The sequence below is a fragment of the Aeromonas sp. 82P genome, from assembly GCF_051919365.1.
Taxonomy (GTDB): domain Bacteria; phylum Pseudomonadota; class Gammaproteobacteria; order Enterobacterales; family Aeromonadaceae; genus Aeromonas; species Aeromonas veronii.
Window position 1 is genome coordinate 784,675 of record NZ_JBQBEV010000001.1, and the last position, 45,326, is coordinate 830,000.

At 58.8% G+C, this 45,326-nt stretch carries 41 protein-coding genes and 2 pseudogenes (2 of these 43 only partly in view); 15 read left to right on the forward strand and 28 right to left on the reverse strand.

What is annotated here, in order from left to right; genetic code table 11:
- On the forward strand, positions 1–629 hold the final stretch of the coding sequence (locus tag ACTG2S_RS03645; protein WP_005340121.1) for an amino acid permease. Its footprint begins 646 nt before the window's first position; 629 of the gene's 1,275 nt are visible here — the last part of the coding sequence; its start codon lies off the left edge, out of view; it ends in the stop codon at positions 627–629.
- 66 nt (positions 630–695) lie between these two features.
- Here ACTG2S_RS03645 and ACTG2S_RS03650 read toward each other — a convergent pair whose 3' ends face one another.
- Positions 696–1,334, reverse strand: coding sequence for an exopolysaccharide biosynthesis protein (locus ACTG2S_RS03650; RefSeq protein WP_058056332.1), 639 nt, complete (start codon positions 1,332–1,334; stop codon positions 696–698).
- Positions 1,335–1,585: 251 nt separating this feature from the next.
- Here ACTG2S_RS03650 and ACTG2S_RS03655 point away from each other — a divergent pair, with 251 nt between their 5' ends.
- Complete coding sequence (locus tag ACTG2S_RS03655) at positions 1,586–2,209, forward strand: outer membrane beta-barrel protein (RefSeq protein WP_031227913.1); 624 nt, start codon at positions 1,586–1,588, stop codon at positions 2,207–2,209.
- Between the two features lie 90 nt (positions 2,210–2,299).
- Here the strand turns inward: ACTG2S_RS03655 and ACTG2S_RS03660 are convergent, their stop codons facing one another.
- A complete protein-coding gene (locus ACTG2S_RS03660) occupies positions 2,300–3,223 on the reverse strand; it encodes a GGDEF domain-containing protein (protein WP_439982000.1) in 924 nt (307 codons plus the stop codon).
- A 505-nt stretch (positions 3,224–3,728) separates the two neighbouring features.
- Here ACTG2S_RS03660 and amt point away from each other — a divergent pair.
- Positions 3,729–5,156 (forward strand): ammonium transporter, encoded by a 1,428-nt coding sequence (amt, locus tag ACTG2S_RS03665; protein WP_005355035.1) that lies wholly within the window; start codon positions 3,729–3,731, stop codon positions 5,154–5,156.
- Positions 5,157–5,238: 82 nt separating this feature from the next.
- Here amt and ACTG2S_RS03670 read toward each other — a convergent pair whose 3' ends face one another.
- The 9 genes from ACTG2S_RS03670 to ACTG2S_RS03710 form a co-directional block, all read right to left on the reverse strand.
- Positions 5,239–5,706, reverse strand: coding sequence for a glycine zipper 2TM domain-containing protein (locus ACTG2S_RS03670; protein WP_005340126.1), 468 nt, complete (start codon positions 5,704–5,706; stop codon positions 5,239–5,241).
- Positions 5,707–5,803: 97 nt separating this feature from the next.
- Entirely contained in the window at positions 5,804–6,301 is a 498-nt protein-coding gene (locus ACTG2S_RS03675) for a GNAT family N-acetyltransferase (RefSeq protein WP_005340127.1), read from the reverse strand.
- 112 nt (positions 6,302–6,413) lie between these two features.
- Positions 6,414–6,818 carry a nitrous oxide-stimulated promoter family protein gene (locus tag ACTG2S_RS03680; protein WP_005356534.1) on the reverse strand — a complete coding sequence of 135 codons (405 nt, stop codon included), beginning with the start codon at positions 6,816–6,818 and terminating at the stop codon, positions 6,414–6,416.
- Positions 6,819–6,905: 87 nt separating this feature from the next.
- The gene (locus ACTG2S_RS03685) at positions 6,906–8,708 is read right to left on the reverse strand and encodes an aminopeptidase P family protein (protein WP_047437868.1); all 1,803 of its coding nucleotides are present in this window, start codon (positions 8,706–8,708) and stop codon (positions 6,906–6,908) included.
- A gap of 33 nt (positions 8,709–8,741) precedes the next feature.
- Positions 8,742–9,407 (reverse strand): GntR family transcriptional regulator, encoded by a 666-nt coding sequence (locus ACTG2S_RS03690; protein WP_005340138.1) that lies wholly within the window; start codon positions 9,405–9,407, stop codon positions 8,742–8,744.
- Positions 9,408–9,600: 193 nt separating this feature from the next.
- Entirely contained in the window at positions 9,601–11,226 is a 1,626-nt protein-coding gene (pckA, locus tag ACTG2S_RS03695) for a phosphoenolpyruvate carboxykinase (ATP) (protein WP_005340139.1), read from the reverse strand.
- A 149-nt stretch (positions 11,227–11,375) separates the two neighbouring features.
- Entirely contained in the window at positions 11,376–12,260 is an 885-nt protein-coding gene (hslO, locus tag ACTG2S_RS03700) for an Hsp33 family molecular chaperone HslO (protein WP_019445177.1), read from the reverse strand.
- A gap of 77 nt (positions 12,261–12,337) precedes the next feature.
- Positions 12,338–12,736 carry a ribosome-associated heat shock protein Hsp15 gene (gene hslR, locus ACTG2S_RS03705; protein WP_005340141.1) on the reverse strand — a complete coding sequence of 133 codons (399 nt, stop codon included), beginning with the start codon at positions 12,734–12,736 and terminating at the stop codon, positions 12,338–12,340.
- 254 nt (positions 12,737–12,990) lie between these two features.
- Positions 12,991–13,371 carry a hypothetical protein gene (locus ACTG2S_RS03710; RefSeq protein WP_005340143.1) on the reverse strand — a complete coding sequence of 127 codons (381 nt, stop codon included), beginning with the start codon at positions 13,369–13,371 and terminating at the stop codon, positions 12,991–12,993.
- Between the two features lie 185 nt (positions 13,372–13,556).
- On the opposite strand from ACTG2S_RS03710, the gene ACTG2S_RS03715 reads away from it, so the two are divergent.
- Both ACTG2S_RS03715 and ydiK read left to right on the forward strand, forming a co-directional pair.
- Complete coding sequence (locus ACTG2S_RS03715) at positions 13,557–14,945, forward strand: bifunctional NUDIX hydrolase/phosphatase PAP2 family protein (RefSeq protein ID WP_274161749.1); 1,389 nt, start codon at positions 13,557–13,559, stop codon at positions 14,943–14,945.
- A complete protein-coding gene (gene ydiK, locus ACTG2S_RS03720) occupies positions 14,942–16,027 on the forward strand; it encodes an AI-2E family transporter YdiK (protein ID WP_005356525.1) in 1,086 nt (361 codons plus the stop codon). Before ACTG2S_RS03715 ends, ydiK begins: the two co-directional genes overlap by 4 nt.
- A 474-nt stretch (positions 16,028–16,501) precedes the next feature.
- On the opposite strand, the gene ACTG2S_RS03725 is transcribed toward ydiK, so the two are convergent.
- Entirely contained in the window at positions 16,502–16,915 is a 414-nt protein-coding gene (locus tag ACTG2S_RS03725) for a hypothetical protein (protein WP_129503190.1), read from the reverse strand.
- A 70-nt stretch (positions 16,916–16,985) separates the two neighbouring features.
- Positions 16,986–17,489 (reverse strand): hypothetical protein, encoded by a 504-nt coding sequence (locus ACTG2S_RS03730; RefSeq protein ID WP_274161748.1) that lies wholly within the window; start codon positions 17,487–17,489, stop codon positions 16,986–16,988.
- A 230-nt stretch (positions 17,490–17,719) separates the two neighbouring features.
- On the opposite strand from ACTG2S_RS03730, the gene ACTG2S_RS03735 reads away from it, so the two are divergent.
- Entirely contained in the window at positions 17,720–17,881 is a 162-nt protein-coding gene (locus tag ACTG2S_RS03735) for a hypothetical protein (protein WP_274161747.1), read from the forward strand.
- Between the two features lie 73 nt (positions 17,882–17,954).
- Positions 17,955–19,856: a dihydroxyacetone kinase operon transcriptional regulator DhaR gene (gene dhaR / locus ACTG2S_RS03740; protein WP_274161746.1), complete on the forward strand. Its 1,902-nt coding sequence runs from the start codon at positions 17,955–17,957 to the stop codon at positions 19,854–19,856.
- A gap of 94 nt (positions 19,857–19,950) precedes the next feature.
- On the opposite strand, the gene ACTG2S_RS03745 is transcribed toward dhaR, so the two are convergent.
- The 8 genes and pseudogenes from ACTG2S_RS03745 to ACTG2S_RS03780 form a co-directional block, all read right to left on the reverse strand.
- Positions 19,951–21,033 (reverse strand): glycerol dehydrogenase, encoded by a 1,083-nt coding sequence (locus ACTG2S_RS03745; protein ID WP_167557495.1) that lies wholly within the window; start codon positions 21,031–21,033, stop codon positions 19,951–19,953.
- Between the two features lie 132 nt (positions 21,034–21,165).
- Positions 21,166–21,882, reverse strand: coding sequence for a dihydroxyacetone kinase phosphoryl donor subunit DhaM (gene dhaM, locus ACTG2S_RS03750; RefSeq protein WP_274161745.1), 717 nt, complete (start codon positions 21,880–21,882; stop codon positions 21,166–21,168).
- Position 21,883: 1 nt separating this feature from the next.
- Complete coding sequence (gene dhaL, locus ACTG2S_RS03755; protein WP_021231630.1) at positions 21,884–22,513, reverse strand: dihydroxyacetone kinase subunit DhaL; 630 nt, start codon at positions 22,511–22,513, stop codon at positions 21,884–21,886.
- Positions 22,514–22,522: 9 nt separating this feature from the next.
- The gene (gene dhaK / locus ACTG2S_RS03760; protein ID WP_274161744.1) at positions 22,523–23,593 is read right to left on the reverse strand and encodes a dihydroxyacetone kinase subunit DhaK; all 1,071 of its coding nucleotides are present in this window, start codon (positions 23,591–23,593) and stop codon (positions 22,523–22,525) included.
- Positions 23,594–23,831: 238 nt separating this feature from the next.
- A complete protein-coding gene (locus ACTG2S_RS03765) occupies positions 23,832–25,190 on the reverse strand; it encodes an NCS2 family permease (protein WP_005355011.1) in 1,359 nt (452 codons plus the stop codon).
- A 304-nt stretch (positions 25,191–25,494) separates the two neighbouring features.
- A complete protein-coding gene (cspE, locus tag ACTG2S_RS03770; protein WP_005316548.1) occupies positions 25,495–25,707 on the reverse strand; it encodes a transcription antiterminator/RNA stability regulator CspE in 213 nt (70 codons plus the stop codon).
- 595 nt (positions 25,708–26,302) lie between these two features.
- A complete protein-coding gene (yjbD, locus tag ACTG2S_RS03775) occupies positions 26,303–26,587 on the reverse strand; it encodes a DUF3811 domain-containing protein (protein WP_005340165.1) in 285 nt (94 codons plus the stop codon).
- A gap of 146 nt (positions 26,588–26,733) precedes the next feature.
- Positions 26,734–27,635: pseudogene (locus tag ACTG2S_RS03780) on the reverse strand (cation diffusion facilitator family transporter).
- A 461-nt stretch (positions 27,636–28,096) separates the two neighbouring features.
- On the opposite strand from ACTG2S_RS03780, the gene ACTG2S_RS03785 reads away from it, so the two are divergent.
- Positions 28,097–28,222, forward strand: a complete 126-nt coding sequence (locus tag ACTG2S_RS03785) for a hypothetical protein (protein ID WP_019445191.1) — start codon at positions 28,097–28,099, stop codon at positions 28,220–28,222.
- 72 nt (positions 28,223–28,294) lie between these two features.
- Here ACTG2S_RS03785 and ACTG2S_RS03790 read toward each other — a convergent pair whose 3' ends face one another.
- A complete protein-coding gene (locus ACTG2S_RS03790) occupies positions 28,295–29,038 on the reverse strand; it encodes a substrate-binding periplasmic protein (RefSeq protein ID WP_274161757.1) in 744 nt (247 codons plus the stop codon).
- Positions 29,039–29,187: 149 nt separating this feature from the next.
- Positions 29,188–29,775 (reverse strand): single-stranded DNA-binding protein, encoded by a 588-nt coding sequence (locus ACTG2S_RS03795; RefSeq protein WP_005340181.1) that lies wholly within the window; start codon positions 29,773–29,775, stop codon positions 29,188–29,190.
- 370 nt (positions 29,776–30,145) lie between these two features.
- Between ACTG2S_RS03795 and uvrA the strand changes: the two genes are divergently transcribed.
- Positions 30,146–32,974 carry an excinuclease ABC subunit UvrA gene (uvrA, locus tag ACTG2S_RS03800; protein WP_274161794.1) on the forward strand — a complete coding sequence of 943 codons (2,829 nt, stop codon included), beginning with the start codon at positions 30,146–30,148 and terminating at the stop codon, positions 32,972–32,974.
- A gap of 121 nt (positions 32,975–33,095) precedes the next feature.
- Positions 33,096–34,769 carry a sensor domain-containing diguanylate cyclase gene (locus ACTG2S_RS03805; RefSeq protein ID WP_439982004.1) on the forward strand — a complete coding sequence of 558 codons (1,674 nt, stop codon included), beginning with the start codon at positions 33,096–33,098 and terminating at the stop codon, positions 34,767–34,769.
- Here the strand turns inward: ACTG2S_RS03805 and ACTG2S_RS03810 are convergent.
- Complete coding sequence (locus ACTG2S_RS03810; RefSeq protein WP_019445201.1) at positions 34,766–34,897, reverse strand: hypothetical protein; 132 nt, start codon at positions 34,895–34,897, stop codon at positions 34,766–34,768. The genes ACTG2S_RS03805 and ACTG2S_RS03810 overlap by 4 nt on opposite strands.
- Positions 34,898–35,227: 330 nt before the next feature.
- On the opposite strand from ACTG2S_RS03810, the gene ACTG2S_RS03815 reads away from it, so the two are divergent.
- The 3 genes from ACTG2S_RS03815 (at position 35,228) to ACTG2S_RS03825 (ending at position 39,501) form a co-directional block, all read left to right on the forward strand.
- Entirely contained in the window at positions 35,228–35,821 is a 594-nt protein-coding gene (locus tag ACTG2S_RS03815; RefSeq protein WP_019445202.1) for an OmpW family outer membrane protein, read from the forward strand.
- 222 nt (positions 35,822–36,043) lie between these two features.
- Positions 36,044–38,023, forward strand: a complete 1,980-nt coding sequence (locus ACTG2S_RS03820; RefSeq protein WP_274161792.1) for a HAMP domain-containing methyl-accepting chemotaxis protein — start codon at positions 36,044–36,046, stop codon at positions 38,021–38,023.
- 8 nt (positions 38,024–38,031) lie between these two features.
- Positions 38,032–39,501, forward strand: coding sequence for an ABC transporter substrate-binding protein (locus ACTG2S_RS03825; protein ID WP_201948395.1), 1,470 nt, complete (start codon positions 38,032–38,034; stop codon positions 39,499–39,501).
- A 73-nt stretch (positions 39,502–39,574) separates the two neighbouring features.
- Here the strand turns inward: ACTG2S_RS03825 and ACTG2S_RS03830 are convergent, their stop codons facing one another.
- Positions 39,575–40,375, reverse strand: coding sequence for a GNAT family N-acetyltransferase (locus ACTG2S_RS03830; protein WP_376891510.1), 801 nt, complete (start codon positions 40,373–40,375; stop codon positions 39,575–39,577).
- Positions 40,376–40,704: 329 nt separating this feature from the next.
- Here ACTG2S_RS03830 and metF point away from each other — a divergent pair, with 329 nt between their 5' ends.
- Positions 40,705–41,595: a methylenetetrahydrofolate reductase gene (gene metF, locus ACTG2S_RS03835; RefSeq protein WP_005340191.1), complete on the forward strand. Its 891-nt coding sequence runs from the start codon at positions 40,705–40,707 to the stop codon at positions 41,593–41,595.
- 69 nt (positions 41,596–41,664) lie between these two features.
- On the opposite strand, the gene ACTG2S_RS03840 is transcribed toward metF, so the two are convergent.
- On the reverse strand, positions 41,665–42,729 hold the full coding sequence (locus ACTG2S_RS03840) for a DUF3103 family protein (protein WP_100646963.1): 1,065 nt from the start codon (positions 42,727–42,729) through the stop codon (positions 41,665–41,667).
- A gap of 122 nt (positions 42,730–42,851) precedes the next feature.
- Positions 42,852–44,026: pseudogene (locus ACTG2S_RS03845) on the reverse strand (benzoate/H(+) symporter BenE family transporter).
- A gap of 119 nt (positions 44,027–44,145) precedes the next feature.
- Here ACTG2S_RS03845 and ACTG2S_RS03850 point away from each other — a divergent pair.
- Positions 44,146–44,715: a helix-turn-helix domain-containing protein gene (locus tag ACTG2S_RS03850; protein WP_120416016.1), complete on the forward strand. Its 570-nt coding sequence runs from the start codon at positions 44,146–44,148 to the stop codon at positions 44,713–44,715.
- A gap of 16 nt (positions 44,716–44,731) precedes the next feature.
- Here ACTG2S_RS03850 and ACTG2S_RS03855 read toward each other — a convergent pair whose 3' ends face one another.
- Positions 44,732–45,326: the final stretch of an NnrS family protein gene (locus ACTG2S_RS03855; RefSeq protein WP_201948400.1), read on the reverse strand. 602 nt of this gene lie beyond the right edge of the window; only the last 595 of its 1,197 coding nucleotides appear in the window; its start codon lies off the right edge, out of view; the stop codon is at positions 44,732–44,734.

The following is a 45,326-nucleotide window of genomic DNA, read 5'->3' on the forward strand; positions in this document are numbered from 1 at the left end:
TGTTCTCTTTCAGCCATGCGCCTATTATTTCTTCCTTCAGCGCGGCGCAGAAAAAGCGTTGTCAGGAGAGTGCCGACCTGCGCGCCAAGCGGATCATCAAGTGCAGCAGCATGCTGATTTGCGGCAGTGTGCTCTTTTTCGTGGTGAGCTGCGTGATGAGCCTGAGTCAGGCGGAGATGGCGCTGGCCCGCACCGACAATATCTCGGTGCTGTCGGCGCTGGCGAACAAGTTCTCCAATCCGCTGATCGCCTATGTGGGGCCACTCATCGCCATTCTGGCCATGTCCAAATCCTTCCTCGGTACCTCCATGGGGGTGAGCGAGGGGACGGTGAGCATGGTGAGCGGTGCCTGTCAGGGGCTGGGGCTCTCTCTCAAGGAGTCAACCATCGCACGGGTGTCATCGGTGATCCTGTTTATGGTGACCGCCGTCATCACCTATCTGAACCCCAACGTGCTCGACATTATCGAGCGCGTCAGTGGCCCGCTGATCGCGGTGATCCTGTTTCTGCTGCCGGCCTGCTCCATCTATCGCTTGCCCGCACTCAAGCGTTATCGCGGGCCGAGTACCCTTTTTGTGTTGGTGATGGGGCTGCTTGCCATCTCGGCCCTTATCTACGATCTGCTTTGACCGGGCGGTATCCCGCACAAATCAAAAAGGGCGACCATCTGGTCGCCCTTTTTCTGTGCATCGGGGTTAGCCGAGCAGGCCGCTGGCGCTCTGGCCCGCCATCAGCAAGCCGATGGCCAGCACGCTGAACCAGACCAGGGTTGCGCTTACCAACAGATAGCCGCTGGCGACGAACAGACCGTCCCGCTGCAACATGCCGGTGGCAAGCAGCAGGATGGCCCAGGCAGGCATGGCGTTGGTGAAGGGGATGGCGCCCAGGGGTAGCATCAGCAGCAGGGCGGCCAGCATGATCAGCAGGCCGTTGCAGCGGTTGACCGTGTTGCTGCCGGTCAGCACTAGCAGGCGCGGGCGGATAACGCGATCGACCCGGGCCAGCAGATCCGCCCCCTTGTGCAGGGTCGGCTTGAGCTGGTCGGCAGCGAAGCGGCGCTCCATCAGCATGGCGGGCAGCCAGGGCACCCGATTGAGGGTGATGCCGATCCCGATAAAGAGGATCAGCAGGCCAAACGGGGTGCTGACCCCGGGAATGGAGACCGGCAGCAGGAAGGGGACGGTGAGCAGCACGCAAAACAGCAGCATGCCCTGCTCGCCCACCAGCGCGAGCATCTGGCGCAGGCTGATGTGGCTCTCGTCGATGGCGTGCGCGGTGGCCCGCAGGGTATCCGCGAGGGTAGTTTTGGGGTCGTTGAGTTGCGCGGCAACCATTCCCTGATGTCCTTTTGAGTAGTGATAACGGGCCCCGATGACCCGATTTGGCGCCAGCATACGTGGCAGAGGTTAACCGTCGATGAATGGTGGCAGGGGCGCATAGCGGCGCCAGTGGGGCGGCTCGGCAGAGGTTCCGGCGAGAGGGACATCGCACCATGAAAGTGATCCGGTACAGCCGCCGTTTAGGATGGGCCTAGGATGCCTCTGGTATGCTTTCTGCACAATCACACAGGGAGCAGGGGATGATGATGAAGAGAGCCGGGATAGTGATGATGGGGCTGTTGCTGCCACTGGGGCAGGCCTGGAGTAGCGAGGCCGCGACCACATCCGGTTGGCAGGTGACGCCATTTTTCGGCTACAGCTCAGCCATCGACTTCGAGAAGAGTGACGATGTGGTGCAGCCGGTGCCGCTTTCTGCATCGTTTGATTCTCTGCAGGGACAGGGCTCCGGCAGCTGGGGCCTCTTTATCAGCAAGGAGGTGGATGATCCCGGCATGATTGAGCTGCTCTACAGCCATCAGTCCACCACCCTCTCTCCCGACCAGCCGGATCGCCTGACGGTGGATACTTTGCACTTTGCCGGTGCGCTGACCCTCTCTGACAACCTGATGGCGCCCTACATCGGCGCCGGGATCGGGGTGACCCGCTTTGCCGCCTACGACAGCGAGGTGACCCCTTCCATGTCGCTGGCGCTTGGGGTGCAACCGCGCCTCGCCGAGCATCTGGCCCTGCGGGCTGAGGTGCGCGGTTATGGTTCGCTGGTCAACGACAACAACCAGTTTCTCTGCAACCCGGAGCAGTGCGTGTTCAAGGTGCGCGGGGAGCTGGTAACCCAGTGGCAGGCCAATATCGGTCTTACCTTCCGCTTTTAGGCGAGGGGATTTTCCCTATGAAACAGGGGCCATTGGGCCCCTGTTTCAGCAGCAATGTTTCGCCGTGATCGGCAATCAACCTGCAGATCTTCATGCCTCCTTGTTAGTCGGCATCGCCCATACCGCGCAGTTTCTGCCCGCCTCCTTGGCGCCATAAAGCGCCTGATCCACCCGCTTGAACAGCGAGACTGCTGGTTCCTTGGGCTCGCGGATCCCCACTCCCAGACTGACTGTCATGGTATGGGTCGGGTCGGGGGCTATGGTGCGGGTCGCAGTGAGCAGGGTGTTGGCCAGTTGCTGCAGCTCGGCTTCGTGGGCGATGGGCAGCAGCAGGGCAAACTCTTCACCCCCGACACGGGCCGCCAGCGCACCGGGCGGGCAGTGCTGTTGCAACAGCTCGCCAAACTGCTGCAACACCCGATCCCCGATATCGTGGCCGTAGTTGTCATTGATCACCTTGAAGTGATCCAGATCCAGCAGGATGAGAGCGTGGCAAATCCCTTGTTCCAGAAACAGCTGCTGATGAAAGTAGCGCCGGTTTGGCAGCCGGGTCAGATCATCGAACAGTGCCTGTTGTCTGAGCTGGGTATTGATGTGAAAGAGATGGTGCATGGTGCTCAGGATGCCGATGCTGCTGAGCAGGATGCCGCTGGAGCGCAGCAGATCCTCGGCATAGATGGCGAGCCAGAGTGGCTGCGCCACCAGCTCATCCATGATGTCGGCGGTGGCCCCCATGATCCACAACATCAGACCGCAGGAGAGCATGCGGTAGGTATGGGTGGGCAGGTGGGCGCACTGCACCACCCAGAATAGGAACAGCATGGTGAGCCAGTTGATCACCTCGAAGCCAAAGCTGACGGCGTAAAAGCGCTCGTAAGGGAAGTGGGGCAGCAGCAACAGATGAAGGGCCATGATGGTCAGCATCACTATCCCCAGCAGCGCAATGTGGGCGCGATGCTCCCGGTCGAGGTGACGGTAGTGGGAGAGGCTGATGTCGAGACGATCGAACTGCATGGTGTTCCTCGGATTGGGACTGCCATCAGGTTGCAAACAAGAGGCTGCGTAATGGCATGCCGTGGTCGGATAACAGGAAACGGCTGGTCTGTCAGTGTAAACGAGCGGGCCCGCAGCGCGCGATATCGATGACGTCAGCTTGTGGGCTGGCTCAGGGTTTGCGCACTTCTGGTGCGTGAAGTATCGCCTGCCCTGTGACAGGGCGACCCTGGGCAGGTTAGCGCAGCTCATGCGCCAAATTGGTGCATTGATGACGCGCTACCTTGCTAATGCAATGATTTAAAAGGATTTAAATTTATGGCCCGCTTTATGCTTTTTACATGTCAGACGGTCTCTTGTGGTCATCGGCGGCAGACGCAGTGATGAGGAAGTGGCAAGAGGCATCCCCGTGCAGGGCGCGGGTGTGATTCTGGCGGGTTGCAGCAACACCTTGCGATTCGCCACAGATTCAATCAGGGAAACGGAGCCGGTCTTGTACCGGTACGACAGGGAAGGAGAGTGCTCTATGGTCAAAAAATGGATGATGGCGGGTCTGACGATGTTGCCTGCCTTGCTGGTTACCCCAAGTTGGGCCGAAGAGGTCGCTCAGGTACAGGCGGCGGTGGCGCCGGTTGCCGCCATGACAATCAACAAGGGCGACAACACCTGGATGCTGCTCTCGGCGGCGCTGGTGATCCTGATGTCGATCCCCGGTCTGGCCCTCTTCTACGGTGGTCTGGTGCGGGCCAAAAACATGCTGAGTGTGCTTATGCAGGTCTTTACCCTGTTCTGCCTTATCTGCGTGCTCTGGGTGATCTACGGTTATTCGCTGGCCTTTACCGAGGGGGGCAATTTCTACGGCTCCTTCAGCAAGGTGCTGCTCAAGGGGGTGACCCCTGACTCCATCGCCGCCACCTTCAGCAAGGGGGTCGGGATCAGCGAGCTGATCTATGTGGTGTTCCAGGGGGCCTTTGCCGCCATCACCTGCGGCCTTATCGTGGGGGCGTTCGCCGAGCGCATCAAGTTTGCTGCCGTGCTGCTTTTCTCGGTGATCTGGTTCACCTTCGCCTATATCCCGCTGGCTCATATGGTGTGGTACTGGGCGGGTCCGGATGCCTATACCAGCGCCGAGGCTGCGGCCACAGCGACCGCCACTGCCGGCTATCTGTTCCAGCATGGTGCGCTGGACTTTGCAGGCGGCACAGTGGTGCACATCAACGCCGCCGTGGCGGGTCTGGTGGGGGCGTATCTGGTGGGCAAGCGTCTGGGCTACGGTCGTGATCCCATGACCCCCCACAGCCTGACCATGACCATGATCGGCGCCTCCCTGCTCTGGTTCGGCTGGTTCGGTTTCAACGCGGGCTCTGCGCTGGAAGCCAACGGTATCGCCGCACTCGCCTTTATCAACACCTGGGTGGCGCCGGCTGCGGCAGCTCTGTCATGGACGCTGGCCGAGTGGGTGATGAAGGGACGTCCCTCCCTGCTGGGTGCGGCATCCGGTGCGGTGTCCGGTCTGGTGGTGATCACCCCGGCAGCCGGTTTCGTCGGTGTGGGCGGTGGTCTGGTGATGGGTCTTATCAGTGGCGTGGCGGGTCTGTGGGGTGTCCACGGTCTCAAGCGCCTGCTGGGTGCCGATGACAGTCTGGACGTGTTTGGCGTACACGGGGTGTGCGGCATTCTCGGCGCCCTGCTGACCGGCGTCTTTGCCAGCCCGGATCTGGGCGGCACCGGGGTGTGGGACTATGTCACCAATCAGGTTGCCGAGGGTTACTCCATCCTGACTCAGGTGAAGATCCAGGCTATCGGGGTCGGTGTCACCCTGCTCTGGTCCGGTGCCGTGGCGGCGATTGCCTTCAAGGCGGTCGACATGCTGGTGGGCCTGCGGGTGAACGGCGATGCTGAGCGGGAAGGGCTGGATGTCACCTCCCACGGCGAGAAGGCTTACAGCATGTAATCCCGAATGCCAGACAACAAAAAACCGCCGGGATCGGCGGTTTTTTTATGGCTCGAGCGTGACGAAACCTGAATTCACACGCTTAATTCACGACGGCCACGTTGATGCTGCCGTTACCCTGGGTCATGCGCACGCGAGCACCCGGGGTGAAGGTGGGGCTGGCTTTCTGCACGACCACGATGGCTTCGCCGTTCTCTTTCTTGATCTCCAGCTCGACGCCGTCGACCTGATTCATCTTGTTGCCGATGGCGTTACCTGCCGCTGCACCGGCGATGGCGCCGCCTGCGGCTGCGATGTCGCGTCCGGTGCCGCCACCGACTGTGCTGCCCAGCAGGCCACCGACTACGGCGCCGCCAATGGTGCCAATCAGGGAGTTCTCATCGGCCTGGATCTTCACCGGGCGGGTGGAGATGATGGTGCCGTAGCTGACGGTCTGCACCTGTTTGGCGCGGTCTTTGGTGTAAACATCGCCAGAGTAAACGTCACTGTTGGCGCATCCGGTGATGGTGGTTGCTGCCAGCAGGGCAATAAGGGTCATACGCTTCAACATGGTGGGCCTCCTGGGCTGCACGTAATTTGAACAATCCGGTTGATGAGTGAACTTTACTCCAACCCCGTCACACATGAAATCGGCAAAATGTAACCAATTATGCGTTCTGTAACCGGTTTTGTCCTTGAATCGCAGCTGTACCGGAGAGGGTTTTAACCAGCAGCAGACGGTCTTCTCCGGGGCCGAAATAGTCGGCTACTTCCGCCTGCAATGTGTAACCGAGCCGGTAGTAGAGGCGCTGGGCCGGATTGGCCGGATCGACCGTGAGCCGCAGTTCGCTGATCTGCAGCGCCTGCTGGTTGGCCTCCATCTGGCGCATCATTCGCTCGGCCAGACCAAAACCGCGCGCCTCGGGCAGTACCGCCAGCGAGAGTACCCAGCCTTGCGACCGCTCCTGACCGAATCCCCCCAGCACATACCCCACCAGCTGCCCCTCGTATTCGGCCACCAACAACAACTCGGGCCACAAATCCATCGCCTGACGGAAGAAGAAGGCGGGATAGACATCTTCGCCAAACACCTTGGCATCGATCTGCCAGATGGCGTGCATGTCATTGTGGGTAGCGGTGCGTAGCAGGGGCGGGTTGTGGTGCATCAGAACTCCATTGGCAGCAAACGGATCGGCAACGCCGCTGACCTTGGGGTCAACGGCAAAAAAGGAGTCATAGGGTAGTGGTCATCCCCTGCCGGATGCAAGGGATTGGCGGTTATGGCGGCAGGGGGCGGCTCTGGGGCAGTTTGGGGGCTTTGCGCAAGCCGTCGAGCAGGTGGCGGAGGGTGAGCCAGGGGTGGCGCAGCAACATGCGCGGGCCGCTCCACTTCATCACCTGCTGGATCTGTTTGCGCATCGCCGGGGCGTAGCAGTGGATATTGCAGTTGGCACAGGTGGGTTTGTGGCCGTGGCCATAACGGCAGCGACGCAGGCGCTGATGGGCGAAATCCCGCAACTGGCGACAGTGGCGGCAATGGGGATCCTGATGATGGTGCTGGCAGTAGAGGCGGATCATGGCGCTGACCGTCTGCTGCTCGCGCATGAGTCTGGGATGGTCACTCGCCTTTTTGCTGGCTGCGGCGTGTGAGCCCCGGGCTGGGCTGGCATGATGACTTTTCATGGCCGCCATTCTCCTGACCTGCTCGCTTTGGGTGTTGATACAGGTCAAAAGGGGGGATAAAAAACAGGGCCCGCAGGCCCTGTGTCATCAGATGAGGCTGGTTGCCTGCTCCAGCCAGGCGAGATCCTCGCCCTCGAGCAGCGGGCTCAGGCGGCGGAACACCTCGACATGGTATTCGTTGATCCAGCGGAATTCGGCCGGGCTCAGCAGGCTGCGGTCGATCAGGCGGGTATCGAACGGCACGTAGGTCAGACGCTCGAAGCCCAGCATCGGCAGCTCGCCAACCTGTTCCAGCTCGGTCACCACTACCAGGTTTTCGCAACGGATGCCGAAGCCATCTTCACGGTAGTAGCCCGGCTCGTTGGAGAGCACCATGCCCGGTTGCAGGGCGACCATGCTCCCTTTCGGCGCGATGCGCTGGGGCCCTTCGTGGACACTCAGGAAGTGGCCGACGCCGTGACCGGTGCCATGGTCATAGTTGTAACCGGCCTGCCACAGCGGCATGCGGGCCAGCACGTCGAGCTGGATACCGGCGGTGCCACGGGGGAAGCGGGCCTGATCCAGCGCGATATGGCCCTGCAGTACCCGGGTAAACATCGCCTTCTGCTCGTCGCTCACCTCACCCACCTTGATGGTGCGGGTGATGTCGGTGGTGCCATCCATATACTGGGCGCCGGAGTCCAGCAGATAGAGGCTGTCCTGACCAAACGCACGGGGGGTGCCATTGGTGTGGTGGTAGTGGCACATGGCGGCGTTGGGGCCGAGCGCGGAGATGGTATCGAAGCTCGGCTCGACGTAGTGCTCCTGCTCGCGGCGGAACGCTTCCACCTGATCGGCCAGGGTGCCTTCATTCACCCCCTCGAACTCGCCGGAGGCGACCAGCCGATCCAGCCAGGCGAGGAAGCGGGTCATGGCCACGCCATCACGCAGGTGAGCGGCACGCATACCCGTCAGCTCGATCTCGTTCTTGCACGCTTTCGGCAGCATGGTGGGGTCTTGCCCTGCCACCAGAATGGCGCCCGCCTCTTCCATGACGAGCTGGGTCCAGGCGTTGGCGCTGTCCGGATCGGCCAGCACCTTCTGCTGATCTTCACCGATGCGCTGCAGCACGTCGCCCAGCTTGTCGATGGGGTAGACGGAGACATCCTGTCCCACGTGTTGGGTAAAGGCGAAGCAGTCAATTTTGTCGGTATCGACGAAGAAATCCATGCTGGTGTTGGCGTAGAGCACGGCAAAGCCCAGCACCACCGGCAGCCGGTCGATATCGCGGCCGCGCAGGTTGAGCAGCCAGTTGATGGGCTCGGCCTGGGTCAGCAGCACGGCATCCAGCCCGCGCTTGCGCAGGTCGGCCGCCAGCTGTTCACGTTTGGACTGGCTGGACTGGCCTGCCAGCTCCTCGCTGTAGAGGATGACCGGGCTCTTGGTCGGCTCCGGGCGATCGCTCCAGTTCAGGTCGATGGGGTTCTGCTCGACGCGGATCAGCTCGATACCGCGATCGGCCAGCACGGCCTTGGCGTTCTTGTACCAGGTCAGGCTGTGCAGGCGGGCATCAAAGCCGACCCGGGAGCCTGACGGCAGCTGCTCGGCCAGCCACTGCACATGAGGATTTTCAATGAGGTGGAGGAATTCGAATAGTTCGGCGGGGGTTTGCATCCGCGCCTGCACCGTATAGCGACCATCGACAAAGAGGGCTGCCCGCTGTGCCATGATGATGGCGACGCCGGCAGAGCCGTTGAAACCGGTGATCCAGTCAAGCCGCTCGGCATAGGCGGGGATGTACTCGCCGAGGTGCTCATCATCGTGGGGGACGATAAAGGCGTCCAACTCCTGCATGGCCAGCTCGGCCCTGACTTGGGCGACGCGGGTTTCAATTATCTCGAAATTATTCATGTCGTTAGTGCCAGATGGTTGCTATATGAGTGTTCAGTTTTTATGGCCGCTGGCCAGGATCCGCTTGATCGACTGACCTGCTGCTTCGATATGCTGCCTGAGCAGCACCACCGCCTCGTGCTTGCGCCGGGCGCGGCACAGTTCCAGCAATTGGGCGTGTTCACGCTCCGCCTTGTCCACCCCGTCGCTGGCAAAGAGCAGCTCGAAGCGGACATAGCGGTCACAGCTCAGATTGATCTGGGCGATCAGTTCAAGTGCCTGGGGGCGACCGGCTGCCTGATAGAGGGTGGCGTGAAAGCTGTGGTTCAACTCGGCCCAATGTTCGATCTGGGTGCCTGACTCCAGGGCGTGATCAAACTGGGCGAGGATCGCCTCCGCTTGCGCGAAGGTGGCTTCCGTCATCTTGTCGACGGCGTGAAACAGGGTATCGGCTTCCAGCAGCGCTCGCAAATAAAAGAGCTCTTCAATGGCCGAGGCGTCCAGCATGGTGACCACGGCTCCGCGATGGGCTTCGAACTTCACCAGCCCCTGCGCTTCCAGCTGCATCAGGGCTTCGCGCACCGGGATGCGGCTCACGGCCAGCTCTTTGGCTATGGCATCCTGACGCAAGGGGGCGCCAGCGGGGAACTCCCCACGGAGGATCCGGCCACGGAGGTTTTCCATCACCATCTGGGTTCGGGTCTTGTAGGGTGGGGTCATGGTCGGGTCACGATTGGGCGTTACAGAATTGTATATTGTATAAAGTTTGGCTGAATCTAACCTGTCACAATGGGCAAAGGCAAGGTTTTGGCCCCTTTAACGGGGGCGATGGCGGCGTTCGGGGCTCCACAAAAACAAAAATGCCGGTCAGCATGGCTGACCGGCATGGTGTCACTGATACGAAGCGAGCCTGTTACAGCTGCGGGCCTGCCGCAACCAGACGTTTGCCTTCGTCGTTATCGGTGAAGCGCTCGAAGTTCTTGATGAAGCGCCCTGCCAGATCGACTGCCTTGGCATCCCACTCGGCCTTGTCGGCGTAAGTGTCGCGCGGGTCGAGGATCGCCGGGTTCACATCGTGCAGCGCGGTCGGGATCTCCAGATTGAAGATCGGCAGCACCTTGGTCTCGGCCTTCTCGATGGAGCCATCCAGGATGGCGTCGATGATGGCGCGGGTATCCTTGATGGAGATGCGCTTGCCGGTGCCGTTCCAGCCGGTGTTGACCAGATAGGCCTCTGCACCTGCCGCTTCCATCCGTTTCACCAGCTCCTGACCGTACTTGGTCGGGTGCAGGGAGAGGAAGGCTGCGCCGAAGCAGGAGGAGAAGGTTGGAGTCGGCTCTGTGATGCCGCGCTCGGTACCGGCCAGTTTGGCGGTGAAGCCAGAGAGGAAGTGGTACTTGGTCTGCTCCTTGGTCAGCTTGGAGACCGGGGGCAGCACGCCGAAGGCGTCGGCAGTCAGGAAGATCACCTTGGTGGCGTGACCTGCCTTGGAGACCGGCTTGACGATGTTGTCGATGTGATAGATGGGGTAGGAGACGCGGGTGTTCTCGGTCTTGGAGCCATCATCGAAGTCGATGGTGCCATCTGCGGCAACAGTCACGTTCTCCAGCAGCGCATCGCGACGGATAGCGTGGTAGATGTCCGGCTCAGCCTCTTCGGAGAGCTTGATGGTCTTGGCGTAGCAGCCCCCTTCGAAGTTGAACACGCCGTGGTCATCCCAGCCGTGCTCGTCATCGCCGATCAGCTGACGCTTGGGATCGGTGGAGAGGGTGGTCTTGCCGGTGCCGGAGAGGCCGAAGAAGATGGCAACGTCGCCGTCCTGACCCACGTTGGCGGAGCAGTGCATGGAGGCAATGCCGCGCAGGGGCAGGAAGTAGTTCATCATGGAGAACATGCCCTTCTTCATCTCGCCACCGTACCAGGTGCCACCGATGAGCTGCATCTTCTCGGTCATGTTGAAGGCAACAAAGTTCTCGGAGTTGAGACCCTGCTCCTTCCAGTTCGGGTTGGTGCACTTGGCACCGTTCATCACCACGAAGTCAGGCTTGAAGGTTTTCAGCTCTTCATCGCTCGGGCGGATGAACATGTTTTTCACGAAGTGTGCCTGCCAGGCCACCTCGGTGATGATGCGCACGGCCAGGCGGGTATCCGGGTTGGCACCGCAGAAACCGTCGACCACAAACAGGCGCTTGCCGGAGAGCTGTTTGGTGACCAGCCCTTTCAGATGTGACCACACTTCCGGGGTAATGGCTTTGTTATCGTTTTTACCCTGGTCAGACCACCACACAGTATCCTGGGTAGTGGCATCTTTGACGATATATTTATCTTTCGGGGAGCGACCGGTGAAGATACCGGTGTTTACGTTGACGGCGCCCAGCTCGGTCACCACACCGCGCTCGAACCCTTCCAGGTCAGGGCGTGTCTCTTCCGCGAAAAGCTGCTCGTAAGAGGGGTTGCGAACGATTTCTTGGCTGTTTTTGATGCCGTACTGGTCCAGTCCTAATTGTTGGGCCAGGGTGGGTTCTGCCACGATTGTCATTGTATTCTCCTGGGTTCAGAGGTTGGTAGGGTTCTATCTGACGGTCATCCTATCACTTAGGTGGTAGAGTTTAGCGATCGCCATCAAACTTTATAAAATAGGGTATTTTTTTGTTATTAAAGTTAAAGGCGGGTTTTGCCCGCCTTTAATTAGTGTAACTGGTTTGCATCATTGCCGGGAGCCCTGCTGAACAGGGTTTCGACATCGATCCCATTAAATTGGTACTGGGCGCCACAATAATCACAGTGCATGTCGATCTTGCCGAGCTCCTGCACCATCTCCATGACCTCTTCCTTTTCTATCTGCAACAGGGCCCCTTCGCAGCGCTCGCGGGAGCAGGTGCAACGGAACTCGACCGCCTGCGGATCGAACACCCGCACCTTGTCCTGATGGTAGAGACGGTAGAGGATCTCTTCTGCCTGCAGGCCGAACAGCTCTTCATCCTTGATGGTGCTGGTGAGCTGGGTCAGGTGATCGAAATCGTTGCTGTGATCCTCGCTCTGGGCAGGCAGCTCCTGCAGCATGATGCCGGCAGCGCGCGGTTCGCCTTCATGGTAGCCGGTGCGGATCCACAGCTTGGTGGCCAGTTGTTCGGAGCGGGCGAAGTAGTGCTCCAGGCAGCCTGCCAGAGTGTCGGCGTCCAGCGCGATGATGCCCTGATAGCGCTCGCCCTGCTCCGGGGTGATGGTGATGATCAGCTGGCCGTTGCCAATCAGGCTCTGCAGCTTGCCATCGCTCGGCAGCTCGCCTTCATAGCGAGCCACGCCGCGCAGCTGCTGGTTGTTGTCACCGTTGATCACGGCCAGACGCACCGGGCCATCGCCCTGCAGTTGCACCGTGATAGAGCCTTCAAACTTGAGGGTGGCGGTCAGCAGGCTGGTGGCGACCAGCAGCTCGCCCAGCAGTTTTTGCACCTGCACCGGGTAGTTCTGGGCTTCCACCACGTGGCGGTAGGTGTGATCCAGCTGGACCAGCTCGCCACGCACTTCGTACTCTTCAAACAGATAGCGATACAGCAGATCTTGGTTGCTCATCATGTATTCCTGGCTTTTCGGTGAGGTAAATCGGGCGGGCTGGGGTTGATGCCAGCCCGGTATCAAATCGGGGTCGGTCAGTACTGTTTGACCTTGAGCAACTGGCGTCGCTCCTGCTTGTCGGGGCGGCGCTCGGGGCTGGGGGCAAACTGGCTGTTGAAGCGGCGCGCCTCGCTGTTCTCGGCCCGTTTTTTCAGGCTCTCTGCGGTCTCTTCATAGAGCTGCTGGGCCAGCGGTGCCGATTTGCGCTGCTCGCTCAAGGCCAGCACCCGCACTTCGCGTTCGTCCTGCCCCTGCCAGAAGCGGATCAGTGCCCCCACTTCCACCTGTTTGCCCGGTTTGCTGCGCTGACCATTGTAGTGCACCTTGCCCCCGTCTATCTGATCCCGCGCAATGGAGCGGGTCTTGTAGAAACGGGCCGCCCACAACCACTTGTCGAGACGAACCTCGAGGGCACTTTCTGCATGATTGGGCATGAACAGGCTCCATAACGGGGAAAAGAGGTGGTTGATTATACCAGAGCACGGGGTCGGGATAGAAACTGGGCAGCCGCCGCGCGGGGCGCAAACCATGTCAAGGTGATGCAACATATGGGCAGTTTGCTGATTCACAAGGGAAAGCCGCTGCTTTATCGGGTATTCATGGGGCAGGGAGGGCCTTCATAGCGCGCATATAACACTGCCGCCCCGGTTGGGGGCGGCAGCGTTCACATCAATCGACCATATCAGAGTCAGAAGTGATCGTGCTGATCCGGCTTCTTCTGGTCGTGGGGGCCTTCGCTGTGGGCGATGGCGGTGCGGATGAGATCAACCCCGGCGCGGATAATCAGAACCCCCATGTTGACCAGCTTGACGCAGACCCACATGAAGGTGATGAGCAGGATCAGCTTGAGCACGGTCTGGAAGGCTTCCAGGAAGTTCTGCTCCAGCTGGGCGGTCAGGCCGTTGGCGCTGGTCATCAGCCAGGTGTAGACCTCGCGCACGAACGGGATGCGGCTCGGCATCTCCAATACATCCAGTGCGGCAGGGAGCGCCTGGAAGATGACGATGCTGCCGAACAGGATCAAAATGACACCGATGGCGATGCCGAGGAAAAAGCCGAACTGTCTCATGGAGGGCTCCAGCGTTTGCTGCATGAAATTGAAGATAGCCGCCAATAGTAGGGAGTGCCCTGCTTCATCGCAATCTTCCGTGCACCGCCAGCGCGGCGGGAATGGCGGCGATCCGGCCGCTACCGTTGCCCAACTATCTGATTTCTGGGAGGCTTGTCGCCATTGTGCATAGGGAAAGCAAATTGATGTCGAGAACCCTCTTTTTACTCTTGCTGGCGCTGTTTGCCGCTCTGCCAGCCCTGAGTGCCGAACCGGCTGGCCCAACGGCAGCCGCCTGCGCCATCCGCCATCAGGATCAACTGCTGCTGGTGCAGGATCGCATCTCCTCCCGCTACAGCCTGAGCGGTGGCTATATAGATGGCGGCGAGAGCCCGCAGCAGGCGGCGCTGCGCGAGCTCTATGAAGAGACTGGCTTGCGGGGGGAGGTGGTGCAGGAGTTGGGCCGCTGGCAGCGGGCGCTTATCTTCGCCTGCCGCACGCTGGAACCGATTGTCGCGCAGCAAGACACTGCGTTTGTCTCCATCCTGAAGGCCCCCAATCTGGGTGGGGAGATCCTCAACGCCCGCTTGATCGCGGTGGACAAGCTCCCCCGCGAGCAGCGCCGCTTCCCGGATCAGCTCGACTGGCTGCAATCCCGACTGGATAAGGTGCCCGAGAGCGAGGTACGCTGGCAGGCCGATTTCGTGGCGCAGGGCAATGCACTGCATCAGGTCGAGATCCCGCTGATGCAGCGGCTGCAGCAGTGGCTGGGGCCCGATGTGTGGTGGCTGTCGGTCAGCAATCTGTTTGGTTCAGGCGGCTTTCAGCTTGCCCTGATACCTTTGCTGCTCCCGCTGCTGGGGTGGCCGCGGCTGCGCCAGCTGCTGTTCGCTATGCTCTGGCTCGGCTTGCTGGTGCAGGCAAGCAAGGAGGGGATTGGCTGGCCGCGCCCCTTCCATCTGCAACCTGAACTGGCAACCCAGAGCGCGCAAGGCTTTGGCATGCCGAGCGGCCATACCGCCTCGGCCTTGCTGTTCTGGGGCGCGCTGCTTGGCTGGCTCTGGCCTGCCCGGCGCGGGCTGGCCTATTCGCTGGCCTTGCTGCTGGCGCTGACCACAGGTCTGGCGCGGGTCTGGCTCGGGGTGCACTTTATCTCGGACGTGGCGGCGGGGTTGCTGATCGGCGCCTTGCTGCTGGCCGCCCGCCCCTGCTGGCGTGCCGACAGGCAGTCGGCAGCTTGGCTGCTGCTGATTGCATCTGCGCTGGCGCTCGGGGGGCTGACCCAATCGGCCCATCTGGCCGGGATCAGCATGGCAGCGCTCGGGCTCTGGGTTGGCGGTTTGCGCTCCCTGACTCGCGGCGGTTATCCCCCCATTGTGACCGGCGTGGTCACCCTGGCGGGGGGCGCGGTGATAGGGGCAGGGCTCTGGGCGCTACCGCTGCTGACCAGCAGTTCGCTGGCCATCCTGCTTGGTCAGTTTGTGCTCTTTTTCGGGCTGGGGCTCTGGTTGAGCGCTGGCCTCTGGTGGATACTCTCTTTCTTGAAATGCGACACACGACCCAAGGGCAACGGCTCTGAAAAGGGAACTCTATGAATGTGAAAAAAGTGGATTTGGCCAAGATAACCCTGGGGGTGCTGTTTCTCAGCATCCTGATTATCTCCTGTTTCCTGGTGTTGCAGCCCTTCCTGCCTGCGCTGGTGTGGGCCACCATGATCACCATCGCCACCTGGCCGCTGATGTTGATGGTGCAGCGCCTGTTGTGGGGCAAGCGCACCCTGGCGGCCCTCTTTATGACGCTGGTGCTGCTGCTGATGTTTGTTATCCCGCTCTTTATGACGCTGGCCAATGTGGCGGAGAAGGCCCCCATGCTGATCGAGCTGGGTACCCATATCAGCCAGTCACCGCCGCCGGAGCTGCTCTGGCTGCAACAGATCCCGTTGGTGGGCGACAAGCTCTATGACTTCTGGCAGCAAATTCTGGCGAGCGGTGGTCAGGTGCTGTTTGCCAAGCTGGCCCCCTATTTCGGTCAGACCGCCCGCTGGTTGGCCTCTCAGGCCGGTAATCTGGGGCTGTTGTTTGTCCACTTCCTGCTGACGGTCGGTATCTGCGGTGTGCTCTATCACTCGGGTGAAGTGGTGGCGACCGGCATTCGCCGCTTCGCCCACCGGCTGGCGGGTCAGCGTGGCGACAACGCCACTGTGCTGGCTTCACAGGCGATCCGTGCCGTGGCGATGGGTGTGGTGGTGACTGCGCTGGTGCAATCCTCGGTGGCCGGTGTCGGCCTGTTGATTGCCGGTATCCCTTACGCCATGGTGCTGGTGGTGGTGATGTTCCTGCTGATCGTCGCCCAGATCGGCCCCTTCCCGGTGCTGTTGGCCTGTATCGGCTACCTCTACTGGAGCGGTGACACCACCTGGGGCACCTTCCTGCTGGTGTGGTCACTGATTGCGGGCACCATGGACAACTTCCTGCGCCCCTTCCTGATCAAGCGTGGCGCCGACCTGCCGCTCATCCTCATTCTGGTGGGGGTAATCGGTGGCTTGCTGACCATGGGGATCATCGGTCTCTTTATCGGCCCGGTAGTGTTGGCGGTGGGCTACACCCTGCTGGATGCCTGGATCAAGGAAGATGACCAACCGGCGACCGCTGCGGTTGAAGCGCCCAAAGCTCAATAACGATTCAGTAAAAAGACGATTTGGTAACAAGACGATTCAGCCATCCATCGCTGATACAAAGAGCCGCCCATTGGGCGGCTCTTTGGTTTTTGACGATCGTGATTTATGGCGATCGTGTCGGATTGGCAGATCCGCGCCAGCCTCCATATCCCACATATGACCGTCTCATGTAGGTTCGATTAGCGAAGCGTAATCGGACGATCGAGATGCCGTTGTTCCGGTTTTATCCGTGAATCAGCGGCATCTGGCAGAGGGGAAATATGGATGGCCGTTATTGCGGGGGAATAGATTTACGCGAACGTCCGATTACGCCTTACGGCTAATCGAACCTACGGGCTTCCCTGGAATGTGTAAACCTTTCTCCTTGAATGCTAACGCTGCCATATGGGGCGCACAAAAGCTTGGCTAAAATTAGCGACGAAGGAGCGCAGCCAAGCTTTTTGCGTCCCTCCATGACAGCTTTTTTAGCTTTTATTACTCAAAGCCATGTTCATTAATTTTTATATATGAAGTAGTTGTAATTGTATTTTCGCCTGCACTCGGTAGCTTTGCGGTAATTTGATATTGCTTTGAATTGGTACTTAAAATCCAACTATCTTTATTCCTAACTTTCTTTGTTGTTATCGAACCATCAATAAATTTCGATAAACCTTTCGCAAAACCACTCTGAACACCTTTATCAAAAGCGTCTTGGATCAGCGCATTTATAGATGTGTCAACATTTTCACCTGTTTCAATTGCGAGTTTAATTTTATCAATAAGATCGCGCATTTTTTGTGTTGGATTAGAACCAAATGAAACAATATCTGTCTCTTCTTCAATAATACCAATCCATTTGTTCATAGATGTCGAACAGGCTTCTTTCCAAACTTCATCTTTAGACTTCATTACCTACTCCTTAGTTTTTGAAAAAGCTAACGCCTAAAGCAGGCGCGCCGCTTTTTGGCGTCGCTTGCCTTTACTTGTTAGCACTGGATTGCCGCACATAGGGCAACGTAGTTTTAAAGAACCCTGCAATGCCGACAACCATGAAGAATGCCAAACTCATTAGATATGCAATTATTAACTGATATTTCTCAGTTAGTTCTCCGATACTCGGATAGAGCCAAGCATTGAGCGTAGAAAGCCAAGGAATAAGAAACACCCAAACTACAGCCCAAATCAACGCACCAAGACTAAGCACAAGACCCCTTAATTTTGAAGGATCTTGCAAGACCTCTATTTGTGTTCTAGGAGAGCACATGATTAGAACTGCGGCCAGTATATGTAATGGAAGAGATATAGCTGCAGAAAATACAAATAATTTTAATTCTGACAATTTCACTAGAAGCTCTGGATCGAAATAAAAGATCATCAATAACCCTGGAGCTATATAGATAATTGAGACGAGAGAAAGAACAACCAACCTGAAAATTGTTGCCTTATCCTCTAGGAACTTATTTAGATCAAACGTAATGCTCATATGACCCTCTAGTGGTGTGGCTTTGGAGTGCTAACAGTGATTAGATTGAAGGCGGTACTAATCCGTTAATAGAGCCTTCCATATAACTCCGGTTCGCCATGATCGATTGAAAGAAAATCATTTTAAATCAGAACCTTATCGGCACACCTATAGCGCTGAGCTCATTCGAGCAACATCCTCTTTTGGCTCTACTTTTTGCCACCGAGTAAAAATACACTTCTGGGGCGGCAATGAAAAGCACCATCCGGCCTCTTCTTCATAAACAAGCCCGTATTGTGATCGGGCTATATATCAAGAGAGCGAAGGTGTGCCGCGCCTTCTGTCACTGGCTCGGCCAGCAATTGGCCGACGGTGAACCCGACCAAGAGCAGAGCGGGCTTACCACCCTCTGAGGCAGGTCACTGAATCGGGGGCGCTGGCGTGGTTAAATGGTCGGCTCACATCTTGCCGGATATTGCTGTGACCATGCCATCTGACCTTCAGCCGCTGCTCGTTTGGCCTGACTATCTGCAGGCATCCTGGCTGCGCTGCGTCCACCAGACCAGTGCCACCCTCTGGCATCCGCCCCACAGCGCCAAGGGGCAGACCTTGCAGAGCCTGCGCCAGCGCAAGCGCGACCTGCTCACCACCGGCGAGATGGCCCTCGAAGATCTCTACGAATTTATGGAGGGGCGCCCCTGCGCCCTGCTGCTCACCGACGAGAGCGGCTGCCTGCTGGCCCAGACCGGCCACCCCGGCACGCTGGCGGAGTTGGCGGCGCTGGGGTTTGGCCCCGGTGCCTTTTTCAGCGAGGGGCGTATCGGCACCAATGCCATCAATCTGGCGGCGCTGGAGGGCGTGCCGCTCTGCGTCAGCGGCTCCCAGCACTTCAACCAGACCCTCCACCCGTGGCACAGCTGCGCCAGCCCGGTCTACAACAGCAATGGCCGTCAGGTCGCCATCATCGCTTTGATCTGCAAGGTGGAGGAGGCGAGCGCCGGCGATCTGGCGCTCACCGTCAGCGCCGGGCGCGAGCTGGCCCATCTGCTGCAGATGGAGACCCTGATGCAGGAGTCCCAGCACCATCTGAGCGAGCTTTACGCCCTGCTCGATGGCATGGATGACGGCGTGCTGGCCTGGGATCCGCAGGGGCGGCTGCGCTACCTCAACGCGCTGGCGGCACAACGGCTGCTGCTCGATCCGGCGCTCTGTCTCGGCCAGCCGCTCGAGCAGCATCTGCTGTTGCCGCAGCGGTTGCAGCTGGCCATCAGGGGGCAGACACCGCTCAGCCATGTGGAGGTGACGCTGGAGCGGCTTGGCGCGCAGGAGGGTGAGTTCATCAATGCGCTGGTGAGCCTCAAGCCGCTGCCGGGGCCCGAGGGGGTCAGCTTTATCGCCCTGCTGCACCCGGTCGATCGGTTGCGGGCCATTCACCAGCTGCGCCAGACGGTGCCCGAGCTGTCGGCGCTGGTGGGGGAGTCGAGCGCCATGCGCAAACTGCTGCGCTACGCCCGGCAGGCGGCCCAGAGTCAGGGGCCGATCCTGCTGCGCGGCGAGGAGGAGGTGGGCAAGGCCCAGCTGGCGGAGGCGATCCACTTCGGTAGCGAACGGGCCGCCGGGCCGCTCATTACCCTCAACTGCAAGGCGCTGCCGAGCGAGCGGATGGCGCTGGAGCTGATGGGTTCCGACGAGGCGGGGCAGGAGCGGGCGGGCAAGTTCGAGCTGGCCCACGGCGGCACCCTGGTGCTGGAGCAGGTGGAGTGCCTCTCTGCCCCCATGCAGGCGGCGCTGCTGCAACTGCTCAAGACCGGCCGCATCCAGCGCTTCGATTCGGCCCGTATCCTGCCGCTCAAGGTGCGGATCATCGCCACCAGCAGCGCCCCACTGGAGCAGCTGGTGCAGGAGGGGCTGTTTGGCCGCCAGCTGCTCTATGCCTTGCAGGCGTGCGAGCTGTGGCTGCCGGGATTGCGGGAGCGCACGGCGGACCTGCCGGGCCTTATCAGCCAGCAGCTGGCGGCGCAGGGGCGCGAGCCGGTGCGCCAGTTCAGTCCGGCGGCCCTCGACTGCCTGCTCGCCTATCCCTGGCCCGGCAATCTGGGGGAGCTGCGCAGCGCCGTCGAGCATGCGCTGCTTCATGCCGGTCAGGGGCCGATCCCGCCGGAGGCGCTGCCCGCCGCCATTCGTCACGGCTATCAGCAGGTGGCGGACGAGGTGGTGGGGCAACCGCTGCTCACGCTGGCGGAGTTGGAGCGGCAAGCCATCTTGCGCTGCGCCCACGCCTGCAAGGGGCAGGTGAGCCAGATAGCCCATCATCTTGGCATCAGTCGCACCACCCTCTGGCGGCGACTGAAACTGCTCGAGATCGATCCCGCCGACTATCACGGTTGACGGCGATCCGAGCTGTAGCCAATCGGCCCGCAGAAAATGAAAAGGCCCCGCAGTTGCGGGGCCGTTTTATATGGCAAGGTCAGCAGTGGCGCGATTACAGCCCCAACTGGTGGGCGGTGACGATGGCCGCCAGCACATCCTCAGCGGTGACCTTGAACGGCATATTGTGGATGGTCTCGCCCTCGGCGGTGGAGGCTTTGGCCACCTCCATCAGGCGCGCCATATCCAGCTCCTTGACCCCCATCATATGCAGGTTGGTCGGCAGGCCAACCGAGCGGCAGAAGGCCAACACGGTTTCGATCTCCGCCATCGGTGCATTCTCCAGCACCAGTTGCACCAGGGTACCGAACGCCACTTTTTCACCGTGGTAGAGGTGGTGACACTCGGCGAGCTGGGTCAGACCGTTGTGGATGGCGTGAGCGGCGGCCAGTCCGCTGCTCTCGAAGCCGATTCCGCTCAGGTAGGTGTTGGCCTCGATGATGTTCTCCACTGCTTTGGTGCAGAGCCCCTGTTCCACTGCCAGTTTGGCCTTGTAGCCATCGGCCAGCAGAGTCTTGTAGCAGAGCTCGGCGATGGCCTGCGCCGCCAGCGTAGAAGCACCACCGGCCATGGTCTGGCAACCGGAAACCTTGTTGGCGCGCGCCTCGAAATAGGTGGAGAGCGCATCCCCCATGCCGGAGACCAGCAGCCGCACCGGGGCGCGGGAGACCACGCCGGTATCCATGATGACCATATTGGGGTTGGTCGGGATCATCAGGTATTCGCTGAACTGCCCCTCCGGGGTGTAGATGACCGCCAGCGCGCTGGTGGGGGCATCGGTGGAGGCGATGGTGGGCACTATGACCACCGGCACCTTCTGGTAGAAGGCGACCGACTTGGCTGTATCCAGCGTTTTGCCGCCGCCGATGCCGATGATGACGTCAAACGGAGTCTGCTGGCAGCGTGCCAGCAGGCGGTCGATCTCGGGGCGGGAGCACTCGCCGTTGAAGCAGTCGAACTCCGGCTTGATCCCCGCGCCGTGGAAGCTGGTGGCTACGGTATCGCCCACCAGCTTGGTGACGAAGGCGTCGGCCAGAATAAGCGGCTTGCTGCCGAGCGCCTTGACGTAGTTGCCGATATTGGCGAGGGCCCCGTTGCCTTGCACGTATTTGCTGGGGCTGATGATAATGCGGTCCATTTTTTATCCCTCTCTCTTTATGAATTAAGAATCGGGGCGAAGGGGCGGCAGTGCCGGGGACTCCTTCGTCTTGAATGAAGCTGCACAGGCTCAGCGAGCGAGTGCAGCCCCTTGAAACAATGGTGTGCGGCGTCAGTCGCCGAAGCGCTCGGCGGCCAGCTGCTGGAAGCAGGCCAAGGCGGCGCTGGCATCCTCGCCGCGCGCCAGCAGGATGAGCTGGTCGCCCTGCCGCACGTTGAGCATGGCGAGCCGGGTCAGGCTGCGGGGGTTGGCCTCTTTATCCCCCTTTTGCAGCTTGAGTTCAGCGGCAAAGGGCTTGAGGGCAGCCACCAGTCGGGCGGCGGGGCGCACATGCAGGCCGTGGGGGTTATCCACCAGCACCTCGCAGCGCAGCCAGCCGTCGTCGGCAACGGGGGCTGTCTCGGTGGCAGTCTGCGCCGCGCTGGCTGGCAGCATCGCCTGTTTCGGGCCCAGCGCGCCGAGTGCTTCGGCGGCCACCTCATCCAGCGTCAGGCCGGAACCGGCCGCCACCACGGCGGCCAGGGTACCCTCGACCAGCGGGGCGGGGCAGAGCCGCACCCTTGCGCTTAACTCGGGTGGCAGCAGTTCTAGGGCGGTCTCGGCGCTCAGCAGAGCGCTGCCCAAGTCCATCAGCACCAGCACGCCGCTGCCGTCATCCGCTTCTTCAATCGCACTCATCACCGCGATGGCATCGGTGCCGATGGGGTGGTCGGGGTCATCGACCCCGGCCGCCAGCAGCAATCTGGCCGGGCTGCCGAGCTGGTCGGCCAGCGCTTTCAAACCGGCCGCCAGCTGGGCGCTGTGAGAGACAACTACGATTCCGATCATGTCACAACCTCGCTCTGTCACGCAGGGCGGTCAGCAGCAGCAGGGTCGAGGTGGCCCCGGCATCCTGATGGCCGATGCTGCGCTCGCCAAGATAGCTGGCGCGCCCCTTGCGGGCCTGCATCTGGATGGTCGCCTCGGTGCCGGCGGCAGCGGCTGCCACCGCCTTGTCCAGCGCCTCGTTGAGGGGCAGCTCTTGCTGCTGCGCCTGTTGCAGGGCGGCCAGTGCCGGCCACCAGGCATCGCACATGGTCTTGTCGCCCGGCTCGGCACGGCCGCGAGAAACAATGCCCTCCACCCCGTCGCTCAGCATTTTGCACAGCTGGCTGAGGCTCAGGCTCTGGCAGGCGTCACTGCTGGCCGCTGCCCGGATAAAGAAGGTGCCATAGAGCGGGCCGCTGGCGCCGCCGACCGAGGAGAGCAAGGTCATGCCGGTGGTTTTCAGCACCTGACCGATATCCTTGTCCGCCACTGCGGGCAGCTTCTCGGCCACCTTGGCGAAGCCGCGCTGCATGTTGAGGCCGTGGTCGCCGTCGCCGATGTCGGTATCCAGCGCGGTGAGGTAGTCGCGCTGCTCGGTGAAGATATGCTCGCAGTCGAGCAACCAGTTGACGATGTGATGCTTGCTTAACATGGGTTCTCCTTAGCAGCCGCGACGCAGGGCGGGGGTGTGAACGGGGGCATCCCACAGGGTCATCAGCTCATCATCCACCTTGAGCAATGTGATGGAGATGCCGGTCATGTCGAGGGAGGTGCAGTAAGGGCCGATCAGGTTGCGCACCAGATGGATGCCCGCCTCCTCGCACAGGGTCGCGAGGCGACCATAGACACCGTAGAGCTCTGAAATCGGGGTGCCGCCGAGGCTGTTGACCAGCGCGATGACCCGATCACCCTTGTTGAGCGGTTCGATAAAGGTGTGCTCTTCCTGCCAACTGCCGCTGGTGCGATCCCAGTGGCGCAGGGGGCGACCATAGGGGGTGTTGTCAGCAAGCTCGCTGAACATGTCGTCCACCAGGGTATTGAGGTCGGTGAAGGGGCGGCGCTCGATGCCCGGCTCGCCGTGGATACCGACGCCGAACTCCATCTCGTTGTCCGCCAGAGTGAAGGAGGGCTTGCCAGCGGCAGGCACGGTGCAGGCATGCATGGCCACGCCTATGGTGCGGCTCTGGTTGTTGATGCGGCGGGCCAGCGCCTCGCAACGCGCCAGATCGTAGCCCGCCTCGGCGGCGGCACCGACCAGCTTCTCGCACAGCACTGTCGTGGCAACCCCACGGCGGCCGGCGGTGTAGAGGCTGTCTTTGACCGCCACGTCGTCATCGATCAGGGCGAAGCCCACTTTTACACCATCGCCGTGCAGCAGCTCGACCGCGGTCTCGAAGTTGAGTACGTCGCCGGTGTAGTTCTTCACCAGAAACAGCACGCCCGCGCCGCCATCAACGGCCTGACCGCATTCGTACATCTGATCCGGGGTCGGAGAGGTAAAGATCTCGCCGGGGCAGGCGCCATCCAGCATCCCTTTGCCCACCAGACCGCCGTGCATCGGCTCGTGGCCGCTGCCACCGCCGGAGACCAGCGCCACCTTGCCCATCACGGGGGAGTCGGCGCGGGTGATGTAGTGGGGTTCGATACGTACCTTGAGCTCGGGGTGGGCGGCTGCCATCCCCATCAGTTGTTCACGGACCACAGCATCGACGGCATTGATCAGTTTCTTCATGGCTCACTCCTTGGCTTGCCACCGCACGGGTGGGCAAATGGTTGATGGAGCCAGTCTAACGACAGAAAAAGGGATAAAAATGACGGGCGTTTTGGTTCGGATTTGAAACAGCAGAAGAGGGATAGGTGTTTCAATCTGAAACGGTGCGGGGCAAACGGGCGGGAAACTGTTAGCTGACTCACAGCCATGAAAAAGGGCCCCGCAGGGCCCTTCGCTATAACCGGAATATGCGGACGGGTTAGATGGCCCAGCCACCGGCGTAGAAGACCACCAGCGCCAGGGCGATGATGACGGTGCCGACGTTCAGCTTCTTCCACTCGGCAGCGAAGATGCGGCCAACGACCAGCGCCACGAAGCCCAGCATGATGCCGGTCACGATGTTGCAGGTCAGTACGATGAAGACGGCGCACAGCATGCCGGAGAGGGCATCGACCGAGTCGCTGAAGTCCAGCTTGGTGACGTTGCCCAGCATCAGCAGACCGACGTACATCAGGGCCGGTGCGGTGGCGTAAGCCGGTACCAGATAGCTGAGCGGGGAGAGGAAGATCATCAGCAGGAACAGCACGCCGACCAGCGCGGCGGTCAGACCGGTTTTGCCACCGGCCGCGGTGCCTGCGGCAGATTCGATGTAGACGGCAGCCGGAGCACCACCAACGGCACCTGCCACCATGCTGCTGACGGAGTCGGCAGTCAGGGCCTTGCCACCGCTGATGATGTGGCCACGCTCGTTGATGAGGCCAGCCTGACCGGCCACGGCACGGATGGTACCGGTAGCGTCAAACACGGCGGTCATCACCAGCGCCAGTACGGTCGGAATGACTACCGGATTGAGGGCGCCCAGCAGATCCATGCTGCCTACCAGCGAGCCTTTCTCGCCTGTCAGGCTCGGCATGGCGAAGAAGCCCTGCCAGGTCACTTTCGGGTCGAAGATAAGACCGAGGATGGAGATGGCGATAATCACCATCAGGATGCCGCCCGGCACCTTGCGACGCTCCAGACCGAAGATGGCGGCCAGACCCAGCACCGTCATGATGACCGGGAAAGCGGTCACTTCACCCAGTTGCACCGGCAGACCGGCCCCTTCGTTCTTGATCACCATGCCGACGCCGTTGGTGGCGATCAGTAGCAGGAACAGACCGATACCGATGCCGGTGCCGTGAGCGATGCCGGAGGGGAGGTTGTCCAGGATCCACTGGCGCACGCCAGTGACGCTGATCAGGGTAAACAGCACACCCATCAGGAAGATGGCGCCCAGCGCGACCGGAATGCTCAGCCCCTGACCCAGCACCAAGCTGAATGCGGTAAAGGCGGTGAGGGAGATGGCGCAACCGATAGCCATCGGCAGCTTGGCCCACAGCCCCATCAGCAGGGAGCCGAAGGCGGCGATCAAACAGGTGGCAACAAACACCGGGCCCTGCTCAAAGCCGGCGGCACCCAGCATGTTCGGCACCACTATGATGCTGTAGACCATCGCCAGGAAGGTGGTCAGCCCCGCGACCAGCTCCTGACGCACGCTGCTGCCGCGCGCAGAAATGGAAAAATAAGAGTCCAGAAAGCCGCCAGTCCCTGTTTGGGCGGCCATATCTTGCTTTGCCATAACTAATCCTGAAAGTGTGAAGGAAATCGTTTGCGTTGGTGGCGCGCAAAATAGCAAGAATTCGTGGCAAATACAGCGGATAACCGGACTTTTTCGTCACTATTTTACATTTTGAGTCCATTCGGAACTCATTCTAAGACTCAAGCGGTGAGAGCGTGTAAGGGAGGGATCAAGCGGTCGGGGGAGGGGAGATCTGTGAGGAAAAAGCGGGGAACAACAAAAAACCCGCCGAAGCGGGTTTTTTAAATTCTTGCAGAGCTGTCAGCAGTTGGCATGAGCCATCAGCAGCATGCTCCGGCTTGAATTACAGACCAACTACGTTGGCAGCAGCCGGGCCTTTCTGGCCTTGCTCGATGGTGAACTCAACGCGCTGACCTTCGTCCAGGGTTTTGAAGCTGGTGGACTGGATAGCAGAGAAGTGTACGAACACGTCTTTGCTGCCGTCAGCCGGGGAGATGAAACCAAAACCTTTCTCAGCGTTGAAGAACTTAACGGTACCAGTCATTTTGTTAGACATAATAATTTCCTTAAATAGTGTTGAATGCCACCTAAATGGCAATTTTTGATTTTTCGTCAGCAATACGTATGGGGAGCACTAAAGAAGGAGAATTATTTGATAAGAATTATCCAAGGATAACGCTTATGCTAATCACTGCTTTACTAAAATGACTGCCTAACATAATCAGGTCTGAACTGCCGAACCATCGAGAAAGATTAAAACACGCTCTCATTTTTAAAGCAAACTTTATCTCTATATTAATGTTTTGTAACAGCCAAAAATATCATTTTTTATAGTAAACATGATGCATTTCAACGGCATAGAAAAATCAGTGCGGACTCATATCACCCTGTGACAAGTCAGATTCGGCTTTTTTGTCCTGACTATGTAGCCAGTTCTGGCAAAAAATATGAGAAAAAATGAAAAGGTGGCGAGAGACGTGGATTGTCAGTTGGCGTTTTCTCTAACTCACAATGTAAATCACTTCTTTGCTGCTGCGATTAGCTTCTGGGCTGCAAATCAATGGCGGCGCCAAATTTGGCTCATCGAGCATTGCCCAGACATGCAAACGCCCGCTGGCACCAAGTGCCAGCGGGCGTTTTGCAAGAAGGGATCAGCGCTTGCTGCGAAACTTGTTGCTGACCGAATCAATCCAGCTGAAGGTTTCCGGCAGTACCTGGTTCTTGGCGCGCTCTTTGGCTTTCTCGCGAGCCAGCTTGGAGGCTGCCTTGGCCGCTTCGGCGCGGTCGGCCACAATTTTCAGGCGACCCTCTTCACGGATCTTGTTCCGCTCTCCGTTGGTCAGCTGGTGGTCTGCATTGGCTTGTGCCTTTTGCAATAACAAGGCTATCTCGGCTTTTTCGGCCTCGGTCAGATCTTTCATTTCCAGCTTTTTCACGGCGCGCTCCTGCGGCAGGGTGGTTAGACACCCTAACACAGTTGTGCCGATCACTTCTTATGCAATCGGCTTTCCGGCAGTAAAAATGCGGGTTTGTGCCAACTTTCCGTTATTTCGCTGCCACTTTCCCGCCTGTTTGCCACATTTCAATTTATGGCGAGCGGCGAGGGCAGCTCTTGCTCCTCCGGCTCGACGTGGATCAGTACGATGGCGTGGGGCAGTTGCGCCATGATGGCGTGTTCGATGCGATCACAGATATCGTGGGCTTCGCCGATGCTCATCTCCGGGGGCAGTGTGAGATGGAAGTCGATATGGCGGCGACGACCGGCACGACGGCTGCGCAGATCGTGGAAACCGCTGGCGGCAGGGCAGCATTCGGTGATGATGCGGCTGGTCATCGCCAGCTCTTCCGGGCTCATGCTCTGGTCGATCAGTGGCTGGAAGGCCTCGTTGAGCATGCTGATCGCCTCTCTGACAATAAAGATGGCGACCGCAATGGCGACCAGCGGGTCGAGGATGGCGAGTGAATGGCCGAACAGACCGGCCAGCCAGATCCCGCCAGACCGACGGCGACGCCGGCTGAAGTGAGCACATCCGCCTTGAGATGGAGCGCATCGGCAGCCAATGCGACCGACTCCTCCTCTCGGGCCACCTTGTAGAGGTAGGCCGAGACACCGCTGTTGACCAGCGCCGAGATCACCATCACCAGCACGCCCCAGCCAATGCTTTCAATCGGGCTGGGGGTGATCAGCTTGTCGACGGCTTCGAAGATGATCCAGCCCGCGGCCAGCAAGATAAGCAGTGCTTCGATGACGCCGGAGACATTTTCAATCTTGTCGTGACCATAGGGGTGGCGTTCATCGGGCGGGAGATCGGACTTTTTCACCGCGAACAGGGCGATCAGGGCCGCCACCAGATCCATGGCGGAGTGGATCGCCTCCGAGATGATACTGACCGAGCCGCTGGCGAAACCGGCCACCATTTTCATGATGATCAGACTGATATTGGAGCAGACCGACACCATGGCGGCTCTGGTTTTTCTGTTCATGTCACAGCTTCCTGAATAAAAACGGATATTTCGGTGCGGCGCGCATTATATCCGGCTGACCGGAAATAACCTATTCGGTGTTGTAACCTGATGTTTCCGATGATATTGCGAATGCTTATTAAAATGGTGACCTCTTGTGCGGCAATAAATAATGAGAGGGATTTATATTTATCCGTGAAAGTATCTAGGTAACGATGGCTTAATATAAGCGTGACAACATTTAATAATGCGAATTACTCTTTTTTGGTCTTTCCTGTCGAGGTTGTTTGGCCTCCCCTCTCAAGGGGCTGCGCGCGACATCTTTTGGACGAGAATGAGGCTGGATCCGGATGCCGCTGGAGGGTATGCTGGGTCTGGTGATGGTCTTGCACCATCCCACCAAGCGTACTGAAGTTGATGATTCGGATGGCATGCTGGCTCCCATGAGGAACCAACTGTCTGGGTAACATTTTTGGAGTTTGATGATGAGTAACAAAGAACATCACAACGGCAAAGATGCCAAGAAAAAACCGCAGATGTCACTGAAAGAGAAACGCGAAGCCAAACGTCAGAAAGCAGAACTGAAAAACGGCAGCGCAATGAAGTAACGCTCCCCTACTGCTGTTCCTTCGGAGCCAGTACAAAGCCAGCCCTTACCGGCTGGCTTTTATGTTTGTGGCTCACGGTGTGGCGCCGTAAGCCGCGAAAATCTGGTGATAACGACCATCCTGACGCATCGCCTCAAGGCGCTTATCAAACAGATTGCGTGCATCGGCCGTTCGGAAGGCAAAGTGATAGACGGTGGGCGGGAAGAGGTCTGCTTGTCTGACCTGATTGCGCTCGTAGTGCTCGCCTGCCTGGGCGGTGGCAATCAGCTGGTCGAGGTAGTAGTAGAACACCCGCTCCTCCAGTACGACTGCATCGACCCTGCCGCGCATCAGCTGATGTACCTGCACCTGCTGCTTGGCTACCTCCTCATAGTGGGGATTCTGGTTGGCCATGGTGGCGAACGCGCCCCCCAGAATGATCCTTGCCCGTTGAAAGGCGGTGACCCGTTTTGAATGCAGGTCGTCCAGAGTATTGATGTGGGTGCTGCGCAGGGTGAAGATCCGGTTATGGAAGGTGATAACGGGCTGGGTCAGAACGTGAGGATCAACCATACCGGGTCTGACGTTGATGATGGCATCCAGCTTTCCTGACTCGAACAGGCGGAAGGTACGCTCCAGCGGCAGAAATTCAAAGCTGGGCTCATAGCCGCTGCCAGCGAACGCCTCTTTCAGCAGATCCAGCTCGATGCCACTCTGATTACTTTCGATCACATATGGAGGGATGGCAAAGCTGACCCCGACCTTGAGTGGCGTTGCCTGCAACTGGCCGGAGAGCATGCTGGTCAGCAGTAGCAATAAAGGGGTGAGCAGTTTCATTGCACTTTTCACAAAGCGCTCCTGTGGAGAATATCCATCACTGTAGGGGAGGCAACCAAAAAGCGTTATATCCCTTTCGGGCTGAGAGGTTCAGCCTGAGTGCATAAAAAAAGACCCTGAGTTATCAGGGCCTTTTCAATATTCTGTTCTTAGAACGGGATATCGTCGTCGAAATCCATCGGCGGCTCGTTATATACCGGCGGCGCAGATTGCGGCTGCTGGGCAGGACGGCCATAACCGCCTTGCGGCTGCATGTTCTGCTGCGGAGCCGGTGCCGGGCGCTGCTGATTCATCGGCTGCTGGGCAGGCATGCTTTGCTGTGGCTGACCCCAGTTACCCTGGGATTGGCCACCCATGTTCTGGCCCATACCCTGACCGCCTTGCGGACGGCCACCCAGCATCTGCATTACGCCAGTGAAGCTGTCGACCAGCACTTCAGTGGTGTAGCGCTCCTGGCCGCTCTGATCTTGCCATTTGCGGGTCTGCAGCTTGCCTTCCACATAGACCTGGGAGCCCTTCTTCAGGTACTCGCCAGCCACTTCGGCCAGCTTGCCCATGAAGACGACGCGATGCCATTCGGTACGCTCTTTCTGCTCACCGGTCTGCTTGTCGCGCCAGGTTTCGGAGGTAGCCAGAGTAATGTTGGTCACAGCACCGCCACTCGGCATGTAGCGTACTTCCGGGTCTTGCCCGAGGTTACCGATCAGAATGACTTTATTGATGCCTCGACTGGCCATAATCTCTCTTCCACCTTTATATTCCGGTCAGGCAAGGCCTGGACCCACTAAATAAGTTACCGCGCTTTTTTCATAACCATGTCGTTATCATATTGAACAGCATGGTTTTTCTATAACCGTTGCAGCAATCAGAGTGCTCGTTTCGCGTGTTCTGATTCAGGTTTAGCCCCCAATAGTAACAGTTGATCACTCCGCGGGCGAGCGCTTGCTGGTGTGGATTGGGCGCAAACTCGCCGCCTTGGTCAGGGTGTGACGAAGGGGTTATCCATCGTAAAAAAGGATAACGGTGATAGATAATAACTGTCTATTCATCCAGTAGTCTCTATGCCATACTGACCCGCTCAGGTTTCTGTATCGAGCGTGCAACAAGATGGAAAAGATCGTGGTCCGGGGTGCTCGCACCCACAACCTCAAGAACATCAATCTGACCCTGCCCCGCGACAAGCTGATCGTGGTCACCGGCCTCTCCGGTTCGGGCAAATCCTCTCTGGCGTTCGATACCCTCTATGCCGAGGGGCAGCGCCGCTATGTGGAGTCCCTCTCCGCCTATGCCCGCCAGTTCCTCTCCCTGATGGAGAAGCCGGACGTCGACCATATCGAGGGGCTCTCGCCCGCCATCTCCATCGAACAGAAGTCCACTTCCCACAACCCGCGCTCGACCGTCGGTACCATCACCGAGATATACGACTACCTGCGTCTGCTGTTTGCCCGGGTCGGTGAGCCCCGCTGTCCGACCCACGCCATTCCGCTCGCCGCCCAGACAATCAGTCAGATGGTGGATCAGGTGCTGGCTCAACCGGAGGGGAGCAAGCTGATGCTGCTGGCCCCGGTGGTGCGCGATCGCAAGGGGGAGCACACCAAGCTGCTGGAGAATCTGGCGGCCCAAGGCTACATCCGTGCCCGTATCGACGGCGAGGTGTGCGATCTCTCCGATCCTCCTACGCTGGAGCTGCACAAGAAGCACACCATCGAGGTGGTGGTGGATCGCTTCAAGGTGCGCGAGGACCTTGCCTTGCGTTTGGCCGAGTCGTTCGAGACGGCGCTGACCCTCTCCGGCGGCATCGTACTGGTAGTGCCGATGGACGGGGAGGAGGGCGTCACCCCCATGACCTTCTCCGCCAACTTCGCCTGCCCGGAGTGCGGCTACTCCATGTCGGAGCTGGAGCCGCGCATCTTCTCCTTCAACAACCCGGCTGGTGCCTGTCCTACCTGTGATGGTCTGGGTGTGCAGCAATATTTCGATCCGGCCAAGGTGATTGGCGATCCGGCCATCAGTCTGGCCAATGGCGCCATCCGTGGCTGGGACAAGCGCAGCTTCTACTACTTCCAGATGCTGAAATCCCTCTCCGAACACTACAAGTTTGATCTGGAGACGCCGTGGGAGGATCTGCCGGTCAAGACCCAGGAGGTGATCCTGCGCGGCTCGGGTCGTACCGAGATCGAGTTCCGTTACATGAACGATCGCGGCGATGTAGTGGTGCGCAAGCACCCGTTCGAGGGGATCCTGCACAACATGGAGCGGCGCTACCGCGAAACCGAGTCCAACTCGGTGCGTGAAGAGCTCTCCAAATACATCGCCAACAAATCCTGTACCAGCTGCGGTGGCAGCCGACTGCGGGAAGAGGCGCGTCACGTCTTCGTCGACAACCGCAACCTGCCGGCCATTGCCGAGCAGTCCATCGGCGATGCGCTCGCCTTCTTCGAGGGGCTTAACCTCACTGGCCAGCGCGCCCAGATTGCCGAGAAGATATTGAAAGAGATCGTCGAGCGGCTCGGCTTCCTGGTGAACGTCGGTCTCAACTATCTGAGCCTGTCCCGCAGTGCCGAGACTCTCTCAGGCGGCGAAGCGCAGCGCATTAGACTGGCCAGCCAGATCGGTGCCGGGCTGGTGGGCGTCATGTATGTACTCGATGAGCCTTCCATCGGTCTGCATCAGCGCGACAACGAGCGGTTGCTCAAGACCCTCACCCATCTGCGCGATCTGGGCAACACCGTGATCGTGGTGGAGCACGACGAGGATGCCATCCGCCTCGCCGACCATGTGCTGGATATCGGCCCGGGGGCTGGCGTGCACGGTGGCGAGATTGTTGCGCAGGGCACCCCCCAGCAGATCATCGACAATCCGGAATCGCTGACCGGTGACTACCTCTCCGGTCGCAAGCAGATCGCCATTCCGGCCGAGCGTACCCCGCTTACCGGCAAGTGGCTAAAACTCAAGGGGGCGAGCGGCAACAACTTGCGCAACGTCAATCTTGATCTGCCCATCGGAGTGATGACCTGCGTTACCGGCGTCTCCGGCTCCGGCAAGTCGACCCTGATCAACGACACCCTGTTCCGCATCGCCCACCGCGAGCTCAACAAGGCGACCGAGTCCACCCCGGCACCCTATCGCAGCGTCGAGGGGCTGGAGCATCTGGACAAGGTGGTGGATATCGACCAGAGCCCCATCGGTCGAACCCCGCGCTCCAACCCGGCCACCTATACCGGTTTGTTCACTCCGATCCGCGAGCTGCTCTCCGGCACTCAGGAGGCGCGTTCCCGCGGCTACCAGCCGGGCCGTTTCTCTTTCAACGTGAAAGGGGGGCGCTGCGAGGCATGTCAGGGGGATGGCGTCATCAAGGTAGAGATGCACTTCCTGCCGGACGTCTACGTGCCGTGCGACGTCTGCAAGGGCAAGCGCTACAACCGCGAGACCCTGGAGGTGAAGTACAAGGGCAAGAACATCCACGAAATCCTCGAGATGACAGTGGAAGATGCCCGCGAGTTCTTCGATCCGGTGCCGGCGGTGGCGCGCAAGCTGCAGACCCTGATGGACGTGGGCCTCTCCTATATCCGTCTCGGCCAGTCTGCTACTACCTTGTCGGGCGGCGAGGCGCAGCGGGTCAAGCTGGCGCGTGAGCTCTCCAAGCGGGATACCGGTCAGACCCTATACATTCTGGATGAGCCGACCACCGGGCTGCACTTCCACGACATCCAGCAACTGCTCAAGGTGCTGCACCAGCTGCGGGATCGCGGCAACACCATCGTCATCATCGAGCACAACCTTGATGTGGTAAAAACTGCCGACTGGATCGTCGATTTGGGACCGGAGGGAGGCGCCGGTGGTGGCCGCATTCTGGTGACGGGGACGCCGGAGGATATTTGCGTCAATAAAGAGTCTCATACAGCTCGTTTTTTGCGGCCACTATTGGCGCGATAAGCCGTTATAATCGAGGGGCCTTTGGCCCCTTTTTGTTATAAAAATCGGGAGCATAGGGGGAAGCTCGTCAAGTGTGGGCAGGCTTGGCATCTCAGCATCATGGTAATGGATATATCGGGTTATGGCTCAGGCTCCGCGCACGATTGATCATCAGTTGGCTTACTCCATGTTCCCCATCTGGCTGGGGGCGATCCTGCTATTGCTGGTTCTGTTGGCATGGGCCCAGATCCCGGCCGCCAGCCGGATTGAGGAGCAGCGAATGAAGGAGCATCTGCTGCGCGTGACCAAGGCGGTGCAGGCGGATGTGGCCGCTCTGGATGCATTCAGTCGGGATTGGGGCATCTGGGATGACAGTCACCGTTTTATGGACAACAAAAGCAGGGGGTACATCGAATCCAACCTGTTCAGTGATATGCCGATGCGGGATTTTAGTCTCAACCTGATGAGCTTCATGGATCTCACCGGTTACGAAATCTGGACGCGCACCCTGCTACCCGATGCGCCGGGGATCAATCCGGATCAGTTTCCTTACTTCCTTGATGAACTGAAAAAGCAGTTGAGAGAACGCTCGGTGGCGCACGGGGGCATTAATCTGCACGGGATCCGCGCTTCCCAGTGGGGGCCGCTGATGTACTCGTGGCAGCCGATCAGAAACAGTGACGAGTCGGCTCCGTTCAACGGTTTCTTGCTGGTTGTACGTTGGCTCGACAAGGCCTATCTCGAGCAGGTATCTGAGCGTACCGCGCTGCCTCTGGCGATTTCCCATGCCAATCTGGATGTCACCGCTACCTTCAAACCACTGAAACCGCAAATAACGTATCGCCTGATCGACCTTGGGCTCACCCGGCTCAGGGGAGAGGTGCGACTGCTCAACAGCGATAACCAGCCGGTGCTGACACTGGTGATAGAGGAGGAGAAAAAGATCTTGAGTGGCGTCATGGAGGGGGCGCTCTGGACCTTTATCGGCATGCTGTTTATCAGTTTTATCTGCGTCATGATCGCCATGTATCGGCTCAATAGCATTGTGCTTACCCCGTTGCAGCAGTTGGTGTCGGCGCTGCAACGCTTTGGCGATCGGCCAGATGCCACCTTGATTCCCTATATCGACAGCAGCGCCGAGATGGCGACCCTTAGCGGCAAGTTCAAGGAGATGGCCGGCAAGGTTAGGCAGCAACACGATGATTTGTTGAAAAAATCCAGCCAGATGGAGATGGCTGCATTCACCGATCCCTTGACCCGTTGCTTCAATCGTCGCTATCTCGATGGCTGGTTGCAGGCCAACCGGGCCAAACCTTGTCTGTTATTGCTGCTGGATCTGGATCATTTCAAGCGGATCAATGACCGCCTTGGCCATGACATCGGGGATCTGGTGCTGAAACAGTTGGCGGATCTGCTGCGCAAGGTGGTGACAGGAGAGTGCGAGCCGATCATCCGGTTGGGCGGGGAGGAGTTCTTGTTGCTGTTGCAGGTGGATGACGAGCAAGAGTTGGCGCTGCGGGTCGAATATCTGCGCCAGCGTGTCGCTCAGCACCGCTTTGGCAGAGAGGGTGCGCCACTCTGGTTGACGGTGTCGCTGGGGTTCTGCCGCTATCCGTTGCACCCAGAGTACCCGGATTCATTCTGGAGTCATAGCTTCAAACTGGCGGACATGGCGCTGTATCAGGCCAAAGTCGGCGGGCGAAATCGGTGGTGTGGCTACGCTGGTAGCCTCTCTGCTGAGGGAATGGGCCAGACTCCGGAACAGCTTGCTGAAGGGGGGAATATCACCCAGCTGCGCTCTGTCAACCCGGATTAACCCTGCCGTACCAATACCAGATAGGCCAGGGCGACAATAAAACCGAGCAGGATAAAGAGAAAGGATCCGATTCCCCACACGGCCGCGAGAAAGGCCCCCACCTTTTGCCATTTCGACTCATTTTTCATAAATAAACCATTACTTCCCAGTAACTTGTATGGCGCAAAAAATACGCTGATTTGCCCATGTTAACAACAATTAATAGCCGCACTGCCGCGCAATAAGGTGTGGTTTGTTTGCTCCTTTTGGCGCTGGATGCGGGTAGTTACAACCTGTCGAAACAGGTATTTCAGCTTGTTGTCTGGGGACTCAACGAGATTGGGAGGGCGCGCAAAGATGTCACACCAATCGATTTATTTCTGTGCAACCTTTGCTCCAAGTCAATAACTTTGTATTTACAAGGGCATATAGTCAGCGGGCTTACAGCATCAAATGAAAACAAAAAAAGGGATTACGTGATGAAAAAATTACTTCCTCTGATGATTGCCGCTGCAGTGACCTCTCCTTTCGCCATGGCCCATCAGGCTGGTGATATTCTGGTTCGTGGTGGTTTGGCTGTAGTGTCTCCACAAGACAGTGGTAACAGCTTTGAAATCAATGACAATGCCCAGCTGGGTTTGACTTTGACCTATATGGCTACAGATAACTTCGGTGTTGAGCTGCTGGCTGCTACCCCATTCTCCCATTCAGTGAAGATTGGCGATACCGAAGTAGCCAAGGTCAAGCATCTGCCACCAACCCTGATGGCTCAGTACTATTTTGGCGATGCCCAGAGCAAGGTTCGTCCGTACGTCGGTGTTGGTGTGAACTACACCAATTTCTTTGACGAGAAAGGTCGTGGCCCTCTGACCAACAGCGATGTGAGCCTGGATGATTCTTGGGGTGTTGCTGGTCAGGTGGGTATCGATATGGCGATCACTGACCGCTGGTTTGTCAACGGCTCAGCCTGGATCATGGATATCGACACTGATGTGCATGTAAACGGTGGAGATGGAATCAAAACCAAGATTGACCCAATGGTCTTCATGGTTGGTGCGGGCTACCGCTTCTAATGATTCTGACTGCGGTTCTGAACGGACCGCGGAAGATAGCAAAGTACGTCTCTTTCAGCCCGGCTTGTGCCGGGCTTTTTTCGTATGGCTGATTTTGTCTGTACTGTGATCCAACCCGATACAAATCAATTAAATACCTGCCGCTTTATTTCAGTTATTCGCCACCCCTGCCGATAGTGACTATGTTCACTTTACCTTCCCCCAATGAGTGAGGATGTCTCCATGGGCTTATCTATCGTGCAGCGGATCATCGCCGGATTCGTGTTGATGCTGCTGTTGCTGATCCTGCTTGGTGTGATCAGTACCTTTAAAATCAAGGGTATAAATGACGGCCTCTCTGCCGTATCTGACCGGGCAACCCCGCTGGTAGTGGCTGTCGCAGGTCTCAAGGGGGCACTGCAGGATAGTAACCGTTGGGTGCTGGTCTACCGCACCAGTGAAGATGCCGCTCAGTTGCCGCAGCTGGCCAATCAGTTCAAGGAGCAGCAGAACCGCTTCATCCAGCTGAGTCAGGAGATGGGTAAATTTACCGACGTAGCGGATGCTCGTACCCGCTTCCAGCAGGTCGAGAGTGCTACCACCCAATTTTATGGCTTGGCGGATCAGGTGCTGGCCCAGCATCGGCAGTGGGTTAGTGCATTAGATCAGCGCCACAAGCTGGAGATGGAATTTATCCGCCTTGAGGATACCTATCAGTGGGCGGCGGATCTGCTGCTGCAACAGACCGCCAGCAAGCGCTCCATGCGCAACAAGGCGGAGCTCATTACCTCGGGTATCGCCCGCGATCTGAAGAATATCCGCCGTGCCGATGCCAAAACCGACCTGAACGAGCTGGAAAAGGTACTCAGCAAGGATATCGAGATGGCCCGCAAGCGGTTGGAGCGGGTGCTGGTGCCCGATGATGTGAAAGCGCGCTTTGTCTCCAATCTGGATCGGATGCAGGAGTTGGCGCTCGGCGCTCAGGGCTTGTTGGCGACCATGCGTCAGGCTCAGCAACTGGCGCTGTCGCTGGCCACGCAAAATCAGCAGCTGGATGCCAGTTTGGTCAACAGCCTCAATTTGCTCGATGAGATGGGCAAGTCCGCCGGTGCCATCGCCAGTGATAGCCGGATTAACGCTGATGCTGCGGTCAGCAGTGCCAGCTTCTGGATCCTGGTGGTTGCCGCGATGTCGGCCGCTGCCGCGCTGGTGATCGGCTATACCACGGCGCGCAGCATTCAGCGCCCGTTACAGATGATCAACAAGGAGCTCGATTACATGGCGGCCGGTGATATGACCCGCCGCATCAACTACCGTAGCAGTTGCGAATTTGGCAGCCTCTCTCGCTCCATCGATACGCTGGCGGGCAAGACCGGTGAACTCCTCTCTCAAATCAATGCGGGCTCTCGCCATCTGGTGGATGAGGCGAGCCGCGCCGCCGAGATCAGCGAACGGGCCATGTCCCGGGTACAGGAGCAGAAGAGCCAGACCGATCAGGTGGCCGCCGCCATTACCGAGCTGGAAGTGAGCGCCACCGAGGTGGCCCGCTCTACCGATGGCACCAAGCGCGAAGTGGATCTGGCCGATGAAGAGGCGCGCAATGGTCGCCAGAAAGTGGCCACCACTCGCCGGATCACCGAGCAGCTCGCTGGCGCCATGGAAGAGGCGGTCGGGATCACCTACAAACTTGGGGAATTCAGTAACAACATCGGCAGCATTCTCGATGTGATCCGCAGTATTGCCGAGCAGACCAACCTGCTGGCATTGAACGCCGCCATCGAAGCGGCCCGTGCTGGTGATGCTGGTCGCGGTTTTGCGGTGGTGGCCGATGAGGTACGGGCGCTGGCCAATCGCACCCAGACTTCGACCGAAGAGATCCAGGGGATGATTGAGAACCTGCAAAGCTCCAGCAAGCATGTGGTTGAAGTGATGGGGCGTAGCCAGGAGCAGACCCAAAGCTGTGTCGAGCAGACCCGCGAGATGGATTTGGCGCTGCAATCCATTGCCGATCGGATGGGGGCCATCAAGTCGATGGCGGATCAGGTGGCCCATGCCGCTCAGGAGCAGATCTCCGTCAGTCAGGGGGTCGCTCGTCATATCGCCGGTATTGCCGATGTGGCATACGAGACTGAGCGGGAGGCGCGCGAATCCGCCAGCAGCAGCGAAGTGCTGGCCGACCTGGTCGCCAAACAGCAGCAATTGATCGCACATTTCAAGGTCTAGGAGGGCTTATGTCTAAAAAGTGGATTGGAGCCCTGAGTCTCCTGTTGTGTGGCCAGCTGATGGCCAGCGAGCTGGTGATTGAAAGCTGGCGAACCGATGACAAGGCGTTGTGGGAGCAGAAGATTATCCCGGCGTTTGAAGCGGCGCATCCCGGCATCAAGGTGAGTTTTCATCCGGTGCAAAACGTCAACTACATGCCCACCCTGTGGGAGAGCCTGAAAGGGGGCAAGGCGGGGGATCTCATTACCTGTCGTCCATTTGATGACTCGCTCGCCCTGTTCAAGGCGGGCCATCTGGCCGAGCTGACCGAAATGGCAGGGATGGAGAACTTTCCGAGTTTTGCCCAGTCACCGTGGCAGACCGATTCCGGTGCCCAGACTTTCTGCGTGCCGATGGCCTCGGTGATCCATGGCTTCTTCTATAACAAGAAGATCTTCAGTGAGTTGGGGCTCACCTTGCCGCAAACCCGCGATCAGTTCTTCGCTGTGCTGGACAAGATCAAGGCCGACGGTCGCTATGTGCCGCTGGCCATGAGCGGTTCCGAGAGCTGGGTTGCCTCCGAACTGGGGTTCCAGAACATTGGCCCCAACTACTGGAAGGGGGAGGACGGCCGTCTGGCACTGATTGGTGGGCAGGAGCGGTTGGACAACCCGCAATATGTGAAGGTGTTCGACGAGCTGGCCCGCTGGCGTTCCTACCTCGGTGAAGGTGGCGAGAGCCGCGATTATGCGACCAGCAACGAGCTGTTCACCTCGGGCAAGGCCGCCTTCTACGTGGCGGGCTCCTGGGAGATTGCCCCCTTCACCGGCAAGGTCGATTTTGGCGTCATGCGCCCGCCGGTGGCCAAACAGGGTGATGGCTGTTTCTTTACCGATCACACCGATATCGGTATGGGGATGAACCCTGCCAGCAAGAACAAAGAGGGGGCGATGGCTTTCCTGCAGTGGCTGACGACGCCGCAATTTGCCGAGCTCTATACCAACTCGTTGCCGGGATTCTTCTCCCTCTCCAACCACTTCTTCGATGTCACCAATCCGGCGGCCAAAGAGATGATGGAGTGGCGCGATCAGTGTGACTCGACCATTCGGGTGGCGACCCAGATCCTCTCCCGTGGTACGCCCAAGTTGGGGGATGAACTGGCCGAGGTGAGTCAGGCGGTGCTGCTTGGCAAGATGGAGCCCAAGGCGGCCGCAGATCGACTGGAAGGTGGCTTGAGGGGCTGGTATGCCCCTCATCAGGGCAACAAGGCCAAGAGCCCGGATTGTCAGTGTGATGCGGTTGCCCCTGATCCTGTTTCAGCGCCGACGACTGAGGTGTCCGCAGCCCCCGCGACCAGTGAAACATCGGCCGTGGTGTCACCTGCTGTGACACCCGCAGAACCCGCATCAGCGGCCGCTGCCCCATTACCGGCGCCGTCGGATGAGGTGGAGCAGGCGCTCTCCAACGAGCTGGAGGCGCCACAGCAGCCACAGCAATAGGTCATCTGCATCAATAAGAGCGGGAGGCATCAGCCTCCCGTTTTTTTATGGCTCGCGGCCAGCATGTATCGCTTTATTGTGATTCGTGGGGCCAGCGGCAGAGGCTGCCGATGCGGGCAACCGGGGCAAACCCCAGAGAGCGGTAAATGCGCTGGGCATGGTAATGCTCGTCGGCCACTATGATCAGCTGTCTGGCACGGGATAATCCTGCGCGAGCCACTTGACTCAGCAGCTGGCGGCATAACCCCTGGTTGCGCCACGCATGGTGCGTGCGTACCAATTGGAAGCGCCCGAGTGTGCCGCAAAAGAAGAGGCCGCAGCTGGCGACCAGTTGTCCCTCTTTCCAGACCCCCCACCAGTCCCCGAGACCATCGGCAATCATGGCCTGATAGAGCGCCTGGCGGGATCGCAGATAGGGGAGATAGCTCTGTTCAGAGTGTCCCTCATCCCGCTCATGGAGTTCGAAGTCGAGCCACTCAGGCCAATCAGCAGTGGTGAAGGTGCGTGCCTCAACCTTGTTCATGTCGCTGTGAGGGGGCGGGCAACTCTGTTCATCCAGCGCCAGCACCACGCACTCCATATATTGGTAACCCGTTGCGACAAAACCGGCGATCCGGTTGTTTTGTCCGGCCGCCAGTGGCCATTGGAAGGTGCGGTGGCGCACTCGAGGATCCTGGCCGATCAGCTGATCAAATGTGGCTTCCAGCCAGCCTTTGTCACGGTCGCTGGGGGGGGGGGGGAGTAGCAGGTAGTTGCCGAAGTAGTAATCGGGAGCATCCGGCGTGCGAACCGCCCAGAACTGATCGTGCTGAACAACCTCGCCCTGATAGCGATCGAACAGCAAGTCGGTGGCAAAGCCGGGGTGGGTATCCATGATGGTGCTCCTGCAAAGACTCATTCTGTTATCGGCAGGAGTGGGAAATAGATGAAAAGGGGCCGGAGAAACCTCCGGCCAAACAATCACACGCAGATTCAGAACGTCCAGGACGATCTGCCCCCATCATAACTCGACTGGGGCGATTTTGGGATGGGCACTTTTCGGTTACGTACCGTTAATTTTGTAAATATGAAGTTCGTCAGATCGGATGTGAGGTAAATCCCTGTTGACTTTGTGTCGTTTTGCTCATAAATATAAAGACGTTTAGACGTCCAAACATCCGTTTTGACGTAGGCAGATGGATTGCAGGACAGGGAGAAGAGCAGATGGGATTTCACAGTGCACGTCAGGTTGAGGCGCTCAACCAGAGCTTGGCAGATTTGAATGGCGATATATCGGTCAGTTTCGAGTTTTTTCCGCCCAACAGTGAAGGGATGGAGAATACCCTCTGGCAGTCCATCGAACGGCTGAAAGTGCTGGAACCCAAGTTCGTCTCCGTTACTTATGGCGCCAACTCCGGTACCCGTGATCGCACTCACAAGGTGATCAAGGACATCAAGGAGCGGACCGGCCTGATTGCGGCGCCGCATCTGACCTGTATCGATGCCAGCCGCGACGAATTGCGCACCATCGCCCGCGACTACTGGAACAGCGGTATTCGTCATATCGTGGCTCTGCGCGGTGACTTGCCGCAGGGGCTGGAGAAACCGGATATGTATGCCACCGATCTGGTTGCCCTGCTCAAGTCAGAGGCGGACTTCGATATCTCGGTTGCCGCCTATCCGGAAGGTCACCCGGAGGCCAAGAGTGCGCAATCCGACCTGCTCAATCTCAAGCGCAAGATTGATGCCGGTGCCAACCGCGCCATCACTCAGTTCTTCTTCGATGTGGAAACTTACTTGCGCTTTCGGGATCGCTGCGCCGCTATCGGCATCGATGCTGAAATCGTGCCGGGGATTCTACCGGTCTCCAACTACCAGACTCTGGCCAAGTTTGCCGGTTTTACCAACGTGAAGATCCCGCGCTGGATGCATCAGCGTTTCGAGGGGTTGGATAACGATCAGATGACCCGCAATCTGGTGGGGGCGAGCATCGCCATCGATCAGGTACGCGTGCTGAGTCAGGAAGGGGTGAAGGATTTCCACTTCTATACCCTGAACCGCTCCGAGCTGACCTATGCCATCTGCCATACTCTGGGGGTTCGTCCCAAGGGTTGACCGGTGGTCACCGCGATAAAAGCAAAAAGCCAATGAGTTGCTCATTGGCTTTTTCGTTATGGCCGATTATCAAGGTCTGGTCGGGGCGATCTCTTTTGGCTCAAGATCGATAACCGCATTACCGGCAGCCCCCGGATACTGGCGATAGACCTGATCCTGCTCCAGTGTGTAGAAGGTATCCAGATAGTCGTCGTTGTTGGTCATCCAGGAGTCGGGCAGTGCCTTGACGATGCGACCGCCGAGATCGAGGAAGGGCAGTGCTTCCGGCACGCCACCCGCAGTAAAGCCGAGTTTGAGAGCTTCAATCAGCAGGGCGCTCAGCTCCTTATAGTTGACGTTGTCATCCTGCTCCATCATCACCACGTCGACGGCTCCCCAGCGATAGCGATCCCAGTAAACCAGGATCTGGTTGGGGGTGTAGTCTGTGTTGTCATAGTCGAGGTAGGGCATGTCGACAATATCTACCACAGGCTCATCCCGGCTGGGATTGACCCCTGCGACCACTGCATACACTTCGGCTGCGCCGAGCAGCCAGGGCTCCTGATCATCTTTCAGTCTGATCTTTTTCAGGATACTGGTCTTGAGTGGCGCCGTGCTGGTCGCCACTCGCGGAGCGCTTTGCAGATCAGCATCGGCCAGCGCCTTGCGCATTACCTTCAAGCCTGCGTTCTTGGCTTTGACGGGATCGGCTTCGACTACCAAAACCGGCCGGGCCGGTGCCTTGTCCACATCCAGATAGACGGGATTGCCAGCGCTGTCGAACGCTTCAATGGCGCTCCAGCTCTTCTCATCTCCACTTGGAACATAGGCGACCAGCGGTTCGACCCCCTGTTGCAGTGCTGCGGCCTGATCGGTGTTGGCCAGCCGCAACTGCATCAGTTGTTTGACCTCGCCATCCAGTCCTTGCCGGCTGATGGCTGCCTGGTTGGCATCGCTCGCCTGCCGTTTAAGGCGCGGGCTGGCCTTCTGCAGCAGGTTGGGAAGCGGGCTCTGGTATTGCTGATTGCTCAGCAGGGGCAGCAGGTTTTTCTGCTGAAGTGCGAGCTGGCGAGCCAGCTCTCGATCCGTATCGGCAGCCTGGACGCTCGTAGCACCCAGTATGGCCAGTAGTAACAAGACAGCCTGATTTTTCATTTTTATACTCCGTTGCATGGAACCTGACAGGGCACCATGTCCGGGAAGATTGGCGCCCTGACACCACTAGAGGGAAATTAGTTTCACTTGTGAATCATTTTCTGTGGATAGTGTGCAGAGGTTCACGGTTTGAGGTTCAATTGATTCCTTTGTCGATATGATTGGAACTGATAGATAGCCAGACCAATCAGCAGACCCCAGCAGGCTGCCGCGATGCTGAGCAGGCTGATCCCGGACGCGGTAATGATAAAGGTGAGCAGTGCAGCTTCTCGCGCTTCATCCTGTTGCAAGGCAGAGTGCAGGCTGCTGCCGATGGTGCCTAGCAGGGCCAAACCAGCGACGCAGGTGACAAGGGCTGCCGGAAAGGCGCTAAACAGGGCCGCGACGGTTGCGCCGAAGCAGCCGGTCAGGAGATAAAGCAACCCGCCCATACCGCAGCTGGCCAGCGGCGCTTGGTATCCGGGTCGACCTCTTTGCCCATGCAGATGGCGGCAGTGATGGCGGCCAGATTGAAGGCATAGCCGCCAAAAGGAGCGAGCAGCAGGCCAGTCAGGCCAGTCCAGCTGATCAGCGAGGAGGTGGAAGGCTGATAGCCGTGGGCCCGCAAGATTGCAATTCCCGGCATGTTTTGCGATGTCATGGTGACAATGAACAGCGGCAGCGCGATACCAAACAGGGCATCAAGGGAGAAGACTGGCCATGTCCAGACCGGGCTGGCGAGTTGCCAGTGTAGAGTTGCCAGTTGCAGATCCCCCCGCATGCTGCAGATCAGCATCCCCACTCCCAGTACCAGCACCATGGTATAGCGGGGCCAGAGATGACGCCCCAACAGGAAAGTCAGCAGCAAGGTACCAAGCAGCAAGGGATCTTGCGGGGCGACCTTGAACAGATCCAGCCCGAATCTGAGCAGTACGCCAGCCAGCATGGCGGCGGCCAGCGGAGCCGGGATATGTTTCATCAAGCGGTCGAACCAGCCGCTGATGCCACACAGAGTGATCAGCAGGGAGGAGATCACAAAGGCGCCGATCGCTTCCGCCAGAGTGAAGTTGCCCAGTGTGGCGATCAGCAGTGCCGCGCCCGGTGTGGACCAGGCGGTCAGTACGGGCATGCGGTAATAAAGAGAGAGGCCGATGCAGCTCACCCCCATGCCGATCCCCAGCGTCCAGAGCCAGGAGGCAACTTGGGCAGTATCAGCACCTGCTGCCGTGGCGGCCTGGATGATCAGGATGACGGAACTTGTGTAGCCGACCATCACGGCGATAAAGCCTGCGATCAGATGGGGGATGGCGAAGGGCATGACTCTTCCTCTTGGCGTTGTGACGCGCTGTGCGTTATTACGTACAATACAGCTTTGACTATATCTATGTGCGCTATAGCGCACAAGGTGCATCGTGCAAGAGTAATAAAGAGGCAGTTATGCAAGAGATGAGTCAGCATCTGGCTGCTCGACTGAAGGGGCTGCGCAGCGAGCGCGGCTGGAGCCTGGATGCCGCCGCGCGCGAAACAGGTGTCAGCAAGGCGATGCTGGGGCAGATTGAGCGGGGAGAGTCCAGCCCGACAGTGGCGACGCTGTGGAAGATAGCCACCGGTTTTCGAGTCTCATTTTCCAGTTTCATTGAGCCCACACCCGCCGTGCAGGAGGAGGTGCTCTATCGCACCGCCGATGCCATTCGCCAGCAGCCTGCGGGAGAGGGCATGCAAGTGGCCCCCCTCTTCCCTTATGAAAACCGGTTTGGTTTCGAGTTGCTTGAGCTGACCCTGTTGCCGGGTTACCAGCGTGAATCCGAGCCCCATGAGCCGGGAGTGACCGAACATGTCATCGTCATCAGCGGCATGATGGAGGTGCTGGTGGAAGGGGAGTGGCGTTCATTGGTGCAAGGAGAGGCGGTGCGTTTTGCTGCCGACCGTCCCCACGGTTATCGCAATCTGGGCATAGCCCCGGCGATTTTCCACAACCTCATCCACTATCCGGTGGCAACACCCTGAACATGTTCCGCAGTCATCAACCCGGTCGACCATCTGATCTGGGGCGGATCAGTATCGGGGTATAGACCCAGACAAACAGACCATAGGCAGCGATCCAGGCAAGCGCGCTGAGGTTCCAGCCATGCAGGGTATAAGCAGGCCAGAACAGCGGAATCGTCCCCCGCATTGTAGCGGCAGCGATAACCAGGGCGAATGCGCCAGTGATCCTGCGTCCTGCCTGCAAGGCCCGACCGCTATGGCCGAGGGAGACTCGCGCAATCATGCCCAGGATCATGGTGCCCATACAGCCTGCGCTGAGCAGGTGACTGGCCATCGACAACGTGATGGGCAGACCCGCGCTATGTGCCGCAAGGGCGAGCAGGCCAAGAGGGATAAACAGATAGGCGAGATGGAGTGACCACAGCAGGGGATGCGCAAGGGTCGATGGCAGATGCCAACGCAGTTGCCGCCACAGATGCAAACTCGCCGCCACTATATAGAGAGGCACTATATATATGCTGGTGACCCATTGGGTGGGGAGCAGCAGCCAGCAGAGCAAGATAAGCCACAGTGTCGCGAGCGCCGCCCGCTCCAGCCAGAGCTGAGGTGCAGCTTTATCCTGACCGGTTGCT

What these genes read in the sequence shown, in the direction of transcription:
- ACTG2S_RS03650 (WP_058056332.1), bottom strand. Translation starts at nt 1,334, where the DNA reads ATGGTTGCCGCGCAACTCAACGACCCCAAAACTACCCTCGCGGATACC.
- ACTG2S_RS03655 (WP_031227913.1), top strand. Translation starts at nt 1,586, where the DNA reads ATGAAGAGAGCCGGGATAGTGATGATGGGGCTGTTGCTGCCACTGGGG.
- ACTG2S_RS03660 (WP_439982000.1), bottom strand. Translation starts at nt 3,223, where the DNA reads ATGCAGTTCGATCGTCTCGACATCAGCCTCTCCCACTACCGTCACCTC.
- amt (WP_005355035.1), top strand. Translation starts at nt 3,729, where the DNA reads ATGGTCAAAAAATGGATGATGGCGGGTCTGACGATGTTGCCTGCCTTG.
- ACTG2S_RS03670 (WP_005340126.1), bottom strand. Translation starts at nt 5,706, where the DNA reads ATGTTGAAGCGTATGACCCTTATTGCCCTGCTGGCAGCAACCACCATC.
- ACTG2S_RS03675 (WP_005340127.1), bottom strand. Translation starts at nt 6,301, where the DNA reads ATGCACCACAACCCGCCCCTGCTACGCACCGCTACCCACAATGACATG.
- ACTG2S_RS03680 (WP_005356534.1), bottom strand. Translation starts at nt 6,818, where the DNA reads ATGAAAAGTCATCATGCCAGCCCAGCCCGGGGCTCACACGCCGCAGCC.
- ACTG2S_RS03685 (WP_047437868.1), bottom strand. Translation starts at nt 8,708, where the DNA reads ATGAATAATTTCGAGATAATTGAAACCCGCGTCGCCCAAGTCAGGGCC.
- ACTG2S_RS03690 (WP_005340138.1), bottom strand. Translation starts at nt 9,407, where the DNA reads ATGACCCCACCCTACAAGACCCGAACCCAGATGGTGATGGAAAACCTC.
- pckA (WP_005340139.1), bottom strand. Translation starts at nt 11,226, where the DNA reads ATGACAATCGTGGCAGAACCCACCCTGGCCCAACAATTAGGACTGGAC.
- hslO (WP_019445177.1), bottom strand. Translation starts at nt 12,260, where the DNA reads ATGAGCAACCAAGATCTGCTGTATCGCTATCTGTTTGAAGAGTACGAA.
- hslR (WP_005340141.1), bottom strand. Translation starts at nt 12,736, where the DNA reads ATGCCCAATCATGCAGAAAGTGCCCTCGAGGTTCGTCTCGACAAGTGG.
- ACTG2S_RS03710 (WP_005340143.1), bottom strand. Translation starts at nt 13,371, where the DNA reads ATGAGACAGTTCGGCTTTTTCCTCGGCATCGCCATCGGTGTCATTTTG.
- ACTG2S_RS03715 (WP_274161749.1), top strand. Translation starts at nt 13,557, where the DNA reads ATGTCGAGAACCCTCTTTTTACTCTTGCTGGCGCTGTTTGCCGCTCTG.
- ydiK (WP_005356525.1), top strand. Translation starts at nt 14,942, where the DNA reads ATGAATGTGAAAAAAGTGGATTTGGCCAAGATAACCCTGGGGGTGCTG.
- ACTG2S_RS03725 (WP_129503190.1), bottom strand. Translation starts at nt 16,915, where the DNA reads ATGAAGTCTAAAGATGAAGTTTGGAAAGAAGCCTGTTCGACATCTATG.
- ACTG2S_RS03730 (WP_274161748.1), bottom strand. Translation starts at nt 17,489, where the DNA reads ATGAGCATTACGTTTGATCTAAATAAGTTCCTAGAGGATAAGGCAACA.
- ACTG2S_RS03735 (WP_274161747.1), top strand. Translation starts at nt 17,720, where the DNA reads ATGAAAAGCACCATCCGGCCTCTTCTTCATAAACAAGCCCGTATTGTG.
- dhaR (WP_274161746.1), top strand. Translation starts at nt 17,955, where the DNA reads ATGCCATCTGACCTTCAGCCGCTGCTCGTTTGGCCTGACTATCTGCAG.
- ACTG2S_RS03745 (WP_167557495.1), bottom strand. Translation starts at nt 21,033, where the DNA reads ATGGACCGCATTATCATCAGCCCCAGCAAATACGTGCAAGGCAACGGG.
- dhaM (WP_274161745.1), bottom strand. Translation starts at nt 21,882, where the DNA reads ATGATCGGAATCGTAGTTGTCTCTCACAGCGCCCAGCTGGCGGCCGGT.
- dhaL (WP_021231630.1), bottom strand. Translation starts at nt 22,513, where the DNA reads ATGTTAAGCAAGCATCACATCGTCAACTGGTTGCTCGACTGCGAGCAT.
- dhaK (WP_274161744.1), bottom strand. Translation starts at nt 23,593, where the DNA reads ATGAAGAAACTGATCAATGCCGTCGATGCTGTGGTCCGTGAACAACTG.
- ACTG2S_RS03765 (WP_005355011.1), bottom strand. Translation starts at nt 25,190, where the DNA reads ATGGCAAAGCAAGATATGGCCGCCCAAACAGGGACTGGCGGCTTTCTG.
- cspE (WP_005316548.1), bottom strand. Translation starts at nt 25,707, where the DNA reads ATGTCTAACAAAATGACTGGTACCGTTAAGTTCTTCAACGCTGAGAAA.
- ACTG2S_RS03785 (WP_019445191.1), top strand. Translation starts at nt 28,097, where the DNA reads ATGATGAGTAACAAAGAACATCACAACGGCAAAGATGCCAAGAAAAAA.
- ACTG2S_RS03790 (WP_274161757.1), bottom strand. Translation starts at nt 29,038, where the DNA reads ATGAAACTGCTCACCCCTTTATTGCTACTGCTGACCAGCATGCTCTCC.
- ACTG2S_RS03795 (WP_005340181.1), bottom strand. Translation starts at nt 29,775, where the DNA reads ATGGCCAGTCGAGGCATCAATAAAGTCATTCTGATCGGTAACCTCGGG.
- uvrA (WP_274161794.1), top strand. Translation starts at nt 30,146, where the DNA reads ATGGAAAAGATCGTGGTCCGGGGTGCTCGCACCCACAACCTCAAGAAC.
- ACTG2S_RS03805 (WP_439982004.1), top strand. Translation starts at nt 33,096, where the DNA reads ATGGCTCAGGCTCCGCGCACGATTGATCATCAGTTGGCTTACTCCATG.
- ACTG2S_RS03810 (WP_019445201.1), bottom strand. Translation starts at nt 34,897, where the DNA reads ATGAAAAATGAGTCGAAATGGCAAAAGGTGGGGGCCTTTCTCGCGGCC.
- ACTG2S_RS03815 (WP_019445202.1), top strand. Translation starts at nt 35,228, where the DNA reads ATGAAAAAATTACTTCCTCTGATGATTGCCGCTGCAGTGACCTCTCCT.
- ACTG2S_RS03820 (WP_274161792.1), top strand. Translation starts at nt 36,044, where the DNA reads ATGGGCTTATCTATCGTGCAGCGGATCATCGCCGGATTCGTGTTGATG.
- ACTG2S_RS03825 (WP_201948395.1), top strand. Translation starts at nt 38,032, where the DNA reads ATGTCTAAAAAGTGGATTGGAGCCCTGAGTCTCCTGTTGTGTGGCCAG.
- ACTG2S_RS03830 (WP_376891510.1), bottom strand. Translation starts at nt 40,375, where the DNA reads ATGGATACCCACCCCGGCTTTGCCACCGACTTGCTGTTCGATCGCTAT.
- metF (WP_005340191.1), top strand. Translation starts at nt 40,705, where the DNA reads ATGGGATTTCACAGTGCACGTCAGGTTGAGGCGCTCAACCAGAGCTTG.
- ACTG2S_RS03840 (WP_100646963.1), bottom strand. Translation starts at nt 42,729, where the DNA reads ATGAAAAATCAGGCTGTCTTGTTACTACTGGCCATACTGGGTGCTACG.
- ACTG2S_RS03850 (WP_120416016.1), top strand. Translation starts at nt 44,146, where the DNA reads ATGCAAGAGATGAGTCAGCATCTGGCTGCTCGACTGAAGGGGCTGCGC.